At 66.9% G+C, this 56,085-nt stretch carries 52 protein-coding genes and 1 other RNA gene (1 of these 53 cut by a window edge); 31 read left to right on the forward strand and 22 right to left on the reverse strand.

Annotated elements, in window-relative coordinates; all coding sequences use genetic code 11:
- Positions 1-1,071 carry the 5' portion of an epoxide hydrolase family protein gene (locus tag CFE50_RS04135; protein ID WP_286731453.1) on the reverse strand. It extends 84 nt beyond the left edge of the window, so the window shows 1,071 of its 1,155 coding nt (coding positions 1-1,071); it begins with the start codon at positions 1,069-1,071; its stop codon lies beyond the left edge, outside the window.
- A gap of 88 nt (positions 1,072-1,159) precedes the next feature.
- On the opposite strand from CFE50_RS04135, the gene CFE50_RS04140 reads away from it, so the two are divergent.
- Positions 1,160-1,768 carry a TetR/AcrR family transcriptional regulator gene (locus CFE50_RS04140; protein WP_058790494.1) on the forward strand — a complete coding sequence of 203 codons (609 nt, stop codon included), beginning with the start codon at positions 1,160-1,162 and terminating at the stop codon, positions 1,766-1,768.
- Positions 1,769-1,833: 65 nt separating this feature from the next.
- Here CFE50_RS04140 and CFE50_RS04145 read toward each other — a convergent pair whose 3' ends face one another.
- From CFE50_RS04145 to CFE50_RS04190, 10 genes are all read right to left on the reverse strand, one after another.
- Positions 1,834-2,541: a FadR/GntR family transcriptional regulator gene (locus tag CFE50_RS04145; protein ID WP_286731456.1), complete on the reverse strand. Its 708-nt coding sequence runs from the start codon at positions 2,539-2,541 to the stop codon at positions 1,834-1,836.
- 64 nt (positions 2,542-2,605) lie between these two features.
- The gene (locus tag CFE50_RS04150; protein WP_286731459.1) at positions 2,606-2,944 is read right to left on the reverse strand and encodes an L-rhamnose mutarotase; all 339 of its coding nucleotides are present in this window, start codon (positions 2,942-2,944) and stop codon (positions 2,606-2,608) included.
- A gap of 29 nt (positions 2,945-2,973) precedes the next feature.
- Positions 2,974-3,984 (reverse strand): zinc-binding alcohol dehydrogenase family protein, encoded by a 1,011-nt coding sequence (locus CFE50_RS04155; protein WP_286731461.1) that lies wholly within the window; start codon positions 3,982-3,984, stop codon positions 2,974-2,976.
- Between the two features lie 112 nt (positions 3,985-4,096).
- Positions 4,097-5,113, reverse strand: a complete 1,017-nt coding sequence (locus CFE50_RS04160; RefSeq protein WP_286731464.1) for an aldo/keto reductase — start codon at positions 5,111-5,113, stop codon at positions 4,097-4,099.
- A gap of 14 nt (positions 5,114-5,127) precedes the next feature.
- Positions 5,128-6,072 (reverse strand): ABC transporter substrate-binding protein, encoded by a 945-nt coding sequence (locus tag CFE50_RS04165; RefSeq protein WP_286731466.1) that lies wholly within the window; start codon positions 6,070-6,072, stop codon positions 5,128-5,130.
- Positions 6,073-6,102: 30 nt separating this feature from the next.
- Positions 6,103-7,089 (reverse strand): ABC transporter permease, encoded by a 987-nt coding sequence (locus tag CFE50_RS04170; RefSeq protein ID WP_286731469.1) that lies wholly within the window; start codon positions 7,087-7,089, stop codon positions 6,103-6,105.
- 37 nt (positions 7,090-7,126) lie between these two features.
- Entirely contained in the window at positions 7,127-8,677 is a 1,551-nt protein-coding gene (locus tag CFE50_RS04175; protein ID WP_286731471.1) for a sugar ABC transporter ATP-binding protein, read from the reverse strand.
- Between the two features lie 301 nt (positions 8,678-8,978).
- Positions 8,979-10,214, reverse strand: coding sequence for a nucleoside permease (locus CFE50_RS04180; protein ID WP_278441463.1), 1,236 nt, complete (start codon positions 10,212-10,214; stop codon positions 8,979-8,981).
- A 48-nt stretch (positions 10,215-10,262) separates the two neighbouring features.
- On the reverse strand, positions 10,263-11,333 hold the full coding sequence (locus CFE50_RS04185) for a sugar phosphate isomerase/epimerase family protein (RefSeq protein WP_286731475.1): 1,071 nt from the start codon (positions 11,331-11,333) through the stop codon (positions 10,263-10,265).
- A 2-nt stretch (positions 11,334-11,335) separates the two neighbouring features.
- On the reverse strand, positions 11,336-12,502 hold the full coding sequence (locus CFE50_RS04190) for a Gfo/Idh/MocA family protein (RefSeq protein ID WP_286731478.1): 1,167 nt from the start codon (positions 12,500-12,502) through the stop codon (positions 11,336-11,338).
- 162 nt (positions 12,503-12,664) lie between these two features.
- Here CFE50_RS04190 and CFE50_RS04195 point away from each other — a divergent pair, with 162 nt between their 5' ends.
- Positions 12,665-13,660, forward strand: coding sequence for a LacI family DNA-binding transcriptional regulator (locus tag CFE50_RS04195; protein ID WP_286731481.1), 996 nt, complete (start codon positions 12,665-12,667; stop codon positions 13,658-13,660).
- Positions 13,661-13,684: 24 nt separating this feature from the next.
- Here CFE50_RS04195 and CFE50_RS04200 read toward each other — a convergent pair whose 3' ends face one another.
- The 3 genes from CFE50_RS04200 to CFE50_RS04210 form a co-directional block, all read right to left on the reverse strand.
- Entirely contained in the window at positions 13,685-13,921 is a 237-nt protein-coding gene (locus tag CFE50_RS04200) for a hypothetical protein (protein WP_286731484.1), read from the reverse strand.
- Between the two features lie 395 nt (positions 13,922-14,316).
- Complete coding sequence (locus CFE50_RS04205) at positions 14,317-14,529, reverse strand: hypothetical protein (RefSeq protein WP_150338812.1); 213 nt, start codon at positions 14,527-14,529, stop codon at positions 14,317-14,319.
- Between the two features lie 296 nt (positions 14,530-14,825).
- On the reverse strand, positions 14,826-15,713 hold the full coding sequence (locus CFE50_RS04210) for a LysR family transcriptional regulator (protein ID WP_241809427.1): 888 nt from the start codon (positions 15,711-15,713) through the stop codon (positions 14,826-14,828).
- A 202-nt stretch (positions 15,714-15,915) separates the two neighbouring features.
- Here CFE50_RS04210 and CFE50_RS04215 point away from each other — a divergent pair, with 202 nt between their 5' ends.
- From CFE50_RS04215 to CFE50_RS04235, 5 genes are read left to right on the forward strand one after another with little or no spacing between them, the layout of a single operon-like run.
- Positions 15,916-17,298: a glutamine synthetase family protein gene (locus CFE50_RS04215; RefSeq protein ID WP_241809429.1), complete on the forward strand. Its 1,383-nt coding sequence runs from the start codon at positions 15,916-15,918 to the stop codon at positions 17,296-17,298.
- Between the two features lie 11 nt (positions 17,299-17,309).
- Positions 17,310-18,803, forward strand: coding sequence for an aldehyde dehydrogenase (locus tag CFE50_RS04220; protein ID WP_286731493.1), 1,494 nt, complete (start codon positions 17,310-17,312; stop codon positions 18,801-18,803).
- A 55-nt stretch (positions 18,804-18,858) separates the two neighbouring features.
- The gene (locus tag CFE50_RS04225) at positions 18,859-20,136 is read left to right on the forward strand and encodes an NAD(P)/FAD-dependent oxidoreductase (RefSeq protein ID WP_286731495.1); all 1,278 of its coding nucleotides are present in this window, start codon (positions 18,859-18,861) and stop codon (positions 20,134-20,136) included.
- Positions 20,137-20,181: 45 nt separating this feature from the next.
- Positions 20,182-20,928: a gamma-glutamyl-gamma-aminobutyrate hydrolase family protein gene (locus CFE50_RS04230; protein WP_241809433.1), complete on the forward strand. Its 747-nt coding sequence runs from the start codon at positions 20,182-20,184 to the stop codon at positions 20,926-20,928.
- A 58-nt stretch (positions 20,929-20,986) separates the two neighbouring features.
- The gene (locus CFE50_RS04235; protein ID WP_286731500.1) at positions 20,987-22,528 is read left to right on the forward strand and encodes an APC family permease; all 1,542 of its coding nucleotides are present in this window, start codon (positions 20,987-20,989) and stop codon (positions 22,526-22,528) included.
- A gap of 37 nt (positions 22,529-22,565) precedes the next feature.
- Here the strand turns inward: CFE50_RS04235 and CFE50_RS04240 are convergent, their stop codons facing one another.
- Entirely contained in the window at positions 22,566-23,105 is a 540-nt protein-coding gene (locus CFE50_RS04240; RefSeq protein WP_286731503.1) for a nuclear transport factor 2 family protein, read from the reverse strand.
- A 205-nt stretch (positions 23,106-23,310) separates the two neighbouring features.
- A complete protein-coding gene (locus tag CFE50_RS04245) occupies positions 23,311-25,017 on the reverse strand; it encodes an amidase (protein WP_286731505.1) in 1,707 nt (568 codons plus the stop codon).
- A gap of 228 nt (positions 25,018-25,245) precedes the next feature.
- On the opposite strand from CFE50_RS04245, the gene CFE50_RS04250 reads away from it, so the two are divergent.
- Positions 25,246-26,184, forward strand: coding sequence for a cation diffusion facilitator family transporter (locus tag CFE50_RS04250; protein WP_286731508.1), 939 nt, complete (start codon positions 25,246-25,248; stop codon positions 26,182-26,184).
- Positions 26,185-26,191: 7 nt separating this feature from the next.
- On the opposite strand, the gene CFE50_RS04255 is transcribed toward CFE50_RS04250, so the two are convergent.
- Both CFE50_RS04255 and CFE50_RS04260 read right to left on the reverse strand, forming a co-directional pair.
- Positions 26,192-27,448: a DUF2254 domain-containing protein gene (locus CFE50_RS04255; RefSeq protein ID WP_286731511.1), complete on the reverse strand. Its 1,257-nt coding sequence runs from the start codon at positions 27,446-27,448 to the stop codon at positions 26,192-26,194.
- 6 nt (positions 27,449-27,454) lie between these two features.
- Positions 27,455-28,087, reverse strand: a complete 633-nt coding sequence (locus CFE50_RS04260) for a cyclodeaminase/cyclohydrolase family protein (RefSeq protein ID WP_027599677.1) — start codon at positions 28,085-28,087, stop codon at positions 27,455-27,457.
- Between the two features lie 541 nt (positions 28,088-28,628).
- On the opposite strand from CFE50_RS04260, the gene CFE50_RS04265 reads away from it, so the two are divergent.
- From CFE50_RS04265 to CFE50_RS04275, 3 genes are all read left to right on the forward strand, one after another.
- Positions 28,629-29,180: a chromate transporter gene (locus CFE50_RS04265; RefSeq protein ID WP_027602041.1), complete on the forward strand. Its 552-nt coding sequence runs from the start codon at positions 28,629-28,631 to the stop codon at positions 29,178-29,180.
- Complete coding sequence (locus tag CFE50_RS04270) at positions 29,177-29,701, forward strand: chromate transporter (RefSeq protein ID WP_286731517.1); 525 nt, start codon at positions 29,177-29,179, stop codon at positions 29,699-29,701. Before CFE50_RS04265 ends, CFE50_RS04270 begins: the two co-directional genes overlap by 4 nt.
- Positions 29,702-29,772: 71 nt before the next feature.
- Entirely contained in the window at positions 29,773-30,684 is a 912-nt protein-coding gene (locus CFE50_RS04275) for a bestrophin family protein (protein ID WP_286731519.1), read from the forward strand.
- A gap of 270 nt (positions 30,685-30,954) precedes the next feature.
- On the opposite strand, the gene CFE50_RS04280 is transcribed toward CFE50_RS04275, so the two are convergent.
- Positions 30,955-31,149, reverse strand: coding sequence for a DUF1272 domain-containing protein (locus CFE50_RS04280; RefSeq protein ID WP_353743998.1), 195 nt, complete (start codon positions 31,147-31,149; stop codon positions 30,955-30,957).
- A gap of 16 nt (positions 31,150-31,165) precedes the next feature.
- Positions 31,166-32,152, reverse strand: a complete 987-nt coding sequence (locus CFE50_RS04285) for a GlxA family transcriptional regulator (protein ID WP_241809444.1) — start codon at positions 32,150-32,152, stop codon at positions 31,166-31,168.
- Between the two features lie 137 nt (positions 32,153-32,289).
- Here CFE50_RS04285 and scpB point away from each other — a divergent pair, with 137 nt between their 5' ends.
- Positions 32,290-33,036, forward strand: coding sequence for an SMC-Scp complex subunit ScpB (gene scpB, locus CFE50_RS04290; RefSeq protein WP_241809446.1), 747 nt, complete (start codon positions 32,290-32,292; stop codon positions 33,034-33,036).
- A 502-nt stretch (positions 33,037-33,538) separates the two neighbouring features.
- On the opposite strand, the gene gap is transcribed toward scpB, so the two are convergent.
- Positions 33,539-34,543: a type I glyceraldehyde-3-phosphate dehydrogenase gene (gene gap, locus CFE50_RS04295; protein WP_007158681.1), complete on the reverse strand. Its 1,005-nt coding sequence runs from the start codon at positions 34,541-34,543 to the stop codon at positions 33,539-33,541.
- A gap of 136 nt (positions 34,544-34,679) precedes the next feature.
- Here gap and edd point away from each other — a divergent pair, with 136 nt between their 5' ends.
- The 13 genes from edd (at position 34,680) to CFE50_RS04360 (ending at position 48,296) form a co-directional block, all read left to right on the forward strand.
- Complete coding sequence (edd, locus tag CFE50_RS04300; protein ID WP_286731524.1) at positions 34,680-36,509, forward strand: phosphogluconate dehydratase; 1,830 nt, start codon at positions 34,680-34,682, stop codon at positions 36,507-36,509.
- Positions 36,506-37,483 (forward strand): glucokinase, encoded by a 978-nt coding sequence (locus tag CFE50_RS04305; RefSeq protein ID WP_007158679.1) that lies wholly within the window; start codon positions 36,506-36,508, stop codon positions 37,481-37,483. Before edd ends, CFE50_RS04305 begins: the two co-directional genes overlap by 4 nt.
- Before the next feature lie 105 nt (positions 37,484-37,588).
- Positions 37,589-38,329, forward strand: a complete 741-nt coding sequence (locus CFE50_RS04310; protein WP_027599669.1) for a response regulator — start codon at positions 37,589-37,591, stop codon at positions 38,327-38,329.
- Positions 38,319-39,767: an ATP-binding protein gene (locus tag CFE50_RS04315; protein WP_007158677.1), complete on the forward strand. Its 1,449-nt coding sequence runs from the start codon at positions 38,319-38,321 to the stop codon at positions 39,765-39,767. Before CFE50_RS04310 ends, CFE50_RS04315 begins: the two co-directional genes overlap by 11 nt.
- 65 nt (positions 39,768-39,832) lie before the next feature.
- Positions 39,833-39,907, forward strand: a non-coding RNA gene (locus CFE50_RS04320) — sX9 sRNA.
- Between the two features lie 125 nt (positions 39,908-40,032).
- Complete coding sequence (locus tag CFE50_RS04325; protein ID WP_145247866.1) at positions 40,033-41,295, forward strand: ABC transporter substrate-binding protein; 1,263 nt, start codon at positions 40,033-40,035, stop codon at positions 41,293-41,295.
- Between the two features lie 132 nt (positions 41,296-41,427).
- Complete coding sequence (locus CFE50_RS04330) at positions 41,428-42,345, forward strand: carbohydrate ABC transporter permease (RefSeq protein WP_286731534.1); 918 nt, start codon at positions 41,428-41,430, stop codon at positions 42,343-42,345.
- The gene (locus CFE50_RS04335) at positions 42,338-43,168 is read left to right on the forward strand and encodes a carbohydrate ABC transporter permease (protein ID WP_007158674.1); all 831 of its coding nucleotides are present in this window, start codon (positions 42,338-42,340) and stop codon (positions 43,166-43,168) included. Before CFE50_RS04330 ends, CFE50_RS04335 begins: the two co-directional genes overlap by 8 nt.
- An 11-nt stretch (positions 43,169-43,179) precedes the next feature.
- On the forward strand, positions 43,180-44,280 hold the full coding sequence (locus CFE50_RS04340; RefSeq protein WP_007158673.1) for an ABC transporter ATP-binding protein: 1,101 nt from the start codon (positions 43,180-43,182) through the stop codon (positions 44,278-44,280).
- 129 nt (positions 44,281-44,409) lie between these two features.
- Entirely contained in the window at positions 44,410-45,315 is a 906-nt protein-coding gene (locus CFE50_RS04345) for a carbohydrate kinase family protein (RefSeq protein ID WP_241809453.1), read from the forward strand.
- 40 nt (positions 45,316-45,355) lie between these two features.
- Positions 45,356-46,567 (forward strand): AGE family epimerase/isomerase, encoded by a 1,212-nt coding sequence (locus CFE50_RS04350; RefSeq protein ID WP_286731537.1) that lies wholly within the window; start codon positions 45,356-45,358, stop codon positions 46,565-46,567.
- Positions 46,568-46,629: 62 nt separating this feature from the next.
- Positions 46,630-48,030 carry a carbohydrate porin gene (locus tag CFE50_RS04355; protein WP_007158670.1) on the forward strand — a complete coding sequence of 467 codons (1,401 nt, stop codon included), beginning with the start codon at positions 46,630-46,632 and terminating at the stop codon, positions 48,028-48,030.
- Positions 48,031-48,122: 92 nt separating this feature from the next.
- Complete coding sequence (locus CFE50_RS04360) at positions 48,123-48,296, forward strand: DUF1289 domain-containing protein (protein ID WP_007158669.1); 174 nt, start codon at positions 48,123-48,125, stop codon at positions 48,294-48,296.
- 389 nt (positions 48,297-48,685) lie between these two features.
- Here CFE50_RS04360 and CFE50_RS04365 read toward each other — a convergent pair whose 3' ends face one another.
- Positions 48,686-49,555 (reverse strand): LysR family transcriptional regulator, encoded by an 870-nt coding sequence (locus CFE50_RS04365; RefSeq protein ID WP_286731542.1) that lies wholly within the window; start codon positions 49,553-49,555, stop codon positions 48,686-48,688.
- Positions 49,556-49,696: 141 nt separating this feature from the next.
- On the opposite strand from CFE50_RS04365, the gene leuC reads away from it, so the two are divergent.
- From leuC to CFE50_RS04395, 6 genes are all read left to right on the forward strand, one after another.
- Positions 49,697-51,121 carry a 3-isopropylmalate dehydratase large subunit gene (gene leuC / locus CFE50_RS04370; RefSeq protein WP_027599662.1) on the forward strand — a complete coding sequence of 475 codons (1,425 nt, stop codon included), beginning with the start codon at positions 49,697-49,699 and terminating at the stop codon, positions 51,119-51,121.
- An 11-nt stretch (positions 51,122-51,132) separates the two neighbouring features.
- Entirely contained in the window at positions 51,133-51,777 is a 645-nt protein-coding gene (gene leuD / locus CFE50_RS04375) for a 3-isopropylmalate dehydratase small subunit (RefSeq protein ID WP_286731545.1), read from the forward strand.
- Positions 51,778-51,822: 45 nt separating this feature from the next.
- Positions 51,823-52,587: a class I SAM-dependent methyltransferase gene (locus CFE50_RS04380; RefSeq protein WP_241810024.1), complete on the forward strand. Its 765-nt coding sequence runs from the start codon at positions 51,823-51,825 to the stop codon at positions 52,585-52,587.
- A gap of 19 nt (positions 52,588-52,606) precedes the next feature.
- Positions 52,607-53,689 (forward strand): 3-isopropylmalate dehydrogenase, encoded by a 1,083-nt coding sequence (gene leuB, locus CFE50_RS04385; RefSeq protein ID WP_241810023.1) that lies wholly within the window; start codon positions 52,607-52,609, stop codon positions 53,687-53,689.
- A gap of 197 nt (positions 53,690-53,886) precedes the next feature.
- Complete coding sequence (gene asd / locus CFE50_RS04390) at positions 53,887-54,999, forward strand: aspartate-semialdehyde dehydrogenase (RefSeq protein ID WP_286731549.1); 1,113 nt, start codon at positions 53,887-53,889, stop codon at positions 54,997-54,999.
- Positions 55,000-55,075: 76 nt separating this feature from the next.
- The gene (locus CFE50_RS04395; RefSeq protein ID WP_286731551.1) at positions 55,076-56,071 is read left to right on the forward strand and encodes an aspartate-semialdehyde dehydrogenase; all 996 of its coding nucleotides are present in this window, start codon (positions 55,076-55,078) and stop codon (positions 56,069-56,071) included.
- Positions 56,072-56,085: the final 14 nt, after the last annotated feature.

Genomic DNA, 56,085 nt, shown 5'->3' on the forward strand with positions numbered 1-56,085 from the left:
GGCCTCGCCAAAGAACCGCAAATCGGCGAAGCGCCGCTCGGCCCAGCGGCGGGACAGCCGCAGCTGCTCGCCGGGGAACATACTGACGCCCGCGGGTAGGGGAAGCGGCGCGCTGGGCATGCCGTTCGCCATCTCGCGCCTGGCCTCCCAGTAGAAGCGCGCCGAACTGGCGCCGGCATTGGGCAGCCAGTAGAGCATGATGTCATCGAGCAGATGATCCAGCGCCAGGACGCGCTCGGGCTCGCCCGCGCTGTCCGAGACGTCCTGGAACAGGGCGTAGATCCAGGCCGCCAGGCCTACGGGCGAGTCGGCCAGGGCGAAGCCCACCGATTGCGGGCGGGTCGTCTGCAGCTTCATGTAGCCCGAGTATTGGCGTTCATAGCGTGCGGCGTCGGCGAGCATCTGCTGCTCGGCCGGCGTGGCCTCGGCCACCTCCTGCGCGGTGGGCTGGAACATCACCATGTTCAGGTGCACGCCGGCCAGGCCAGTCGGGCGCATATGGGCCAGGGCCGTGGTCACCGCGGCGCCCCAGTCGCCGCCCTGGGCTAGCCAGTGATCGCCGTAGCCGAGTCGGCGCATGAGTTCGATCCAGGCCTGGGCAGTACGGCCCACTCCCCAGCCGGGCTCGCTCGGCTGGTCCGAGAAGCCGAAACCGGGCAACGCGGGAATGACCAGGTGAAAGGCGTCAGCGGACTTTCCACCATAGGCTACCGGGTCGGTGAGCGGACCTATCACCTCGCGAAACTCCAGCACCGAGCCCGGCCAGCCATGGGTGAGCAGCAGTGGCGTGGCCGCCGGTTCGGCAGAGCGCACATGCAGGAAGTGGATGCCGAGGCCATCGATCTCGGTGCGGCTGCTACCCCAGCCGTTCAGCAGGGCCTCGGCCGCCCGCCAGTCGTATCCGCCGCTCCAGCGCTCCACCAATGCCTGCAGGCGTCCGAGTTGCGGTCCCTGACTGCCATCGCTGGCGGTCTCACGGTCGGGCCAGCGCGTGAGTCTGAGGCGTACGGCCAGGTCGTCGAGCTGGGTTTGCGGGACGGCGATAGGGAAAGGCTGGATGAGGGCTGTCATGGTGGTTCTCGCGGTGAAGGGACGAACTCGAATAACTGAACGTTATCGTTCAGTTTACAGGATCTGTCAATCCGCCTAAGGTTCGCCCATGAACGAGATAACCAAACCCCGCGGCGGGCGACCGCGCCGCGAAGAGGCGGGCGATGTCGATCGTCGCCTACTGGACGCTGCCTTCGAACTCTTCCTTGCTCAGGGCTTTGCCGGGACCTCCTGCGAGGCGGTAGCGCGCCAGGCGGGAGCGGGCAAGGCCAGCCTCTATGCACGCTTTGCCAACAAGGATCAGCTGTTCGAAGCGGTGATCCGCCGTCATTCGGGAACCCTGCCGCAGATCGAGCCCTTGCCCTCCGGCTTGCCGCTCGCGGAGCGCCTGCGGCTGGCCGGGCAGGACATGCTGGAGCACGCTTCACGGCCGGAGACGCTGGCGATGATGCGACTGGTGATCGCCACGGCAGATCGCTTTCCAGCGGTGGCAGCCGAGGCGACCCGGATCGGTTGGGAGGCAGGGCGCTTGCGGGTGCGGCAGGCCATCGAGGCGGGCCCGGACCAGCCGGATGACGTCGAGCGCCTGCTCGAGGGGTTCATCGATCTGGTCTTCGCGCCGCATCAGTTGCGGGCGCTGCTGGGTGACGATCCTCGGGAATTACAGGCCCAGGCCGCGCAGCGGATCGAGCGGGCGATCCGCCTGCTACTGGGCTGAAAGGGTCTGGCGAGCTATCGCTGGAAGGCTTCAGCGGCGAGCCTCCCCGTCCGCGCCTGTCGCCCTCACTCCTCGCTCGACGCGAACCCCTCCAGCCAGCGCGCTTCCGAGCAGAGCAGGTGGTGGCGCATGGCGGTCTGGGCGCCGATCAGGTCGCGGGCTTCCAGGGCGCGCAGGATGGCCTCGTGCTCGGCCACCGCGACGCCCCAGGTCTTCTGGCTTTCGGTCTGCTCGGCGACGTGGGTGGAGATGGGGCTGTGGCGCTCGTCGAACAGCGAGGCGATGATGCGCACCAGCGTGGAGTTGCCGCTCATCCGGGCCAGGCGGCAGTGGAACTTGCGATCGTCCTCCATGGGCGACAGCCCCTGGGCGATCTTGTCGCTCATGTTCTGGATGCACTTCGCCAGGTAGCGGTAGTCGGCCTTGCCGCCCAGGGAGCAGGCCAGGACGATGGCCGCGCCTTCGATGATCGCCCGGGCATGCATCAGCTCCGAAGGACTCTCGCCGAGGGTGGAGGTCCGCGCGCCGTTGTTCAGCAGGGCCGCGTTCACATAGATGCCGGAGCCCTGGCGGACCTCGATGCTGCCTTCGATTTCCAGGGCGATCAGGGCTTCGCGCAACGACGGTCGGGAGACGCCCAGCAACTGCGCCAGGTCGCGCTCCGGGGGCAGGCGGGTGCCGGCTTCGATGGCGCCTTCGCGGATATGCTGGCGCAGGCGGTCCGCGATCTTCTGGTAGAGCTTTCTTTCGGTGGTGGCAGTGGGCAGCGTCATCGATGAAACCTGCATCTTCAAGGGCTTCAGTATCTCATGGGCTGCCCGGATCGGCGCCAGCGACCTAGGGCAGGGCGGCCAGCTCGAACAGCGGGCTCGCCAGTTGCCACTTTTCCGATCCCGCCTCCGGCGAGGACAGCTGATAGCGCGCCATCAGGGTTTCCCATTCCTGGACCTTCGGATTGCGCTGTTCCAGCGCCTGCATGCGGGCGAAGGAGAAGTCCGGCCCGGCTTCGAGCAGCATGGTCAGGCGGCAGCCGAGGCGCCAGATGGTCATGTTGGCGACGCCGGCTTCGCGCAGATGGGCGATGACCTCGGGCCAGACCGCGGCGTGCTGGCGTTCGTATTCGGCGATGAGTTCGGGGTCGTCCCGCAGGTCCAGCAGCAGGCAGTAGCGTGTCATGGTCTCGCTCCTCGGCCAGGTCAGGCCCGTTAGATTTCGACGATGGCCTTGACGACGCCGCGGGCCGGGTCCAGCAGCTCGGCGAAGCGGCTGGGCAGCTCGGCCAGTTGCAGGCGGTGGGTATTGAGCGCCGCATCCGGGATCAGGCCCTCGCGCAGGCAGCGCTCGACGTGCTGGAAGTCCTCGGCGGTGGCGTTGCGACTGCCCAGCAGGGTGGTCTCGCGCTTGTGAAATTCGGGGTCGGCGAAGCGGATGTGGTCCTTGACCACCGAGATCAGCACATAGCTGCCGGCATGGGCGACGAATTCGAAACCCCGCTCGATGGCGCGGGCGTTGCCGGTGGCGTCGAACACCACATCGAAGAAGTCGCCATCGGTCAGCCGCGCCAGTTCGTCCTTGTCGCCGTCACCGACGGTGACCGTGGCGGCGACCTTCAAATGCTGGCGACAGAACGCCAGGCGATCGGTGCGGGTGTCGAGGACGGTGACCTGGGCCCCGGCGATACCGGCGAAGATGGCCGCGGCCATGCCGATCGGACCGGCGCCCACCACCAGCACGCGCTGGGCCTGGCCCAGGCCCGAGCGGCGCACGGCATGGGCGCCGATGGCGAGAAATTCCACCATGGCCGCCTGGTCGAGGCTGAGGCCCTCGGCCTTGAAGACGAAGCGGTCGGGCAGGCTGAGGTATTCGGTGAGGGCGCCGTCGCGATGCACGCCCAGCACCGCGATCCTGGTGCAGCAGTTGGTCTTGCCCTGGCGGCAGGCGATGCACTGGCCGCAGGACAGGTAGGGCACCACGTAGACGATATCCCCAGCCTGCAGGCGCCCGCTGTCGTCGGTTTCCTCGACGACGCCGGAAATCTCGTGGCCCATCACCCGTGGGTATTCCAGATAGGGCTGGTTGCCTTCGTAGATGTGCAGGTCGGTGCCGCAGACGCCGACCCGGCGGATGCGGATCAGGGTTTCGCCTTCGCCTCGGGCGGGCTTGGGCGTATCGCGCGAGACCAGCAGGCCGGGTTTTTCACAGATGACGGTCAGCATAGGAAGACTCCGCATCGCATCGGGATGCACGTTGGATTCAGGGCGGGGCGCTCGTTGGGAATGGCAGCGAACGTCTGGCGCCACGGAGGCGAGTGGAAAGGGCGGTGCGGCTTCATGCCGGGGCTCCCGCCACGGGGGCGTCGGCGTCCAGCAGGCCGCGCTGCTTGAGGGTGCTCCAGAACTCCGCCGGAATCGGCGTCTGCAGCCAGGCCAGGTTGCTGGCGACCTGCTCGGCGCTGCGTGCGCCGATGACCGCGGAAGCGACCGCCGGATGCGCCAGGGGAAATTGCAGGGCGGCGGCGGCCAGGGGGATCGCGAATGCCTGGCAGACCGCCTGCAGCGCCCGCACCTTGGCCATCACCGCCGGGGGCGCGTCGCCATAGTCGAAGTGCTGGCCACCGGCGAGGATCCCGGAGTTGAAGACCCCGCCGGCGACGATGGCATGACCCTGGGCCCGGCAGCGATCGAGCAGGGGCTTCAGGCTTTGCTGTTCCAGCAGGGTGTAGCGACCGGCCAGCAGGGTGCAGTCCAGCGGGCACTCGTCGAGGCTGTCGACCACCACCTCCCATTCGTTGACGCCCAGGCCGATGGCCTGGATCTGGCCACTGCTGCGCAGCTCTTCCAGGGCGCGGAAACCGCCGCCCCGGGTCAGCGCCTGCCAGTGGAGGTCATGCCGCTCGCCGTGGGTGCGGCGGCCGATGTCGTGCACATAGAGGATGTCGATCCGCGCCAGCCCCAGTCGCTGCAGGCTGTCTTCGTGGGACCTCAGGATGGCGTCGTAGCGGTAGTCGTAGACCGGCTTGAAGGGCAGCGGCCGTTCCCAGCCGTCGCCGTTGGCGCGCTCGCTGCCGTTGGGCGCGAGCAGCCGGCCCACCTTGCTGCTGAGCACGAAGTCAGCCCGTGGCTGTTCGTCGAGAAAGGCGCCAAGGCGATGCTCCGAGCGGCCATAGCCATAGAAGGGCGCCGTGTCGAAATAGCGGATGCCCTGCTGCCAGGCGCCGGCCAGGGTGTCGACGGCCTGCGGCAGCGGCATGTCCCGGTACAGCCCGCCCAGCTGGGAGCAACCGAGCCCGAGCACCGGCAGGGCCAGCGGGCTTTTCGCCAGGGGACGCCGTTCGGAGAGATTCATCGCCAGGCCTCCACTCAATAGAGCACGTTGCGTGCGTCAGGGCTGTCCAGGTTGGCCTTGTCGATGAGCAGGACGCCGGTGTCGATGAACTTGGGCACCTTCTGCTTCTCGATGACCTTGATCACCGTGGCGACCGATTCCAGGCCCATGCGATAGGAACTCTGCACCACGATGGCGTCCAGGGTGCCGTCGCGGACGAAGCCCTGCAGGTCTTCGTTGCCGTCGAAGCCGATGGCCTGCAGCTTGCCGGCCTTGCCGGACTGGGCGATGGCCCGCGCCATGCCGACCGCGGTGGGTTCGTTGGCGCCGTAGATGCCTTTGAGGTCGGGATTGGAGGCCAGCACATCGGTGGTCTGGTTGAGGGCGTTGGCCATCTGCGACTGGGAATAGAAGGGACCCACCACGGTCAGCTGCGAATGCTGCTCCAGGTACTTGCGGAAGCCGCCGACCCGGCCCACTTCCGAACCGGTGCCCGGCACATAGGACATGATGGCGATCTTGCCGGTCTTGCCGACCTTTTCGATCATGCGCTGGGCGGACAGCTCGCCGGCCTTGGTGTTGTCGGTGGAGAGAAAGGACTGGTAGTAGGGCGCGCCGCTTTCCGCCACCGAGGAGTCGATCAGCACCACCGGGATATGGGCTTCCCAGGCCTGCTTGATGGCCGGGACCAGGGCATCGGGGTCGGACGGCGCCAGCACGATGCCCGAGACGCCGCGATTGACCGCGTTGACCACCATATTCACCTCGTCCGCGATCGCCGATTCCGACGCCGGTCCCTGGAAGGTGACCTTGTAGTTGGCGTGCTGCTTGGCCGTTTCCTGCACGCCTTTCTGCACGTTCTGCCAGTAGTTGGAGTTGGCACTCTTGACGATGACGGCGATCTCGCCGTTACCGGCCAGCGCCAGGGACGTCGCGGCGGAGAGGGCGACACCCAGGACCACCTTCTTGAAGTTTTTCATCGGTCGTTCCTTGTTGTTGTTTTCGAGGGTTCACTTCTTGCGGTTGCGGAGCTGGTCGATACAGACGGTCAGCAGGATCACCAGGCCGATGATGATCTGCTGGGTGAAGCTGGAGACGCCGAGCATGTTGAGGCCGTTGCGCAAGACGCCGATGGTGAAGGCGCCGATCAGGGTGCCCGACACGCTGCCGATGCCACCGGAGAGGGAGGTGCCGCCGATCACCGCGCTGGCGATGGCGTCCAGTTCGTACATCACCCCTTCGTTAGGCTGGGCGGTGACCAGGCGCGACATCAGCACCGCGCCGGTCAGGCCGGCCAGCACGCCGGACAGCACATAGGTGAAGAGGGTGACCGCACGCACCTTGACCCCCGAGAGCCGGGCCGCTTCGGCGTTCGAGCCCACGGCATAGATATGGCGGCCCAGCCGGGTGCGGCTGAGCACCAGCCACAGGGCGATGGCCAGCACGATCATGATGATCACCGGGTAGGGGATGCCGGGAAAGATCACGTTGGGAAAGCCGTCGTCGCCGAGGCGTTCGATGCGACCCAGGGTGCCGTTACCGAGCGTGCCGAACGCGGCGCCGAGGCCGGAGATCGGCTGGGCATCGGTCAGTCGCAGCGCCAGGCCACGGGCCACCAGCATCATGCCCAGGGTGGCGATGAAGGGCGGCAGCTTGACCAGGGTCACGAACAGCCCGTTGATGGCGCCGCAGATCCCGCCGACGATCAGGCCGACCAGGATGCCCACCTCGATCGACGCGCCGGCCTTGACCGCCATGGCGTTGGCCACGCCGGCCAGGGCCAGCACCGAGCCCACCGAGAGGTCGATGCCGCCGGTGATGATCACCGCCGTCGCGCCGAGGCCGAGAAAGGCGATGGAGGTGACCTGCAAGGCCACGCTCATGCCGTTGCCCATGGTCAGGAAGGCGCTGCTCATGGAGGAAAACACCGCGATCAGTGCCAGCAGGCTGACCAGGGCGCCAAACTTCTGCAGAAATTCTTTTTGTTTTTCGGTCATTTCTCTGTCTCGCTCGACACGCGTGGGCGAGCTGCCGTCAGTGCGACGTGCAGCCGGAGGCGTAGTGCATGATCTGGTCCTGGGAGGTGGCCCGGGTCTCGACGTCGCCGGTCAGGCGACCTTCGTGAAAGACCAGGATCCGATCGCTCATGCCGAGCAATTCCGGCAGCTCCGAACTGATCAGGACGACGCCGATACCCTGGGTCGCCAGCTGGTCCATCATTTCGTAGATGGCGTACTTGGCGCCGACGTCGATACCCCGGGTGGGCTCGTCGAAGAACATGATCCGGGCGTCGCGGAACAGCCATTTGCCGATGATGATCTTTTGCTGGTTGCCGCCCGAGAGATAGCGGGTGACCTTGTCGATCGAGGGCGTGCGGATGTCCAGCCGCCGCACGTAGTCCTGGGCGACCCGCGCCTCCTCGCCGAAGCGGATGAAGCCCAGCGGCCCGCAGAGGGCGTCCAGATTGGCCAGGGTCAGGTTGTGCGCCAGGGTCATCTTGACCGCCAGGCCGTCCTTCTTGCGGTCTTCGGACAGGTAGGCGATGCCCTCGTCGATGCCGTCGCGCGGACTGCGGATGCTGACCGCGCGGCCGTTGATCTCCACCTCGCCGGCATCCAGCCGATCGGCGCCAAAGATCGCCCGGGCGATCTCGGTGCGCCCGGCGCCCATGAGGCCGGCGAAGCCGAGGATCTCGCCACGGCGCAGCTCGAAGCTGATGTCCTGGAAGACCCCCTTGCGGGTCAGGCCCTGAGCCCGCAGCAGCACCTCGCCGGTGGGGACGGCGGTGCGCGGCGGAAATTTCTCGTCGAGGGAGCGCCCGACCATGCCCGCCACGATGGCGTCGACACTGGTCTCGGCGAAGCGCTGGGTAGACACGTAGCGACCGTCGCGCAGGATGGTCACCCGGTCGACGATGTGGCGCATCTCGTCCAGCCGGTGCGAGATGTAGAGCATGCCGACGCCGCGCGCCTTGAGGTCCTGGATGACCTTGAACAGCGCCTGGGTCTCGCTTTCGGTCAGGGAGGAGGTCGGTTCGTCGAGGATGAGCACCCGGGCGTCCAGCGACAGCGCCTTGGCGATCTCCACCATCTGCTGCTGGGCCACCGACAGCTTGGAGACCGGCGCGCGGGGGCTGATGGCCACGCCCAGGCGCGCCAGGCAGGCTTCGGTGTCCGCCTGCATCTTGCGTCTGTCGATCAGGCCGAAGCGCACCGGCTCGCGGGCCAGAAAGATGTTTTCCGCCACCGTGAGGTGGGGCACCAGATTGAGCTCCTGGTGAATGATGGCGATGCCCACCTGCTCGGCTTCCGATACCGACTTGAACTGCCGCTCTTCGCCCAGGTAGCGGATCCGCCCCTCGTCCGGCGGCTGCTGGCCGCTGACGATCTTCATCAGGGTGGACTTGCCGGCGCCGTTCTCGCCGCAGATGGCGTGGACTTCGCCCGGATAGAGGCTGAGGCTGACATCGTTGAGGGCCACGACGCCGGGAAAGCGCTTGGAGATGTTTTCGAGCGTCAGACAGGGCGCGGGCGCAGCCGGTACGGGGCCGCCACCTTCGCCGCGGGGCGATGGGGTATCCAGCATGGTGCTCTCTCTTGTTGTTGTTCTAGGGTCGCTGCCCTATGTGAGATCCATGGCAGGGAAAGCTACACCCCAGTCCGGATATCTGGCAAGACCAATTGGATTTTTTCGAATTGGTCTTGCCAGACTGCGTTCTGGTTAATGAAAGCCTCATGGCCCCAGGCAGGCGATGGGTGCGGGAGAGAGCACAAAAGCGTAGACCGGCAGGCGCAGCGCCTGGGCCTGGGGTTCAGCTGGATTGGCGGGGAGGAAGGCGCTATGGGTGGCCCGACCCTATTCGGGCCAGGCCACTGATCGAGGTCTTTTAGCGCAGGGGAGCGGGCGTCGCCTGGCGTGCCGGGCGGGCGTCGCGGAAGGTGACCAGAAAGGCCAGCAGCACGCCCAGGGAAAACAGCGCCGGGAACAGCCAGATGCCCTGCCAGTCATGGCCGGCGGCGCTGGCATAGTGATCCGAGACCATCCCGGCCACCCGGAAGCCGACCAGCATGCCCACGCCATAGGTGGCCAGGGTGATCAGGCCCTGGGCTGCGCTCTTGTTCGCTTCGCCGGCCTTGGCGTCGGTGTAGATCTGCCCGGAAACGAAGAAGAAGTCGTAGCAGACGCCATGCAGGGCGATGCCCAGCAGCAGGTAGGCGAGGGCGTCACCCTGGGCGCCCAGGGCGAAGCAACCATAGCGCACCGCCCAGGCCAGCATCCCCACCAGCAGGGTGCGCTTGAGGCCGAAGCGGCGGATGAACAGCGGCAGCAGCAGCATGAAGCCCACCTCCGACACCTGGCCGAGGGTCATCATGCCGGTGGGATTGGCCACCCCCAGTTCGGCGAGAAAGAGGTTGGCATTCTGGTAGTAGAAGGCCAGCGGAATGCAGATCAGCACCGAGGCGGCAAAGAACACCGCGAAGCTGCGGTCCTTGAGCAGGCGCAGGGCGTCCAGGCCGAGCATCGCGCCCAGGCCGCCGCGGGTGGCCGGCAGCGGCGCAGTGCGCGGCAGGCTAAAGCTGTAGAGACCGAGGATGAGGGAAGCCGCGGCGCCGAGCAGGAAGGTGTTGCGCAGGGCCCCGGCGGCGATACCGCTGCGGCTGTCCCAGGCGAAGACGAAGCTGATCGCCAGGCCGGCGGCGATCCAGCCCAGGGTGCCCCAGACCCGGATCCTGGCGAATTGCCGGGCCGGATCGGCCAGGTGGCGGAAGGCCACGGAGTTGGCCAGCGCCAGGGTCGGCATGTAGCAGAGCATGTAGGCCAGCACCAGCGGATAGAAGGTGGTGAAGTCGGCCGCCGCATAGAGCTGGTAGAGCAGCACCGCGCCGGCCAGGTGCAGCAGGCCGAGGATGCGCTCGGCGTTGAAGTAGCGATCGGCGATCAGGCCGATCACGAAGGGCGCCAGGATCGCGCCCCAGGACTGGGTGGCGAAGGCCTGGCCGATCTGGCCGCCATTGGCGCCCAGGGTATTGCCGAGAAAGGTCGCCAGGGTGACGAACCAGCTGCCCCAGATAAAGAACTGCAGGAACATCAGGGTGCTCAGGCGTAGCGAAAGTGCGTTCATCGTCGATTCCTTGTTGTGGGTTATGTGACGAAAAAACGAGGCGGATCCTTACTCCAGGCCGAGCATCCGCCGATTGCGCGCCGGGTCGGCGTCGCTGCCGGCGAAGTCGTCGAAGGCGCGGGTGGCCGGCTGGATCAGATGGCGCTGGATGAAGGGCGCTCCTTCGGCCGCGCCCTGGGCCGCGTCCTTGAGGCAGCACTCCCATTCCAGCACCGCCCAGCCGTCGAAGCCGTACTGGGTGAGCTTGCTGAAGATGGCGCCGAAATCGACCTGGCCATCGCCCAGGGAACGGAAGCGTCCCGGCCGCTCGGCCCAGTCCTGGTAGCCGCCATAGACGCCGCTGCGGGCATCGGGACGGAATTCCGCGTCCTTGACGTGGAACATGCCGATGCGCGCGTGATAGCGGTCGATGAAGCCCAGGTAGTCCAGTTGCTGCAGGACGAAATGGCTGGGGTCATAGAGGATGCGCGCGCGGGGATGGTCGTCCACGGCCGCCAGGAAGCGCTCGAAGGTGGCGCCGTCGTGCAGGTCCTCGCCCGGATGCAATTCGAAGCAGAGGTCGATGCCTTCTTCGCCGTAGACGTCGAGGATCGGTCGCCAGCGCCGGGCCAGTTCGGTGAAGCCCTCGTCCACCAGGCCGGCGGGCCGCTGCGGCCAGGGATAGACGTAGGGCCAGAGCAGGGCACCGGAAAAGCTCGCCACCGCCTTGAGACCGAGGCGGCGACTGGCCTTGGCGGCCAGCTTGAGCTGCTTGACCGCCCAGGCCTGGCGCTCGTCCGGGCGGCCACGGAGCGCCGGTGGGGCGAAGCCGTCGAAGGCCTCGCTGAAGGCCGGATGCACGGCCACCAGTTGCCCTTGCAGGTGGGTGGAGAGTTCGCTGATGGCCACCCCGGCTTCGGCGCACTGCCCGAGCAGTTCGTCGCAATAGTCCTGGCTGGCGGCGGCGCGTTCCAGATTCGGGCACTGGGGGCCCAGCGTCGGCAACTGGATCCCACGGTAGCCGAGGTCCGCGGCCCAGCGCGCCAGGTTGGGCAGGGTGTCGAAAGGCGGCTTGTCGTCGAGGAACTGGGCGAGAAAGATCGCCGGGCCCTTGAGGCCGGGACGAGCGGTGGCGGCCATGATCAGGCTCCTAGGGTCGGTAAGGGGGTCCAGGCGCCCTGGTGCCGATGGCTGGCCAGGGCGGTTTCGATAAAGGCCAGGCCGCGCCAGCCGGTGGTGATGCCGGGCAGGCCCGGCGCGGGATTGGCGGGATCGCGAATGGCCGCGGCCAGCTCGCGATAGAGATTGGCCAGGGCTTCGAGATAGCCCTCCGGGTGTCCGGCGGGCAGGCGCAGGCGCCGCTGGGTGCCGGCACTCAGCCAGGGCAGGCCGAGGCCGGCGCGCAGGGTCTGCGGCGGTTGGTCGAGGCTGCGCAGCAGCAGGCTGTTGGGCGCCTGCTGCTGCCATTCCAGACTGCCGCGCTCTCCGTAGAGGCGGATGCGCAGGCCATTCTCCTCGCCGATGCAGACCTGGCTGGCCAGCAGGCTGCCGCTGGCGCCCACGGCGGTCTCGAACAGCACCATGACATCGTCGTCCAGCCGCCGACCGGGCAGGTGGCTGCGCAGGTGGGCGCTGAGGCGGGTGATGGGCTGGCCGCCGATGAATTCGGCGAGGCTGAAGGCGTGGGTGCCGATGTCGCCCAGGCAGCCGCCCGGGCCGGAGAGGGCCGGATCGTCGCGCCAGGCCGCCTGCCGATTGCCGGTGGCGGCCAGGTCTTGAGCCAGCCAGCCCTGGGGGTATTCCACATGGATCTTGCGCAGCGCTCCCAGCTCGCCGCGGGCGACCCGCTCGCGGGCCTCCCACACCAGGGGATAGCCGAGGTAGGTGTGGGCCAGGGCATAGCGCAGGGGCAGGGCGGCCAGCGTTTCCGCCAGGCTCTCCACCTGGGCCAGGGAGATGCCCGCGGGCTTTTCCGAAAAGACGTGGAAGCCGGCGCTCAGGGCCGCCTGGGCGATGGGCACATGGAGGTCGTTGGGCGTGACGATCACCAGCAACTCGACCCGCTGTTCGGGGGGCAGTCGGGCTTCGCTGGCCAGCAGGGTCTCCCAGGAGGCATAGACCCGTTCGGGCGCCAGATCCAGCTCGCGGCCGGTCGCCTCGTTGTTGGCCGGCTCTCGGCTGAAGGCGCCGCAGACCAGTTCGAGCGCGCCATCCAGGGCCGCGGCGCGCCGATGGGCCGCGCCAATGAAGGCGCCCTGGCCGCCACCGATCATGCCGTAACGGACCTTGCCGCCGGTTTCAGCCTGCATCCTCTTACCCTCGGTTTGTTATTGTGTTGAGTGTAACCGGTTACATCTGCGGGTATTTGGAGCCTGCATCGGGCTTTAGTCAAGCGCCCGGCGGACGTACGGCTTGCCCGCACGCCGGGCTTTGCGCACAGTTGCACCCTTTCCCACGCCAACCGAGGCCGCATGTCCAATATCCGCAGGGTCGCCGAACTGGCCGGGGTATCGGTCGCGACCGTATCGCGCACCCTGAAGAATCCCGAGGTGGTGGCGCCAGCGACCCGCGAACGGGTGCAGGCCGCCGTGACCGCGGCCAACTACCGGCCCAACGGTATGGCGGTGCAGTTTCGCTCGCGCCGCACCGGCAACCTGGTGGTGCTGGTGCCGCTGATCGCCAACAGCTTCTTCGCCCGCGTCATCGCCGGGATCCAGCAGGCGGCCCAGGCGGCGGGGTACCGGGTGCTGCTGTGCGATACCGCGGGCGACGAGGCCCGCGAGCGCGAGTACGCCGAACTGGTCTATGCGCGGCAGGCGGATGGGGTGATCCAGTTGCGCGCCTTCGATCCCTTCGCCGGTGACCCAGACGCACCGCCGGTGGTGAATGCCTGCGAGGTGCTCGCCGAGCATTCCTGGCCCAAGGTGCGGCTGGACAATCGCGCCGCCGCCCGCTGTCTGACCGAACACCTGCTGGCGCTCGGTCACAGGCGCATCGCCCTGATCAAGGGACCGGAACGCAGTCCGCTGACCCTGGAACGCCTGGCGGGTTATCAGGAGGCGCTCAGCCAGGCCGGTGTCCCGCTGGATCCTGACCTGCTGCACCCGGGCGATTTCACCCTGGCCGCCGGCGCCGCCGCGGCGCGGGCGCTGCTGGGGCTTTCGGAGCGGCCGACGGCGCTGTTCTGCTGCAGCGACGAAATGGCGATCGGCGCTCTCCAGACCCTGCGCGGCGCCGGACTGCGGGTGCCCGAGGACCTGTCCCTGGCCGGCTTCGACGACATCGCCTTCGCCGCCTACAGCGATCCCCCGCTGACCACCATCGCCCAGCCCGCGGAGGCCTTTGGCCAGCGCGCGGTCGCCCTGCTGCTGGAGACCCTCGCCGGTTCGCCACCGCCCTGCCGGGAGGTGGTGCTGCCCTTCGAGCTGGTGGTGCGGGGCAGTACCGGCCCCTGCCGCCCTGGCTGAGAGGCCGGTTGCGCGGGGGAGCGATCAGACGCGGGAGGCGCGCACCAGTGCCAGTCGTTCGCGGATATAGCTGTCGTTATCGATCGCCTGGACGTCGAAGGGGATGACGATCGCGCGCCGGTCGGCGCGCGAATACAGGCGCGCGAAGATCGAGCCGTCCGGGCAGGTCGGGCTGACCAGCACGGTCCAGCCGTCCAGTTCACGCGTCAGGCGCTGCATCAGGAATTGCGTGGGCAGGGTGGTGAGTTTGGCGTTCTTCATCGGTCTGGCCTTGGATGCCTGGTGTCGATTTCGACAGGCATTCGGTGTCTCTCCGCCTGCCGATCAGCGCCCGCGATCGATTCGGCGTTGCCCTCCAGTCTCTCCAGGACACGGCACAGCGGCGATGCTCGCGCTCCATTGCGCGGCGGCCCGGTGTCGGGCGAGTGAGTGGAATTCCAGGGCCCATGCCTGTCGTTCAATTTGTTCAGAATGGCCGCGAGGGGGCGGCGAGCGCCTTGGTCAGCAGCAACGGGTCGGCACTCGTTCCGACCCTGCCCGGGTGTCTCCCCGGCCAGGGCAGGTGCGCCGGCAACCCTGTTTGATTGCAGGCCGTGACCACTCTCCGGTAGGACGCCGGGCAGCTCCTTGCCTGGCAATACCGCGGCGGCAGTCAGCTAATGGGCATCGGTCGCCAGTCGCACGGCTACTTCCTCGACCAGTTGAATTGTTTCCGCCGTCAGGGCTTCGAACTGGAAGAGAATCTCCTGCAGTTGCGAGCTGCCCATATCGACATTGCGCAGTTGATCGATTCTCAGGGTGAGAAGCCGGTGAATGTTCAACAGACAGTCACGGTCGGGGTTATCAGGTATGGCGAAGCGGCTGCTCATCGTTGCCTCCGTGAACGTTGACCACCATCCCCCTCGCTATCGTCTAGCACGCTGCTTTGTTTAGGTGGTTCGTCGCCGACGGCTTACCTGGAAACAACGCTTTTCATGCTTGACTCCAGGTGTCTATAGAGCACTCGAAAGCGCTTTGTCGCATTGATGACCTTAACTTCAAAAAACTCGTCAAGAATGCGTGAAAAATTGCTTAAGACGTGTGTTCGAAGATGTTCCAGAGGGCGGCCGGTTCCAGGGAAGTTACCGGTAAGTTGGCATTCAAACCGACGCCCGGGCACTTCGCTTCAAGCCTGACAAACATCCGCTATCCGGGCTTTCAACAAGTTCGCCAGCTCATCGAAGAGGATCTGCACCGAGCGCAGCGACAGATTGTCCGGGCGGGTCAGCAGCCAGATATCGGTGTCGCAGCCAGGCAGCGCCGGACCGAGGCGTTCGACGCCGTCCAGGCTGCTGATCATGAAGTCGGGGAGGGCGGCGACGCCCAGGCCGGCGCCGACCAGGCTGCCGACCGAGGACATGCTGCTGCAGCGATAGCGCGGGGTGAGGCTGGGATAGGCCTGGCGCAGCCAGGTCACCGAGACGTGATCGGCGAGGGAGTCGTCCGGGGCGATCCAGGGCAGCTCGGTGGCCAGCTGGCCGTAGCCGCTGCGATAGCGCTCGTGACCGCAGACGAAATAGGAGCTGCGCCCGAGCCGGCGGCCGATCAGGTGTTCGGGCGGGGCATTGGACAGGCGCAGGGCGATGTCCGCATCCCGTCGACTCAGGCTGGCGAAGGTGTTGGAGGTGGCGACTTCCAGGGCGACCGCGGGATAGCGCGGCATGAGGTCGGCGAGGCCGGGCAGCAGCAGGCTGCGCAGCACGGCATCGGTGCAGGTCAGGCGGACCGTGCCGCTGATGACGTTTTCGCCCTGGGTGAGGGCGATGCGCGCCGCGTCGAGGGCCTGTTCGGCACGCTCGGCCTGCTCGGCGAGGGCCTTGGCGCTCTGGGTGGGGGTGTAGCCACGGCGGGTCTTGTCGAACAGCGCGACCTGCAGATTGGCTTCGAGCTTGCGGATGGCGCGAAAGACGGTGGAGACGTCCACCTGCAGCTGCTCGGCGGCGCGGGCCAGGGTCCTGCCGCGGACCAGGGCAAGGATCAGCTTGAGATCGGCATGACCTATCTGATATTGCATCGGTGCATTCTTCCTTTGCCGATTCGCCGATATGGGTTGCGCTCATGCCAATTTATACTGGCCCGGCCCCCCAAGGGCAATCAGGTGGAAGGGCGGACCTTGCAGACAGGGTCGGCGCCTGCAGCAACCACCGCCCACAGCCACGCTGCCAGACCCGCACGAGCAAGCACAACGAAGCGGGCCAGCGTCAAGGATGCCTCCCATGAATTCGATATCCCCCCGCGTCGTCCAGCTCACCGAAGCCAACGGCTTTCTCAAGGAGCACCCCGAGATCCAGTACGTCGATCTGTTGATCACCGACATGAACGGCGTCATCCGGGGCAAGCGCGTCGAGCGGGCCAGTCTCTCCAAGGTCTATGAGCGCGGCATCAATCTGCCGGCCTCGCTGTTCGCCCTGGACATCAACGGCTCCACGGTGGAAAGCACCGGGCTGGGCCTGCACATCGGCGACGCCGACCGCACCTGCTTTCCCATTCCCGGCACCCTGAGCTACGAACCCTGGCAGAAGCGCCCGACCGCGCAACTGCTGATGACCATGCACGAACAGGACGGCTCGCCGTTCTTCGCCGATCCGCGCGAGGTGCTGCGCCGGGTGGTGAAGAAGTTCGACGACCTGGGGCTGACCATCTGCGCCGCCTTCGAGCTGGAGTTCTATCTGATCGATCAGGAGAACGTGAACGGCCGGCCGCAGCCGCCGCGCTCGCCGATCTCCGGCAAGCGGCCGGTCTCCACCCAGGTCTATCTGATCGACGATCTGGACGAATACGTGGATTGCCTGCAGGACATGCTGGAAGGGGCCAAGGAGCAGGGGCTGCCGGCCGATGCCATCGTCAAGGAATCCGCGCCGGCGCAATTCGAGGTCAACCTGCATCACGTCGAGGACGCCATCAAGGCCTGCGACTACGCGGTGCTGCTCAAGCGGCTGATCAAGAACATCGCCTATGACCATGAGATGGATTCCACCTTCATGGCCAAGCCTTATCCCGGCCAGGCGGGCAACGGCCTGCACGTGCACATCTCGCTGCTGGACAAGCAGACCGGGCAGAACATCTTCGCCACCGACGATCCCGAGCACCATGCGCCGCTGCGCCATGCCATCGCCGGGATCCTCGAAACCCTGCCGGCGTCGATGGCCTTCCTCTGCCCGAACGTCAATTCCTATCGCCGCTTCGGCGCCCAGTTCTATGTGCCCAATGCGCCGAGCTGGGGCCTGGACAACCGTACCGTGGCGGTGCGCGTGCCGACCGGCAGCAGCGAGGCGATCCGCATCGAGCACCGGGTCGCCGGGGCCGACGCCAATCCCTATCTGATGATGGCCTCGATCCTTGCCGGCATTCACCACGGCATGACCCAGCGCCTGGAGCCCTGCGCCCCGGTCAGCGGCAACTCCTACGAGCAGCTCGAACAAAGCCTGCCCAACAACCTGCGCGACGCCCTGCGCCAGCTGGACGACAGCGCGGTGATGAACCAGTACATCAGCCCCGAGTACATCGACATCTTCGTCGCCTGCAAGGAAGCCGAGCTGGAGGAGTTCGAGACCACCATCTCCGACCTCGAATACAACTGGTACCTGCATACCGTCTAGGAGGCGTGATCATGACCGTGCTGACGCAACAGGACTGGGAGCGACGTGCCCAGGCCTTGACCATCGAAGCCCGTGCCTTCATCGACGGCCGCTACCAGGCCGCCCAGGGCGGCGCGACCTTCGAAGACCTGAGTCCGGTAGATGGTCGTCCGCTGGCTCAAGTCGCCAGTTGCATGGCCGAGGATGCCGAGCTGGCCGTGCAGGCTGCGCGGGCGAGCTTCGCGCGAGGCGACTGGGCCCATCGGGCACCGGCGCAGCGCAAGCGGGTGCTGATCGCCTTCGCCGATCTCTTGCTGGCCCATGCCGAGGAGCTGGCCCTGCTGGAAACCCTGGACATGGGCAAGCCGATCAGCGACTCGCTCGCCATCGACGTGCCGGCGGCGGCCAATGCCATCCGCTGGAGCGCCGAGGCCATCGACAAGGTCTACGACGAGGTGGCGCCGACCCCGCGCGACCAGCTCGGCCTGGTGACCCGCGAACCGGTAGGGGTCGTCGCGGCCATCGTGCCCTGGAATTTCCCCCTGATGATGGCCTGCTGGAAACTGGGTCCGGCGCTGGCCACCGGCAACTCGGTGATCCTCAAGCCGTCCGAGAAGTCGCCGCTGACCGCCATCCGCATCGCCGCCCTGGCGCTGGAAGCCGGCATCCCGGCGGGGGTGTTCAACGTGCTGCCCGGCTACGGCCATACCGTGGGCCAGGCGCTGGCGCTGCACCCGGACGTCGATACCCTGGTCTTTACCGGCTCCACCCGCATCGCCAAGCAGCTGCTGGTTTATGCCGGCGAGTCGAACATGAAGCGGGTCTGGCTGGAGGCGGGTGGCAAGAGCCCCAACATCGTCTTCGCCGACGCCCCGGACCTCAGGGCCGCGGCCGAGGCAGCCGCCGCGGCCATCGCCTTCAATCAGGGCGAGGTGTGCATCGCCGGCTCGCGGCTGCTGGTCGAGCGCTCGATCAAGGCGCGTTTTCTGGCCCTGGTGGCGGAGGCGCTGCAGGCGTGGACGCCCGGGCATGCGCTGAATCCCGACACCCGCGTCGGCGCCCTGGTGGACGAGGGCCATCTGCGCACCGTGCTGGCGTTCATCGAGGCCGGCCGCGCCGAGGGTGCGCGACTGGTGAGCGGCGGCGAGCGGGCCCTGAGCGAAACCGGCGGCAGCTACGTCACGCCGACTATCTTCGAAGGCGTGGACAACGCCATGCGCATCGCCCGGGAAGAGATCTTCGGCCCGGTGCTGGCGGTGATCGACTTCGACGGCGAAGCGGAGGCCGTGCGTATCGCCAACGACACCCCCTATGGCCTGGCCGCCGCCGTCTGGACGAGCGATCTCTCCCGCGCCCATCGCGTGGCCCGCGCCTTGCGTGCGGGCAGTGTCTGGGTCAACCAGTATGATGGCGGCGACATGACGGCGCCCTTCGGCGGCTTCAAGCAGTCCGGCAACGGACGCGACAAGTCGCTGCACGCCTTCGACAAATACACCGAACTCAAGGCGACCTGGATCAAGCTCTGAACAGGCGCGGCGGCCCGGGCGTTCGCGCCGGAGCCGCAGGCAGAGGAATCTCACCATGCAACAACACGTCGGCAGTTACTACGCGGCTTCGCGCAACATCCACACCGAATACCCGGTGCTCCAGGGCAGTGTCGACAGCGACGTCTGCGTCATCGGCGCCGGTTACACCGGGCTCTCCACCGCGTTGTTCCTGCTGGAGCACGGCTTCAGCGTGACGGTGCTGGAAGCGGCGCGGGTCGGCTTCGGTGCTTCCGGGCGCAATGGTGGCCAGATCGTCAATAGCTACAGCCGCGACATCGATACCATCGAGCGTCAGCTGCCCCCCAGACAGGCGCAACTGCTGGGCGAGATGGCCTTCGAAGGTAATCGCATCATCCGCGAGCGCGTCGCTCGCTACGATATCCAGTGCGATCTGAAGGACGGTGGCGTCTTCGCCGCCCTGACCGGCAAGCAGCTCGGCCACCTGGAAGCCCAGCAGAAGCTCTGGGAGCGCTACGGCCATACCCAGCTGCAGCTGCTCGACAAGGCCGGCATCGGCAAGGTGGTCGGCACCGATCGCTACCTGGGTGGCCTGCTGGACATGAGCGGCGGCCATATTCACCCGCTCAACCTGGCCCTGGGCGAGGCGGCGGCCGTGGCGTCCCTGGGCGGCAAGATCTACGAGCAGAGCGCGGCCACCCGCATCGACCGCGGCGCCAACCCCGTGGTGCACACCGCTCAGGGCCAGGTGAAGGCGCGCTTCGTGGTGGTCGCCGGCAACGCCTACCTGGGGGGGCTGGTGCCGGAACTGGCTGCCAAGTCCATGCCCTGCGGCACCCAGGTGCTCACCACCGAGCCGCTGTCCGAGGAGCTGGCGCGCAGCCTGTTGCCCCAGGACTACTGCGTGGAGGACTGCAACTACCTGCTCGACTACTTCCGCCTCAGCGCCAATCGCCGGCTGATCTACGGCGGGGGCGTGGTCTATGGCGCGCGGGATCCGGCGGACATCGAGGCGATCATCCGGCCGAAGATGCTGCAGACCTTTCCGCAGCTCAAGGGCGTGAAGATCGATTTCACCTGGACCGGCAACTTCCTGCTGACGCTGTCCCGCCTGCCCCAGGTGGGCCGCCTCGGCGACAACATCTACTACTCCCAGGGCTGCAGCGGTCACGGCGTCACCTACACCCACCTGGCCGGCAAGGTACTGGCCGAGGCCCTGCGCGGCCAGGCCGAGCGCTTCGATGCCTTCGCCGGCCTGCCGCACTATCCCTTCCCGGGCGGGCAGCTCTTGCGCGTGCCCTTCACCGCACTGGGCGCGACCTACTACCAGTTGCGCGATCGCCTCGGTATCTGACCCTGTCCGCCCGCCGCGTACCGGCGGGCACTCTGGAGATAAGCCATGTCCCCTATGCCCCTCATCGGCGTGACGGCGTGCCGGCAGACGCTCGGCAAATACGATTCCCATACCGTCGGCGACAAGTACGTCGAGGCGGCGGGTCATGCCGGCGTGCCGGTGGTGCTGCCGGCGCGCAGCGTGCCGAGCGATCCGCAGGCGCTGCTGGCGCACCTGGACGGCCTGCTGTTCACCGGCTCGCCCTCCAACGTAGAGCCCCATCACTACCAGGGACCGGCAAGTCTCGCCGGCACCCACCACGATGCCGCGCGCGACGCCTACACCCTGCCGCTGCTGCGCCTGGCCATCGACCGCGGCATCCCGGTGTTCTGCATCTGCCGCGGCTTCCAGGAGCTGAACGTGGCCCTGGGCGGCAGCCTGCACCAGCGCGTCCAGGAGCTGCCCGGGCATGCCGATCACCGCGAGCCCCAGAGCGAGTTGCTCGCCGAGCAGTACGCGCCCACGCACCCGGTCACCGTGCCGCCGGGCGGGGTGTTCGAGCGCCTCGGCCTGCCGGCCCGCTTCCAGGTGAATTCGCTGCACAGCCAGGGCATCGCGCGCCTGGCGCCCGGGCTGCGCATCGAGGCCCAGGCGCCGGATGGCCTGGTGGAAGGGGTATCCTTGGACGACGCCCCCGGTTTCGTCGTCGGGGTGCAGTGGCATCCCGAGTGGAATTTCCGCGACAACCCCGAATCCCTGACGCTGCTGGACGCGTTTCGCGACGCCTGCCAGCGCCATGCCGCCGCGCGCTAGGCACCTTGCCGCACACGCCGCACTCTGAATAACAATTCCAACAGCAGGGCAGAGACCTATGACTGAACAGCGCAAGGGCACGCCGGCCGGCGGCTCGGCCACCGCCGGGCCGGCAGCCCTGGCCGATCCGTCCGCCAAGGGCCTGGCCGCCGGCTCCCTCGGGCTGCTCGCCTGCGTGGTGCTGGGCATTTCCACCATCGCCCCCGTCTACACCCTGACCGGCGCCCTGGGCCCCACCGTGCGCGAGGTGGGCGTCTATCTGCCGGCGGTCTTCATCGTCGGCTTCCTGCCGATGCTCCTGGTAGCCCTGGGGTATCGCGAGCTGAACGCGGTCGATCCGGACAGCGGCACCTCCTTTACCTGGTCGACCCGCGCCTTCGGTCCCATGATCGGCTGGATCGGCGGCTGGGGCCTGGTCACGGCCACCACCATCGTGCTGTCCAACCTCGCCGGGGTGGCGGTGGACTTCTTCTACCTGTTCCTCGCCCAGCTCAGCGGCCGGGCGGAGCTGGCGGCGCTGTCGCAGCACCTGCTGGTGAACGTCGTCACCTGCTGCGTCTTCATCGCCATCGCGGTCTGGATCAGCTGTCGTGGCATCGGCATGACCATGAGCGTCCAGTACGGCCTGGTGGCCCTGCAGCTGCTGGTGCTGATCGGCTTTTCCCTGGCGGCCTTCAACGCCGCGCCGGAGGCGGCGCCGGTGGTCTTCCACCCGGAGTGGTTCAACCCCTTCAACGTCGAATCCTTTTCCGCCTTCGCCGCGGGGCTGTCGCTGTCGATCTTCATCTTCTGGGGCTGGGATGTCTGCCTCACGGTGAGCGAGGAATCGGTGGGCAGCCAGAAGGTGCCGGGGCGGGCGGCCACGGTCACGGTGCTCCTGATCCTGCTGCTGTACCTCTTTACCGCCGCGGCGACCCTGCAATTCGCCGGCATCAGCGAAGCCGGCCTGGGCCTGGGCAATCCGGAGATCCAGGAAAACGTCTTCGCCCACCTGGCCGGACCGGTGATGGGGCCGCTGGCGATCCTGATGTCCATCGCGGTGCTGGCCAGTACCGCGGCCTCGCTGCAGTCCACCTTCATCTCGCCGGCGCGCACCCTGCTGGCGATGGGGTACTACGGCGCGGTGTCGCGCCGCTTCGCCCACATCTGCCCGAGATCGCGCACGCCGCGCTATGCCACCATCGCCGCGGGCATCGCCACCGGTGGCTTCTATGTGGTGATGCGCACCCTGAGCGACAACGTCCTGGCGGACACCATCACCGCCCTGGGCATGATGATCTGCTTCTACTACTCGCTGACCGCCTACGCCTGCGTCTGGTACTTCCGCCGCAGCCTGTTCGACAGCCTGCGCCATGCGCTGCTGCGCGGCCTCTGTCCGCTGCTGGGCGCCGTCATCCTCTCGGTGATCTTCTGGCAGACCGCCATCGCCAGCCTCTCGCCGGACTTCGGCAGCGGCTCCCACCTCGGCGGCATCGGCCTGGTGTTCATCATCGCCGTGACGATCCTGGCACTGGGCCTGGTGCTGATGCTGTTCGCCCGCTGGCGCGCGCCGGCGTTCTTCCAGGGCGAGACCCTGGAAGCGCTCCCGCACCGGGGCTGAGGGGGACGCTCAGCGGCCGTGATCGCACGGGGCGGCGTCAGGGTGCTTGCCGGTCTCCGCTGGGCATGGCGGGCGAGGGGTCTGCCAGGGCTATGCGGTCGATGACGTCCTGGTAGGGGACGAGATCGAGAAAGGCCTCGACCCGGGTCGCCCGTGCCCCGTCCATCCTGAAGATCCACACGTAGTCGTTGCGATAGGGCGCGCCATCGCGCGCGGTGGCCGTGCCCATCCAGCGCACCACGACCTGGTCCTCGCGTGCCCAGATGCCCTCGACCCGGGGCACGATGGGCGTGGCCAGGCGCTGCGCGAAGGGTCGCACAGCGCGCTCAAGGAAGTCCTCGCGACCATGGTAGGTGCCCGCTGCCGGACCGCTGCCCCGGATGGTCCAGACCACCGAGGGCGAGAGCAGATCGTCGAACAGACTGCCGCGGCCCGCGCTCCAGTTCGCGAAGGCCCGTTCGACCAGGCGTTGGTTGCGTTCAGCGGTGGATTCGGCGGCTGCGACGCCGCTCCAGGGAACACTCAGGAGGGCGAGCGCCAGCAGCGCGCTGCCGGTCAGACGTTTGGCTGGATTCATGGCGGTAGGCTCGTGCAGGACGGGATGAGGTGGACGGCGGCGCCGGCAAACGGCACCTGCCTAGAACCCACCTTAGGCCGCTGGCGGCGTCCGCATAACCGGCCCGTGGCTGGACACTCCGGTTAGCGCGCCTTGACGCCAGGGGTCACCCTCCGATTCCGGCCGCCCGGTGAAGCCTGGCGGCCAGCGTCCACGCCGTCTCCGCTCAGCCCACCAGCGGCGGCGTCCGCGGCGGTACCTGGCGCTTGGAGCCGGTCGCCTCGTAGGCGGCGGCAAGGCGTAGCAGATTGGCGTCGTCATAGGCGCGACCGGCAAAGGTCAGGCCCACTGGCATGCCGATGTCGGCCATCACACCCATGGGCACGGTCACGGTCGGCACGCCCAGATGACGGATGGCGAGGTTGCCGTTGGCGACCCAGACGCCGTTGCTCCAGGCGATGTCGGCCGAAGCGGGATTGATCTCGGCATCCGCCGGGGCCACGTCGGCCACGGTGGGAAAGAGCACGGCGTCCAGGCCCTGGGCTTCCAGCCAGTCTTCCAGGTCCAGCTTGCGCGTCCGTTCCAGGCCGCGCAGGCCGTCGGGGAGGGTGGTGATCTGCTCCAGGGTCTTGAGCCCCCGCTCGGCCATGCGCACGTATTCGGCCATGCCGGCGGCCAGGTCGCCTTCCCGATTGGGCAGGGTGCCGGGCTCGTGGGGAAAGATCAGCTCGCCGTCGACGTCCACTAGGCGATTGAGCCTGGGATCGTTGTTGTCGCGCAGGAAGGTGTCGAAGCCCCAGGCGGACAGGTCCCAGAGTTCGTCATGGAGAAACTCCCGGGAGACGATGCCGCGGTTGAACACCGTGGGTGCGCCGGGGCGGTCACCTTCGCAATTGGAAACCAGCGGGAAGTCCACCTCGACTACGCTGGCGCCGGCGGCTTCCAGCGCCGCGCGGGCCTGTTCCCAGAGGGCGATCACCGAGTCGCGGGTCTGGATGCGCTGACCGGTGGGGCCGCCGATGCCGGGATGTTCGCTGGTGCCGGCGTCCGGGTCCTGGTTGATAAACATGCGCGGCACGCCCAGGCGCTTGCCGGCCAGGGCGTTAGGGCCAGCGGCCAGCGCGGGATAGGACGCCGGGCGTACCGCCGAGGCCAGCGGCAGCGGCACCCAGGGTTGCAGGCGCCAGAGGTCGCCGGAGGTATCGGGATCGTCGGCCACCACCACGTCGAGCACTTCCAGCAGATCGGCCATGGTGCGGGCATAGGGCACCACCACGTCCATGGTCGGCGTCAGCGGCCAGTTGCCGCGTACCGAGATGACCCCGCGCGAAGGGGTGTAGGCGCACAGGCCGTTGTTGGACGCCGGGCCGCGGCCGCTGGACCAGGTTTCCTCGGCCAGACCGAAGGCGGCGAAGCTGGCCGCGGTGGCGGTGCCGGCGCCATTGGAGGAGCCGGAGGCAAAGGGCGCGGTCAGGTAGCCGGCGTTATAGGGGCTTTCGGCGCGGCCATAGACGCCGCGCTGCATGCCGCCGTTGGCCATGGGCGGCATGTTGGTCTTGCCCAGGCAGATGGCGCCGGCGGCGCGCAGCCGCTCGACGGTGAAGGCGTCGCGCTGGGCGACCAGGTCCTTGAAGGCCGGGCTGCCGGAGGCGGCGGTAAGGCCCTTGACCAGGTAGCTGTCCTTGGCCGTGTAGGGGATGCCGTCCAGCGGCCCGAGGGTCTCGCCGCGGGCGCGCCGGCGATCGGACGCGGCGGCTTCGGCCAGGGCCTCGGGATTGCGCACCACCACGGCATTGAGCGCGGTGGCGCTGGTGGGTGGATCGTAGGCGTCGATGCGGGCCAGGTAGGCCTCGACCAGCGCTACCGCAGTGGTCTGGCCGGTTTCGAGTGCGCGACGCAACTCGGCGATGGAGCGTTCGGTAACTTCGATCATGGTGGGTCGCCGTTGAGGATTCCGCGGTACGGGACAGGCGACAGCCTGAGATCCCGGGAGAAAAAAGCACGGGCGCAGTGTACACCCGAAGCCCATCGCCTTCTGATTGCGTCCGCGCATGGAAGCCTTGCCGGACCGCCCATGCAGGTTGAGCTGTCGGCCTCTATGCTTGGCGTTAACTCAATCCGTTGGCCACGCCGGGAGGCGATCCCGTGGCCGGAGTCGATCATGCTGCAATGGCTGAGCAACGAGCGCAGGGTGCTGCGCTTTTCCATCGCTGTCACGGTGCTGCTGGCGGCCGTAGGTATCGCCTTCGGGGTGCTGTCCGGTTCCTATGCCATCGTCTTCGACGGCTTCTATTCGCTGACCGACGCCTTCATGAGCGGCGTGGCGCTGCTGGTGGCCATGCTGATCCACCGGCATGCACAGGAACCGGAGGGCGATCGGCGGTTGGCCGAGCGCTTCAACATGGGCTTCTGGCACCTCGAACCCATGGTCCTGGCGCTCAATGGCAGCGTGCTGTGCATCGTGGCCTGTTATGCCCTGGTCAACTCGATCATCAGCCTGATGAGTGGCGGCAAGGCCCTGGCGTTCGGCATGGCGCTGCTCTATGCGCTGGTCGCGGCCCTGAGCTGTTTTGGATTCGCCGCCCTGGTGCACCGGTTGAACCGCGACATCCAGTCGGACTTCCTCAGGCTCGACATCAAGAGCTGGATCATGTCGGGCAGCATCTCGGCCGCCCTGGTGGTGGCCTTCCTGATCGGCGCCCTGGCCCAGGGCACGGCCTATGCCTGGATCACGCCCTACATCGATCCCCTGGTGCTGTCGATCATCTGCGTGCTGATCATCCCCATACCGCTCAGGCTGGTCTGGCAGGCCGTCAGGGAGATCCTCATGGTGACCCCGCCGGAGCTCAAGCAGCAGGTCGACGCGGTGGCCCGCGGGATGGTCGCGCGCTTCGGTTTTCTCGACTATCGCGCCTATGTGGCCAAGGTCGGCCGGGCGCGGCAGATCGAGCTCTACTTCATCGTACCCCTGGGTTGGCCGGCCAAGACCCTGGACGAGTGGGACGCCATCCGTGACCAGATCGGCAAGGCCATCGGCGGCGAGGGGCCGGATCGCTGGCTGACCATCGCCTTCACCACCGATCCGGCCTGGTCGCGCTAGCGCTGCGTTACTGGCTCGCCGTACAGAGGCGTTCGACGTCCGCGGCGAGTTGCTGGAGGATGGCGCGGTCTTCGGCCTGGCCAAGGGTGGCCTCGGCGCGGGCCAGCGCCAGCCGTGAATGGCGCAGGCACTCGCGCCTGATCCGTGCATCGCCCTGAACCGCCAGGCGCGCCAGGGCTTTCTGCAGCCGCATGCCCACTTCCACCAGCGGCGCGGCGTCGCGGCCCACCGGCAGGAAGAAGTCGTCGAACAGATCGTCCAGCGACAGCTCCGGCACCTCGATCCGCGGATAGCGGGGCTCGACCGCTTCCCGCGGCTCGGTGAGCGCTGTCAGCAGCCGTTGCGCGCGACCAAGGATGGCGATGGCGGTGCCCGAGTCGCTGCGCGAAGGCACCAGCGCCCCGGTGGCGATCTCGCCCAGCACCGTCAGGCCGAAGCGCGGATCCTGATCGTGTACCCGGCGGGCATCCAGGGTGAAGGCGGCGCGCAGGCGCTCGTCCTTGTCCGGCGGCAGACCCTCGACCCAGAGCAGCGGCTGGGCCGGATCGAGAAAGGCGCCGGGCAAGGCGGCCAGGCGCAGGCGACCCTGGTCGCCGCAGAGATCCGCCAACAGCGGCATGTCCACCCGCTGCAGATAGCCAGTGCGGTCGGCCATCACCGGGCGACCGCTTGCGGGCTCATCGACGGGCGCCGCCACCCCGCCCAGGTAGGGCTGGTCCAGCCAGCGTTGCAGGCTGTGCCGGGCGGCATCCTCGATGCTGTCGCTAGTGGCATCGAGCTGACCGAGACGCGAGAGGTGGTCGATCCAGCGCAACAGGGTGAAGACGATCAGCAGGATCACCACCAGGGTGACGGCGAAGAGCACCACCCGGCCGTTGTCGCCGTAGAGTCCGGTGCTCAGGGCGATGATGCCGACGAGGCTGAACAGGAAGGAGCCGAGGAAGGTGGCCAGAGCGTTCTGGGTGGTGCTGTCTTCCAGCAGCAGCGGATAGGCCCGCGGCGTCACGCTGCTGGCAGCGGCGTTGTAGGCCGTCACCATGGTGCTGAGGGAGAAGGTGGTCACCGCCAGCATGCTGCTGGCGATGATAGTGAGGATCTTGTCCACGGCGTCTGCGCCGACCTTGGCCGGCAGGGTCGCCGGGATGTGGTCGCGCAGGAGCAGGGCGAGGAGGGCGGTCGCCACCCCGGCGACCGAGAACAGGGTGGCGCGAAACCACAGGCGTCGCTGCAGTCCGCGCAGGACCCAGCCCAGGCGGGCCAGCACCGCGCGTCAGCCCATGGCCGGCGGCACGGGGGTGGCGCTCAGCTGGGCGAGACGCTGATCGGCCTGCTGCTGGAGCTTGTCGCGCATCTGCCGGGCGGCCTCCCGGGCATCGCCGGATTTGAGGCCATTGCGGTCGGCGTCCACGGTGGTGAGCACGGCGCCCAGGGCGCCATGCACCAGGCGGCCGCCGGCCAGGGTGTCACTGCGCAGCGGTTCGACGGTGAGCGGCGTGGCCGTGACGGCCAGGTCCAGGGCCTCCAGGCACAGCTGGGCGGTGGCGATGGGGATCTGCACGGCATTGGCCGCGGCCAGGTTGAGCGCCTGCTGGCGGCGTTCGCCCTCGGCACTGGCGCCGCTGGCCTGGCGATCGGCTTCCAGGTAGTTGGCGAAGGCCTGCACATCGGCATCGGCGCAGGTGCTCAGGGCTTCCTGCAGGCGCTCGCCGACAGTGATCAGGTCGGCGTGGCGGGTCACCGGTTGACGCTGCTGGCTGAGCTTCAGGCCCTTGAGGATCAGGGCCACACCCAGGCAGGCCGCCACGGTAGCCGCCGCGCCACTGCCTGGGGTGGGCAGGGTGGAGCCGGTGCCGTCGCGGAACTGGGCGAGGGTCTGCTGCCAGAGAGTAGAGGTTTCGTTCATGCCGACCGCCTGCAAGCAAAGGGTAAGGGATTCGGTCACGACCGAACGCTGTTTGGATCGTGCGAAACGGCTGAGGTTCGCAAGCTAAGTGCAATAAGCGACAGGCTTTATTTCGATTTACGTCCTACCTCAGCCGACGTTTCGGTCAAGGTGATCCTGCTGCGCTCGCCTGGGTCGTCCACGACACCCGGCTGTTTTCTTGGTGCCTGGCCGCCATCCTGGCCGGTGTCCTGCTCATCGGCACCACCCGCTCGCTGCCCTTCCTCTCCAGTCTCATCGGCAGCTTTATCGCGCGCCCGGGCGCCGGGCCAACGGCCGAAGCCGTGGCCCCGGGCTTTCAGCAAAGGCGCGGGTGGCAGTTTCCGGGAGGCCGGCATCGTCATCGCGCTGGGTTCTCCGCGACCTGGAGGCTCGCCAGTCCGGTTTCGGCCTGTCGCTGCTGCTGATCCTGCTACCGGTGCTGCTGATCAGACGCTGGTTTCCGTCACCGGCCTCGCGGGTACGCTATTGTTGTCGCTCTGGCTCTAGCTGAGAGGTGCCCATGGAGACCGCTCCCACCCTGAACCGCCCGCGCCGCCGCGATCTGTTCCTGGGCTTCTTCGGCCTGGGTATCACGGCCTTCGGCGGGGTGCTGCCGCTGGCGCGGCGCTACCTGGTAGAGAAGCGGCGCTGGCTGTCGGCGGAGGAATTCACCGAGTTGCTCGGCCTCTGCCAGTTCCTGCCGGGCGGCAACATCATCAATCTCTCGGTGGCGGTGGGCATGAGATTCGCCGGCTGGAGCGGCGCCCTGGCCGCTGCCGCCGGACTGCTGGTGGGGCCGACTCTGGTGGTGGTCGGCCTGGGCGTGCTCTATGACCGCTACCACGACGATCCGCTGGTGGGGCGTGCCTTCGCCGGACTCGCCGCCGCGGCAGCCGGGCTGCTGGTGGCCATGGCCGTCAAGCTCGTCCAGCCCCTGCGCGGTCGCTGGCTGGCCCTGGGCATCGCCTGCCTGGCCTTTCTCGCCCTGGCGCTGCTCAAGCTGCCGCTGCTCTGGACCATGCTGGTGCTTACCCCCATCAGCGTGCTGCTCAGCTATCGGCAGGGCCTATGAGCACGACCCTGCTGGCGCTGGCGCTGATCTTCACCCAGCTGTCGCTGCTGGCCTTTGGCGGTGGCAACTCGGTGCTGCCGGAGATGCAGCGCCAGGTGGTGACGGTGCAAGGCTGGATGAGCGCCGCCGACTTCGCCGCCCTGTTCGCCCTGGCCCAGGCCGCGCCCGGTCCCAATCTGATGATCGTGCCGCTGATCGGCTGGCACGTGGCCGGCTGGCCCGGGCTGCTGGTGACCTCCCTGGCCAAGTTCGTGCCGTCTTCGCTGCTGACCCTGGGCGTGCTGCACCTCTGGCAACGCTTCGCCGATCGCCCCTGGCGACGGCATCTGCAGGCCGGGCTGGTGCCAGTCACTGTCGGCCTGGTGGCGGCCAGCGCCTGGTTGGTGGGCAGCAGCGTGGCCACCGCGCCGCTGTGGGTGCTGATCCTGGCAGCAGGCGCCCTGGGCTCGCTGTTCACCCGCTGGCATCCACTGTGGCTGCTGGCCGGCGGGGCCCTGGTCGGGGTGCTGTTCGGACCCTGACCCGCCAGGGATCCCAGGCACTGCCGGACGCGGATGGCGTCGAAGTCCGTACCTCAATCGAGAACACCGCTGTGATCACCCGTCCCCAGAATCCCTCGCTGCGCGAACTGTTGTTCACCGTGCGCGGCTCCATCGTCCAGGCGATCTGGCCCAAGCTACTCTATGTGGTGCTGCTGAGCCTGGCGGTGACCCTTAGCCATGGCGTCTTCCTGCGCTTCGACTTCGGCCTGACCACCACGCCGCTGACGCTCTGGGGTCTGACCCTGGCGATCTTTCTCGGCTTTCGCAACACCACCGCCTACCAGCGCTTCTGGGAGGCGCGCGGTCTGTGGGGCGAATTGCTGATCGCCGGGCGCAACCTGGCGCGCCAGGTCGAGACCCTGCTGCCGGGGCTGACTGCGCCCGAGCGCCGCCACCTGCTGACCCCGCTGCTGGCCTTCGGTTACGCCCTGCGTGACCACCTGCGCCGCGAAGCGCCGTCGGCCGATCTGCAGCGGGTGCTGGCAGGGGAGGACGCTTTGCTCGCGGCACCGCACCGGCCCAGCGCGCTGATCCGCCGGCTGGGCACCTGCCTGGTCGCCCGGGCCCGCGAGGAAGGCTTCGGCGATCCGCTGATCGCCAACCTCGACCAGCAGCTGGACAGGCTGACCGCGGTGCTCAGCGGCTGCGAACGCATCCGTCAGACGCCCATTCCCTATCCCTACATCCTGATGCTGCACCGGGTGGTGCATGTCTATTGCTTCCTGCTGCCGTTCTGCCTGGTGGACAGCCTGGGCTGGTTCACGCCCCTGGCGGTGCTGGTGCTGGCCTACACCTTCTTTGGCCTGGACGCCCTGGGCGATCAGATCGCCGATCCCTTCGGCACCCAGCCCAACCACTTGCCACTGGACGCCCTCAGCCGCGGGCTGGAGATCGCCGTGCTGGACCTGCTGGGCGAGCCTACGCCCGAGCCGATCCGGGCGGAGGCGGGTTTGTTGCGGTAAGGGCAGGGCGGATAGCCCCCTCTCCCCGTGGGAGAGGGTTGGGGTGAGGGCACGCCTCACCGCGGACGCTGGGCACTACAGTGCGCCCACGGTAATAGCCTGACGATCGATCGGGAGCCTACCTGTTCCGCGAGCGCCGAACGCCTGCACGAATAGCTCCCTCTCCCTGTGGGAGAGGGTTGGGGTGAGGGCACGCCTCACCGCGGACACCCAGGGGAAAAGGCTGCGCCGTTTTCCACGCTACGGCTGTCGATAGGGCCCGGCGTCGATTCAATCTTGCGCGTCCTTTGGTACCCGCCGCGGCCGCCTGAGCAACTCCCCCTGGCAATTCGGGCAGCGCCCCTGCAACGGCCCCGCGGCGCAATCCGTGCAAAAGGTGCACTCATAGGAGCAGATCAGCGCCTCTTCGCTCTCCATCGGCAGCGCCTTGGCGCAGTGTTCACACGAGCTACGCATGTCCAGCATGACTGTCTCTCCCTGATCAGGCGCCAAAGCGCGCCGCGTAGTCCTGGGGGCTGACCGCCAGGTGTTTGTGAAAGGTGCGCCGGAGATTTTCCGGATGGCCGAACCCGCACAGGCGCGACACGGTGGCGATGGAGGCCTGGCCGTCCTGCAGGAGCACCCGCGCCGTCTCCAGACGGACCTGCTCGACATAGCGCCCCGGTCCCATGCCCACCTCGCGGCTGAACAGGCGCGACAGGGTGCGCGGCGCCATATGGGCACGTTCGGCCAGGCGCTCAAGACCCAGGTCTTCCCCCAGGTGACCGGGAATCCAGTCGAGCAGGGCGGCCAGTCGCGGCGTCCGCCCCGGATCGGGCGCCAGGCAGGCGCTGAATTGCGCCTGGCCACCGGGGCGGCGCAGGAACATCACCAGTCGGCGCGCCACCGCCAGGGCCAGCGGGCGCCCAAGATCGGCTTCCGCCAGCGCTAGCGCCAGGTCGATGCCGGCGGTGACGCCGGCCGAGGTGAACACATGGGGATCGCCATCGCGTCCCTGGGGATCGTAGGTATGCAGCCGATCGCCCTGCACCGCGATGGCCGGAAAGGTCGCGAGTTCGTCGACATAGGCCCAGTGGGTGGTGGCGCGCCGGCCGTCCAGCAGCCCGGCACTGGCCAGCAGCAGGGCACCGGAACACACCGAGCCGAGTCGTCGGACCCGGGGTTCCAGGTCGCGCAGCCAGGCCAGCAGGCCGGCGTCCTGGCGCAGCGTCTCGATACCCAGGCCGCCGGGGACGAGCAGGGTGTCCACCTCGCTCACGTCGAGGTCGTACCAGCTCTGTTCGGCCTGGATGCCGATTCCGGCGGAGGTACGCACCAACCCTTCGGCGGCGCCCAGCAGGCGCAACTGATAGTGGGCGGGCAGGCCCTGGCGCTCCCGTTCCAGATTGGCCGAAGCGAACACCTGCAGCGGACCGGTGACGTCCAGACTCATGACATCGGGATAGAGCAGGGCGGCGATCAGCGGCATGGGTGGCTCTCCGTAGCGATCTGCCGAGGATGCCCTGGCCGCCAGGCTGGCGACAAGGTCAAACATCCCACGGATCTGGCCACCCCGAGACAGGTTGGATTTGGCGGCACCCGCGCCCGGCCTTATCATCGCCGCCCATGAACTACACTGATCCCAAGCAACTGGCGCCGCTGCTGGAAGCCATCCTGCTCGCCGCCGGCCGGCCCCTGACCCTGGAGCGCCTGGCCGAACTCTTCGACGAGTACGAACGCCCCGAGCCCGCCCACCTGCGCGCCGGCCTCGCGGTGCTTGGCGGCTCCTGCCGCAAGCGCGGCTTCGAACTCAAGGAGGTGGCCTCCGGCTATCGCCTGCAGGTGCGCGAAAAGTACGCGCCCTGGGTCGGGCGCCTCTGGGAAGAGCGCCCACCCCGCTATTCCCGCGCCATGCTGGAGACCCTGGCGCTGATCGCCTATCGCCAGCCCATCACCCGCGGCGAGATCGAGGAGGTGCGCGGGGTGGCGGTCAACAGCCAGATCGTCAAGACGCTGCTGGAGCGCGACTGGATCCGCGTGGTGGGCTATCGCGACGTGCCCGGGCGCCCGGCCATGTTCGCCACTACCAAGGCCTTTCTCGACTATTTCGACCTGCGCAGCCTCGACCAGCTGCCGCCTCTGGCTGAGGTCCGCCAGCTGGAACCCGAACCGGCCTCGGTGCTGGAAGACCCCGAACTGAGCCTGGCGGCTCTGGGCATCGGCGATGCGGAAGCAGCGGAGGAGGGCACCCTGGTGCTTCCCGAACGCACCAGCTTCCGCACCCTGCTTACCGAACTGGACGCCATGGAAACCGGCCTCAAGACCGATTTCGACGACCTGCGCCAGGCGGTGGACGAGGAAGACGAGGGTTGAGTCGGGCGTGTTGGGCTTCGCTGCGCTCAACCCAACCTACACGTTGAACCGCCCCTTTCCCGCCGAAAGCAGACCCCCCGCTCGAATAACCCCCTCTCCCTCGGGGAGAGGGCCGGGGTGAGGGCACGCTTGACGATGAAGCCTCAGGCGGAAAAGGCTGCGCCGTTTTCCACGCTACGGTGCTTTCCTGGCCGCGGAAGACCAACCGCTCGCTCGAACAGCCCCCTCTCCCTCGGGGAGAGGGCCTGGGTGAGGGCACGCTTCACGATGAAGCCCCAGGCGGAACAGGCTCCGATGCGTATCGCGGCCATGCCGGTGCGCCGTAGCGACCGCTCCTACAGAAGATTCAGCTCCTGTAGGAGCGGCCCATGGCCGTAATAAAGACAGTGGCTCTTATCCTCGGAACTCCCCCACAGGAGCGGCCGCATCCGTGGACCAACCTTGCCGCAACCGAAAACGAAAAAAGCGCCCGAAGGCGCTTTTTCTGCACGACCTACAGACCTCAGGCCGGCGCGTTGACCAGCGCCTTGCAAGTATCGAGCATACGGTTGGAGAAGCCCCACTCGTTGTCGTACCAGGCCATGATCTTCACCAGTTTACCGCTCACCTTGGTGTGGTTGGCGTCGAAGATCGACGACAGGCGGTTGTGGTTGAAGTCGATGGAGACCAGCGGCTTGTCGTTGTAGCCCAGTACCGGCGAGGCTTCGGCCGCGGCCTTCATGAAGGCGTTGATGGTCTTGGCGTCGGTTTCCTTGGCGGTCAGGATGGTCAGATCGACCAGTGACACGTTGATGGTCGGCACCCGCACGGCCATGCCGCTAAACTTGCCTTGCAGCTCCGGCAGTACCAGGCCCACGGCCTCGGCGGCACCGGTCTTGGTCGGGATCATCGACTGGGTGGCCGAACGCGCCCGGAAGGGGTCGGAGTGATAGACGTCCGACAGGTTCTGGTCATTGGTGTAGGCATGGATGGTGGTCATCAGACCGTTCTCGATGCCCAGTTCGCGCTGCAGCACCTGGGCGACGGGCGCCAGGCAGTTGGTGGTGCAGGAGGCGTTGGAGATGATCTGGTGCGACTGGCGAAGGATGTTGTCGTTGACGCCATAGACGATGGTGGCGTCCACGTCCTTGCCCGGGGCCGAGATGATCACCTTGGAGGCGCCGGCTTCCAGGTGGGCAGCGGCCTTGTCGCGGTTGGTGAAGAGACCGGTGCACTCGAACACCACGTCGACCTTCATCTCTTTCCACGGCAGCTCGGCCGGATTGCGGATGGCCGTCACGGCGATACGATCGCCATTGACCACCAGCTTGTCGCCCTCGACGGACACCTCGGCAGGGAAGCGGTCATGAACGCTGTCATACTGTAGGAGATGCGCATTGATGGCGGCGTCGCCCAGGTCGTTGATCGCGACGACCTCCAGGTCCTGGCGATAGCCCTCGGTATACAGCGCCCGCAGCACGTTGCGGCCGATGCGTCCAAAACCATTGATGGCAATACGAATACTCATGGAGAGAAACCTCGCGATAGCTGGGTTTTGTTGTAAAAAACATTACACATGACGCGTGCTAAGCGGAATAATAGCGCCAATTTGGCTGTGAATGTTTTAAATAACAACAAATTTAGCCCGGTGGAGAATCGAAACCATGCATCCTCGCGTCCTCGAAGTCACACAGCGGTTGGTGGAACGCAGTCGTCCGACCCGTGAGCGTTACCTCGCCATGATCCGGGCCGCCGCCAGCGACGGTCCGCAGCGCGGCAAACTGCAATGCGCCAATTTCGCCCATGGCGTCGCCGGGTGTGGATCCTCGACGGATAAGCAGCGCCTCCGTTTGATGGACCAGGCCAACGTCGCCATCGTTTCCAGCTACAACGACATGTTGTCGGCTCATCAGCCCTATGAGCACTATCCGGAGATCATCAAGCAGGCCCTGCGCGAGATCGGCTCCGTCGGTCAGTTCGCCGGTGGCGTACCGGCCATGTGCGATGGCGTGACCCAGGGCGAGGCCGGCATGGAGCTGAGCCTGGCGAGTCGCGAAGTCATCGCCATGTCCACCGCCGTGGCCCTGTCGCACAACATGTTCGACGCCGCGCTGCTGCTCGGCATCTGCGACAAGATCATTCCCGGCCTGATGATCGGCGCGCTGCGCTTCGGCCATCTGCCGATGATCTTCGTCCCGGGCGGCCCCATGCCGTCGGGCATCTCCAACAAGGAGAAGGCGCGCGTGCGCCAGGCCTTCGCCGAGGGCAAGGCGACCCGCGAAGAGCTGCTGGAATCGGAGATGAAGTCCTACCACAGCCCCGGCACCTGCACCTTCTATGGCACCGCCAACACCAACCAGGTGGTGATGGAGGTCATGGGCCTGCACCTGCCGGGTTCTTCCTTCGTCAATCCCTACACCCCGCTGCGCGACGAACTCACCCGCGAGGCGGCGCGCCAGGTGACTCGCATCACCCACCAGGGCGGCAACTTCATGCCGCTGGGCGAGATCGTCGACGAGAAGTCCATCGTCAACTCGGTGGTGGCCCTGAGCGCCACCGGCGGCTCGACCAACCACACCCTGCACATCCCGGCCATCGCCCAGGCCGCCGGCATCCAGCTGACCTGGGACGACATGGCCGAAATCTCCGCGGTGACCCCGACCCTGGCCCAGGTCTATCCCAACGGCAAGGCCGACGTGAACCACTTCCACGCCGCCGGTGGCGTCAACTTCATGGTGCACACCCTGCTCGAGGCCGGGCTGCTGCACGAAGACGTCAACACCATCATGGGCCGTGGCCTGTCACGCTACCTGCAGGAACCCTTCCTGGTGGACGGCAAGCTGGAATGGCGCACCGGTCGGGCCGAGAGCCTGGACGAGGACATCCTGCGTCCGGCCAGCCGGCCATTCAACGAAGAGGGCGGTCTGCGCGTCATGCAGGGCAACCTCGGTCGTGGCGTGATGAAGGTGTCGGCCGTGGCGCCCAAGCACCAGGTGGTGGAAGCCCCGGCACGGGTCTTTCATGACCAGAGCGAACTGGCGGCCGCCTTCAAGGCCGGCGAGCTGGAGCGCGATTTCGTCGCGGTGGTCCGTTTCCAGGGACCCAAGGCCCTGGGCATGCCCGAGTTGCACAAGCTCACCCCCTACCTGGGCGTGCTGCAGGATCGTGGCTTCAAGGTGGCACTGGTCACCGATGGCCGCATGTCCGGTGCCTCGGGCAAGGTTCCGGCGGCGATTCACGTCTGCCCGGAAGCCATCGATGGCGGTCCGCTGGCCAAGGTCTGTGATGGCGATCTCATCCGCGTCGATGGGCGTACCGGAGAGCTGAAGATTCTGGTCCCGGCGGACGAATGGATGGCCCGCCAGGCGGTCGAAGCGCCCCAGGGCACCGGGGTAGGCTGTGGTCGTGAGTTGTTCGCCTTCATGCGCGGCGCCATGAGCACGGCCGAATCGGGTGCCAGTGCATTTACTTCCAGCCTGGAGGCGCTGAAATGAGTTTGGCTTTGGTTGGCGACATCGGGGGCACCAATGCCCGCTTCGCCCTGTGGCGCGACGGTCGCCTGGAGGCCATCGAGGTCTTCGCCTGTGCGGATTACGCCTGCCCGGAAGACGCCGTGCGCAAGTACCTGGCGCAGACCGGCGTGGCGCTGGACGACATCACCGCCGTGTGCCTCGCCTGTGCGGGGCCGGTGGGCGAGGGTGACTTCCGCTTCACCAACAATCACTGGGTGATCAAGCGCGAGCAGTTCTGCCGCGAGCTGGGCCTGACCCATCTGCTGCTGATCAACGACTTCACCTCCATGGCCTGGGCGATCGCCCGCCTGGACCCGGCGGACTCCGTCCAGGTGCGCGACGGCATCGCCTTGCCGACCCGCCCGCGCCTGGTGATCGGGCCGGGCACCGGCCTGGGTCTCGCCAGCCTGGTACCCAGTGGCAAGGATCGCTGGATCGTGCTGCCCAGCGAGGGCGGTCACGTCGACCTGCCGATCAACACCCAGCGCGAATTCGATATCTGGAAGATCCTCAAGCGTCAGTTCGGCAACCACGTCTCCGCCGAGCGCGTGGTGTCCGGCAGCGGCCTGGTCAACCTCTATCACGCGAGTTGCGAGCTGGACGGCCGGACCGCTGCCCTGCACAGCGCGGCGGACATCTGCGAGCTGGCGCTCAAGGGTGATCCCTATGCCGACGCCGTGCTAGAGCAGTTCTTCATCTGGCTGGCGCGGGTCGCCGGCAACGCGGCCCTGACCCTGGGCGCCCTGGGTGGCGTCTACATCGCCGGCGGCATCCTGCCGCGCTTCGTCGAGCGCTTCCAGAGCGGGGCCTTCGCCCATGCCTTCGCCGACAAGGGCAAGACCAGCAGCGCCTACCTCAAGGACATCCCGGCCTGGCTGGTGACCGCCGAGTACCCGGGGCTGTTCGGTGCCGGCGTCGCCCTGGATCAGACCATCGCCGAAGCACGGCAGGCCTGATCCACCCCCGGGGGCGGGCGACTACTCAAGGTCGCCCGACCCCGGTATGCTGCCGGCACTACCGGTAGCTGGCCTCCGGCCAAGACAACAAGAGCGAACATCGCCATGTCCACCCTGGGCAAATCCCTCCTGGTCGTCGACGACGACGGGGAAATCCGTGAGCTTCTCGACGCCTATCTCACCCGTGCCGGCTATCGGGTACGCGCCGTCGGCGATGGCCGCGAACTGCGCCGGGCGCTGGGCGACTTTGTCCCCGATCTGCTGATCCTCGACGTCATGCTCCCCGGCGAAGACGGCTTCGCCCTCTGCCGCTGGATGCGCGAGCAATCCAGTTGCCGCCAGGTCCCCATCATCATGCTCACCGCCAGTTCCGACGAGGCGGATCGGGTCATCGGCCTGGAACTGGGCGCCGACGACTACCTGGGCAAGCCCTTCAGTCCGCGCGAATTGCTGGCGCGCATCAAGGCGCTGCTGCGCCGGGCCGGCTTCGGCGAGACGCGCCCGGCGGCCACCGGTCTGCTGACCTTCGACGACTGGCGCCTGGATCCGGTCAGCCACCGGCTGTTCCATCGCGATGGCGAGGAGGTCATCCTCTCCGGCGCCGATTTCACCCTGCTCAAACTGTTTCTCGACCATCCCCAGCAGATCCTTGATCGCGACACCATCGCCAATGCCACCCGCGGCCGCGAGGTGCTGCCGCTGGAGCGCATCGTCGACATGGCGGTGAGTCGCCTGCGCCAGCGTCTGAGGGACACCGGCAAGTCGCCGCGGCTGATCCGCACCGTGCGCGGTTCCGGCTACCTGCTCGCCGCCGAGGTCAGCGGACTGGTCGCCGATGCGGTGTAGCGGTCTGCTCGCGCGGCTGGTGCCGCGTTCCCTGTTGGCGCGGATGCTGCTCCTGACCCTGCTGGCGGTGCTGCTGGCCCAGGGCGCCTCGGCGCTGTTCTGGTCCGCCTCCCTGCGCAGCGACCGCAACCAGGGCCTGCAGACGGCGGCCCGCAGCCTGGGCTATTCCATCGCCGCCAGCGTGCGCTACTTCAGCCTGCTGCCGCCGGCCTATCGGCCGCTGGTACTCGAACAGTTGCGCAACATGGGCGGCACGCGCTTCTTCGTCTCGCTCAACGAAAAGCCGCTGACCATGCAGGCGCTGCCGGATACGCCGGGTCGCCGGGCGGTGCTCCAGGGGGTCGAGGCGGTGCTGCGCGAACGCTTGGGCGCGGCCATGCCCATGTACGTGGAATTCATCGGTCCGCAGCAGCTGCGGCTGTTCAACGGCGCGGTGGCGCTCGACGAATTGCCGCGCTCCTGGGCGCACTATGCCCTGAGTCTGGAACCGCTGGAGCCGCCGGTGCTGGTGACCCAGATCCGCATCGGCGAAGGGGAGTGGGTCTATCTCGCCACCCTGATGCCGGCGCCTTACTACAGCCTGGACGAGTCCTGGCTGCCGCTGCAGCAGCTGCTGTTCATGGTCTTCAGCAGCGCCTTCCTGCTGCTGTTCATCGGCCTGCTGATCCGCTGGCAGAGTCGCCCGCTCAAGCGGCTCTCGCGCGCTGCGCGCGAGCTGTCGCTGGAGGTCCATACGCCGCCGGTACGCGAGGAGGGCGCCCAGGAGATCCGCGAGGTCACCCGCGCCTTCAACGCCATGCGTGAACGCATCGCCCGTTATCTGGACGAGCGCGCCCAGCTGTTCAGCGCCATCTCCCACGACCTGCGCACGCCCATCACCCGGCTGCGCCTGCGCGCCGAACTGGTGGACGACGAGGTGATGCAGGCCAAGCTGGTGCGCGATCTCGACGAGCTGGACCTGCTGGTCAAGGGCGCCCTGCAGTGCGTCAAGGACACCGACATCCACGAGAATCTGGAGCCGGTCGACCTGCAGGCGCTGCTGCTGCAGCTGGTGGAGCCCTTCACCCAGGAACAGCCTCCGCGGGTGCGCCTCACCGGGGAAGCCCGGGGCACCCTGCTGGGCAAGCCGCTGGCGCTCAAGCGCTGCATCGGCAACCTGCTGGACAATGCCCTCAAGTATGGCTATCGCGCCCACCTACAGGTGGAAGACGACGGCCAGGCCTTCGTCCTGCATGTCGACGACGAAGGCCCGGGGGTGCCGGAGCAGGAGCTGGAGCAGGTGTTCCAGCCCCATGTCCGCCTGGCCACCGACCGTCAGGGTTACGGCCTGGGCCTGGGCATCGCCCGCAACCTGGCCCATGCCCATGGTGGCGAGGTGGAGCTGCGCAACCGGCGCGAGGGCGGTTTGCGGGTTACCCTGACCCTACCGCGCAGCTAGGTCAGAGCAGCTGATAAAACTACTGCGCGTCCGCCAGGCAGGCGCGTGCAGTGCTCGGAATCCTCATGTACCGCTTGTACACTGCGGTTCCTGCGCGCCGCGCGCGCCCGCCTGCCAACCGCTCGCTACGTTTTCTCACCGCTCTGACTTCTGCGCTATGTCACCAGCCCGTGACAAATCTCCTTCCCTTCGTTACCCACGGCCGCAGTCGTCTGACTAGACTCGGCCCAGCTCTAATAAAAAAACAACAAGGAACGACCCCCTCATGAATGCGTTGAATCGTCTCGCTCTCGCCGTTTCCCTTTCCTGCGCCGCGCTCGCCGCCCCCCTGACCGCCCATGCCGGTGAGGTCGAGGTGCTGCACTGGTGGACCTCCGGTGGCGAGGCTCGCGCCGTCGATGTGCTCAAGCAACTGATGCAGAAGCAGGGCGATACCTGGAAGGACTTCGCCGTGGCCGGTGGCGCCGGCGAGGCCGCCATGACCGTGCTCAAAACCCGCGCCGTTTCCGGCAACCCGCCGTCCGCCGCCCAGCTCAAGGGCCCGGACATCCAGGAATGGGCCGGCATGGGCTTCCTCGCCAACATCAGCGACATCGCCAAGCAGGGCAACTGGGACACCATCCTGCCCAAGCGCGTGGCCCAGACCATGCAGCACGATGGCGAATACGTCGCGGTACCGGCCGGCATCCACCGCATCAACTGGCTGTGGATCAACCCCGCCGTCTTCAAGAAGGCCGGCGCCAAGGTCCCCACCACCCTGGACGAATTCTTCGAAGCCGCCGACAAGCTCAAGGCCGCCGGCGTCGTGCCCCTGGCCCATGGCGGCCAGAACTGGCAGGACGGCACCATCTTCGAATCCCTGGTCATGGCCATCATGGGCCCGGAAGGCTACGACAAGGTCTTCGTGCAGACCGATGCCGACACCATCCGCAGCGACAAGATGGTCGAGGTGTTCAAGACCTTCAAGCGCATCAAGGGCTATGTCGATCCCAACGCCGCCGGCCGCGACTGGAACCTGGCCACCGCCATGGTCATCGAGGGCAAGGCGGGCATGCAGATCATGGGTGACTGGGCCAAGGCCGAATTCACCGCTGCCGGCAAGAAGCCGGGCGTCGACTACGAATGCGTGGTGATGCCGGGTACCCAGGGCGACTTCATCTACAACATCGATTCCCTGGCCATGTTCAAGATCAAGAACAAGGACAACCAGAAGGCCCAGGACGACCTGGTGCGCACCGTCATCGACAAGCCCTTCCAGGAGGTGTTCAACCTCAACAAGGGCTCCATCCCGGTACGCAACGACATCGACCTGGCCAAGTTCGACAGCTGCGCCCAGCAGTCCGCCAAGGACTTCCAGACGGCCAACGCCGAGGGCAAGGCCGAGCCGAGCATGGCGCACAGCATGGCCAACACCAGCTATGTGCAGGGCGCGATCTTCGACGTGGTGACCAACTTCTTCAACGACGCCAACGCCGATCCGAAGAAGGCCACCGAGCAACTGGTCGCCGCCATTCAGGCCGCGAAGTAAGGCCAATCGCGGCCATGGCGGTCCGCCGCTGCGGCCGCTCCTACAGCTAAAAATCGACCTGTAGGAGCGGCCCATGGCCGCGATCACCCAGGCACCCAAAGCCCAAATAATACCACCCCTTGGGAGCGCCCCATGGCTCTTACCGAAACCCTTCCCGTCGCGACCGTCAGTCGACGCCCGGACCGGCTGCAGCGCCTGCTGCCCAAGCTGGTTCTGGCGCCCACGGCCATCGCCATGGTCGTCTGCCTCTATGGCTACATGCTGTGGACGGCGGTGATTTCCTTTACCAATTCGCGCTTCCTGCCCAGCTACAATTTCGCCGGCTTCGCCCAGTACGCGCGCCTGCTGGAAAACGATCGCTGGCTGGTGGCCTGCAAGAACCTGGCGATCTTCGGGAGCCTGTTCATCCTGCTGAGCCTGGCCATCGGCGTCTTCTTCGCCATCCTGCTGGACCAGCGCATCCGCCGCGAAGGCTTCATCCGCACCATCTATCTGTACCCCATGGCGCTGTCGATGATCGTTACCGGTACCGCCTGGAAGTGGCTGCTCAACCCCGGCATGGGGCTGGACAAGCTCTTGCGCGACTGGGGCTGGGAAGGCTTTCGCTTCGACTGGCTGGTGGATCCCGACCGGGTCATCTACTGCCTGCTGATCGCCGCCCTCTGGCAGGCCTCGGGCTTCGTCATGGCCATGTTCCTCGCCGGCCTGCGCGGCGTGGATTCCTCCATCCTCAGAGCCGCCCAGGTCGATGGGGCAGGGCTGCCGACCATCTACCTGCGCATCGTCCTGCCCAGCCTGCGGCCGGTGTTCTTCAGCGCGGTGATGATCCTCGCCCACATCGCCATCAAGAGCTTCGACCTGGTCATGGCCATGACCGCGGGCGGCCCCGGCTACGCCTCGGACCTGCCGGCGGTGTTCATGTACCAGCACACCTTCACCCGCGGCCAGATGGGCCTGGGTTCGGCCAGTGCGGTGCTGATGCTCGGCGCGGTGCTGGCGGTGCTGGTGCCCTACCTCTACTCGGAATTGCGGAGCAAGCGAAATGGCTAAGGCTCTGAACGTCAATCGCGTGGCCATCCACGCCACTCTGATCATCGCCTGCGCGGTCTATCTGGTGCCGCTGCTGGTGATGCTGCTGACCAGCTTCAAGACCCCGGACGACGTCCGCACCGGCAACCTGCTGAGCCTGCCCCTGGATTGGACGATCATCGGCTGGCTCAAGGCCTGGGACGTGGTGCACAGCTACTTCTGGAACTCCTTCATGATCACCGTCCCGGCGGTGCTCATCTCCACCTTCATCGGCGCGCTCAACGGCTACGCCCTGTCGAAGTGGCAGTTCCGTGGCTCGAATCTGCTGTTCAGCCTGCTGCTGTTCGGCTGCTTCATTCCCTTCCAGGTGATCCTGCTGCCGATGTCCTTCACCCTCGGCCAGCTGGGCCTGGCCAACACTACCGCCGGCCTGGTGCTGGTGCACGTGATCTACGGCCTGGCCTTCACCACGCTGTTCTTCCGCAACTACTACGTGGGCATTCCCGATGCCCTGATCAAGGCGGCGCGGCTGGACGGGGCGGGCTTCTTCACCATCTTCTTCAAGATCCTGCTGCCGCTGTCCACGCCCATCGTGATGGTCAGCCTGATCTGGCAGTTCACCCAGGTGTGGAACGACTTCCTGTTCGGCGTGGTGTTCGCCAGCGGCTCGTCGCAGCCCATCACCGTCGCCCTTAACAACCTGGTCAACACCAGCACCGGCGCCAAGGAATACAACGTCGACATGGCCGCCGCCATGATCGCCGCGCTGCCGACGCTGCTGGTCTACATCTTCGCGGGTAAGTATTTCGTCCGGGGCCTGACCTCGGGCGTGGTCAAAGGATAAGGAAGGCCACCATGGCAGCTCTCGAACTCAAAAGCGTACGCAAGACCTACGGCAACGCCGCCCAGGAAGCCCTCAAGGGCATCGACATCCGCATCGACGCCGGACAGTTCCTCATCCTGGTGGGGCCCTCCGGCTGCGGCAAATCCACCCTGATGAACGCCATCGCCGGCCTCGAAGACATCAGCAGCGGCGCCATCTGCCTGGACGGCGAAGACGTCACCCAGGTCGAGCCCAAGGACAGGGACATCGCCATGGTGTTCCAGTCCTACGCCCTCTACCCGACCATGACCGTGCGCGAGAACATCGCCTTCGGCCTGAAGATCCGCAAGACGCCCAAGGAGCAGATCGACGCCGAGGTGGCGCGGGTCAGCAAGCTGCTGCAGATCGAGCACCTGCTGGACCGCAAGCCGGCGCAACTCTCCGGTGGCCAGCAGCAGCGGGTGGCCATGGGCCGCGCCCTGGCCCGGCGGCCCAAGCTCTATCTGTTCGACGAGCCGCTGTCCAACCTCGACGCCAAGTTGCGGGTGGAGATGCGCACCGAGATCAAGCTGATGCACCAGCGCCTGCAGACCACCACCGTCTACGTCACCCACGACCAGATCGAAGCCATGACCCTCGGCGATCGCGTCGCGGTGATGAAGGACGGCGAGGTGCAGCAATTCGGCACCCCCGAGGAGATCTACAACGATCCGGCCAATCTCTTCGTCGCCAGCTTCATCGGCTCGCCACCGATGAACTTCGTGCCGGTGCGCCTGGAAGCGCGCGAGGGCAGGGTGGTCGCCCGCGTCACCGGCGATACCGGCGACAGCCAGGTGGACCTGCCCGATCTGGACCCGGCGCTCGCGGGGCGAGAGGCTATCCTTGGGGTGCGCCCGGAGCAGATCCAGTCGGCGCATCCGGCGGACAACGCCGTGCCAGGCATCCTGACGCGGATCCAGGTGGTCGAGCCGACCGGGCCCGATACCCTGCTGTATGCCGAGTGGAACGGCACCAAGGTCTGCTGCCGGGTGGCCCCGGGTGAAGCGCCGCGGGCCGGCGACCAGGTGCTGTGGCGGATCGATTCGCGACGGGCGGTGCTGTTCGATCCTGCGAGCGGTCGCCGACTTTCTTGAACGGAGCTCATGGCTGAAACGTTACAGCAATGGTAAGGTCCGCCCGCCGCCGCGCCTGACGTCGGGTCGCGGCCCTACCAGAGGCCAGGGGACGCACCTCCGGCCGCCGTGACAGACAGGAGAACAACAATGGCACTACCCCGCGTCGTGGTCTTTGGCGAAGCCCTCACCGACATCGTCCAGGGTAATCCTGGCGAATGGCGGGGTTATCCGGGCGGTGCCCCCTGGAACGTGGCGCGTGGCCTGGCCCGGCTGGGCGTGGAAAGCGCGTTCGGCGGCGCCATCAGCCAGGACGGCCTGGGTGACGAGATCGCCTGGCAGTCGGAAACCGCCGGTCTCGATACCCGCTTCCTGCAGCGCGTCGCCGCCGATCCGCTGGTGGCCATCGTGCCGTCGAGTCGTCCGCCGCGCTATTTCTTCGCCGGCGAAGCCGATCTCCAGTTCGACCCGGCGCTGCTGCCCGAAGGCTGGCTGGAGGCCGCCGAGGTCTGCCATTTCAGCTGCATCAGCCTGGCCCGCTATCCGCTGGCCGACACCCTGCTGGACCTGGCCCGCCAGGCCAAGGCCGCCGGCAAGCGCCTGAGCTACGACCCCAACTGGCGCAACCTGATGGACGATCGCTATCGCCAGCAGACCTTTCCCGAGCTGGTGCGCCTGGCCGACGACATCAAGCTGTCCGACGAAGACATCCGCCAGATCTATCCGGGCCTGGACGAGCGCGCCGCGCTGGACGAATTGCGCGCCCTCAATCCCCACGCCCGCATCCTCTTCACCCGCGGCGAACACGGCCTGGTGCTCTATACGCCGGACGGCGAGTGGCAGCAGGCCGCCATCGCCGTGGACGTGGCCGACACCGTGGGTGCCGGCGACGCCTGCATGGCCGGCTGGCTGGCCTCCGGCCTGCTGGGCCTGACCGATCTGCAGCAGCGCCTGAGATTCGCCGCGGCCAGTGCCTCGGTGTCCTGCCGCCATGCCGGCGCCTATGCGCCGACCCGCGCCGACGTCGAAGCCCTGCTGCAGGTGAGCCCCCACTAGACCGCGTTCCCACAACAACAATAGCCGCCAAGGAAACCCGATGGACTTCCCCGATTTTCGTCGTCGCGACACCCTGCTGGAGCACGTCCGCCACACCCTGGCGTTCTACCATCCCCGCTGTGTCGATCCGCAAGGCGGCTTCTATCACTTCTTCAAGGACGACGGCACGGTCTACGACAGCCGGACCCGCCACCTGGTCTCCAGCACCCGCTTCGTCTTCGATTTCGCCATGGCCTACCGGCACTATGGCGATCCGGCCTTTCTGGACGCGACCCGCCACGGCCTGAGATACCTGCGCGAGCGGCATCGCCAGGCCAATGGCGGCTACGCCTGGCTGCTCGATGGCGAAACCGTGGTGGATGGCACCAATCACTGCTACGGCCTGGCCTTCGTGGTGCTGGCCTATGCCCATGGCCTGCAGGCCGGCATCGAGGAAGCCCGCGGCTGGCTGAGCGAAGCCTGGGAATCCCTGGAGACCCATTTCTGGCGCGAAGCCGATGGCCTCTATGTCGACGAGATCAGCGCCGACTGGCAGACCGTGGCGCCGTATCGCGGCCAGAACGCCAACATGCACGCCTGCGAAGCCCTCCTGGCCGCCTTCGAAGCCAGCGGCGAGGTGCGCTACCTGGACCGCGCCGAGACCCTGGCGCGCAACATGACGCAGCGCCAGGCCGCGCTGACCCTGGGGCAGGGCGGGGTGGCCGACGAGGCCCCCGGCGGCCTGGTCTGGGAGCACTACCACAGCGACTGGTCCATCGACTGGGACTACAACCGCGACGATCCGGCCAATCTGTTCCGGCCCTGGGGTTTCCAGCCGGGGCACCAGATCGAATGGGCCAAGCTGCTGCTGATCCTCGAACGCCATCGGCCCCAGCCCTGGCTGCTGCCGCGCGCCAGGGCGCTGTTCGACATCTCCTGGCGCCTGAGCTGGGATGGCGAGCACGGCGGTCTCTACTACGGCTTCGCCCCGGATGGCTCGCCCTGCGATCCGGACAAGTATTTCTGGGTGCAGGCCGAGGCCCTGGCCGCCGCGGCGCTGCTCGCGGAGCGTAGTGGCGAGGCCCGCTACTGGGAACACTATGAGGCGCTCTGGCGCTACAGCTGGACGCATTTCATCGATCACGAGCACGGCGCGTGGTGGCGCCTGCTCGACCGTCGGAACCACAAGTACTCCGACGACAAGAGTCCGGCCGGCAAGGTCGACTACCACACCATGGGTGCCTGTTACGAAGTCCTCAACGTCCTGCCGTAAGTATTAGAGACGCGGGTTTCGGGCCCTGGGTGTCATCACTTCAATAAAAAGGGATCTCAGTAATGAACAAGCAAAACCACAAGAATCGTCCGGGGCGCGCACTGCCCCTGGTGTCGCTGCTGGCCCTGGCGGTCGCCGCGGGTGCCCAGGCGGCGCCCCAGGCCAATCCGGGCGGCAACTTCAGTGGCGTCAACAACACCGAGGCCGCCTTCGAGCCGCTGGGCAACACCATGACCGGTGACTGGGGTGGCGTGCGCAAGGACCTGCGCGACAAGGGCTGGGACATCAAGCTCGAATACGTCGGCGAGGGCGCGACCAACCTGCGTGGCGGCTACGACGACGACCGCACCGGGCGCTGGAGCTCCCAGTACATGTTCGGCCTCTGGGGCGACATGAACAAGATCGCCGGCTGGGAGAACTCGGTGTTCAAGCTGGCCATCACCTCCCGTGACGGCCGCAACCTGACCGACGACCGCATCACCGATCCGCGCGTCGGCGGCTACTCCTCGGTGCAGGAAGTCTATGGCCGTGGCCAGACCTGGCGTCTGACCCAGCTGTGGCTGTCCAAGGGCTTCTTCGATGGCCGCCTGGACATCAAGGCCGGTCGCTTCGGCGAAGGCGAGGACTTCAACTCCTTCGAGTGCGACTTCCAGAACCTGGCGTTCTGCGGCTCCCAGGTCGGTAACTGGGAAGGTGTCTGGTACAACTGGCCGGTCAGCCAGTGGGCCCTGCGCGTCAAGTACAGCCTGACCCCCGAGCTGTTCGTCCAGGTCGGCGCCTACGAGCAGAATCCGTCGCTGCTGGAAACCGGCAACGGCTTCAAGCTCAACGGCAGCGGTACTAAGGGTGCGGTCCTGCCGGTGGAAATGGTCTGGTCGCCCAAGGTCAACGGCCTGCCGGGCGAATACCGCGTCGGCTACTACTACAGCACCGCCGATGCCAACGACGTCTACGAAGACGTCAACGGCAACTCCGCCGCCCTCACCGGGCTGGATTACAAGGAGCACTCCAGCAAGCACGGCTACTGGGTCGTGGCGCGTCAGCAGATCACCGCGCACAACGATGACCCGAGTCGCGGCCTGTCGGTCTTCGCCAACTTCACCGCCCATGCCAAGGACGTCAACAAGGTCAGCAACTACGTCCAGGCCGGCCTGGTGTACAAGGGTCCCTTCGACGGTCGTCCCAAGGATGACATCGGCTTCGGCGTCGCGCGCATCAGCACCAACAGCGACTTCCGCGACAACCAGCGCGCCCTCAACCAGGCCGCCGGTGCCACCGACTACGACGATCCGGCCTACACGCCCCTGCAGCACAACGAGTACGACGCCGAGCTTTACTACGGCGTGCACGTGACCAACTGGCTGACCGTGCGCCCCAACATCCAGTACATCAAGAGCCCGGGTGGCGTGCGTGAAGTCGACAATGCCGTGGTCGGCGGCCTGAAGGTTCAAGCGGTTTTCTAAATCGCCCCCATAGCCCGCCATCCTGCCGGATGGCGCTGGACAGGGCCCTGCAGTGGTTATACTGCAGGGCCTTTTTCATTTCCGAGGTTGCCGTGGGTAAGGTCGAAAGTCCCTGCATCAGCCAGTGCAAGATCAAGGACGAAGTCTGCCAGGGATGTGGCCGCAAACGCTCAGAGATCAAGGGGTGGAAGGAGTTGAAGGACAAGGAGCGCAAGGAAGTCATCGACAAGTCCAGGAAGCGCCTGAAGAAGCTCAAGAAGGGCTGATGCGTTTCTGACGGCGCCGTAGGTTGGTCTGAGCGCCGCGAAGCTCGACAATGCCGGGCCGCGTGCCTTATGCGAGTGCCGGCTGATCGCGGCCATGGGCCGCTCCTACAGCACAGGCCAAATTATAGGAGCGGCCGCATCGGCGGACCGCCATGGCCGCGATAAAGACATCTAGCCCAGGTCGAGCCCGCGCTGTTGGAGCTGAACCCCTACTCGGACAGCCCCCTCTCCCTTGGGGAGAGGGTTGGGGGTGAGGGCGCCCCTCGCCATCAACCCCCCTTGCGGAAAAGGCTGTGCCGTCTCCACGCTACGTATCTATGCGTACGGAGCCTGCCTGTAGGAGCGGCCCATGGCCGCGCTCTCACGCACGGCTAATCCCCAATCACGGCTCAACCCACCTCATCCAGCAATCCCATGAACGCCTGCGCCGCGTTCGAATGGGTGCGCTCGGTATGCAGGATGTACCCCAGCCGGCGTTCCAGCTGTATCCCCGGCAGCGGCAGGCGGCGCACCTGGTCGTCCAGCAGGGTGCGCGGCAGCACGCTCCAGGCCAGGCCAATGGACACCAGCATCTTGATGGTCTCCAGGTAATTGGTGCTCATGGCGATATTGGGCGTCAGGCCCTGGGCATCGAACAGCCCATGCACGATCAGCCGGGTAAAGGTGTTGCCACCGGGAAATACCGCCGGATGCCGCGCCACGTCGGCCAGAGTGACCTCTGCCTGGTTCGCCAGCGGATGTTCGGGCGCCGCGACGAAATCCAGGGGATCGCTCCACACCGGCACCGCCTTGATCGGCGCCGCGGTCTGGGGTGCCAGGGTGATGATCGCCAACTCCACCCGCCCATGCAGGATCTCGTCGTAGGCCGCTTCCGAATCGAGAAAGCGGATATCCAGGGCGACGTCGGGATAGTCCCGGGTGAAGCGCCTGAGGATCGGCGGCAGTCGGTGCAGGCCGATGTGGTGACTGGTCGCCAGCGTCAGCCGCCCGCCAATGGCACCATTGAGATTGGTCAGGGCGCGCCGGGTGTCATCGATCACGCCTAGAATCTGATAGGCGCGGGGGAGCAGGGCGCGTCCCGCCTCGGTCAGGCTGACCTCGCGGCCGATGCGATCGAACAGCCGCAGCCCCAGCTGCGACTCCAGGGCGGCGATGCGCTTGCTCACCGCCGGCTGGGTCAGGTGCAGCCGCTCGCCCGCATCGGAAAAGCCGCCGGTTTCGGCCACCGCGACGAAGGCATTCAGATTGGCGAGGTCCAAGACATCGGATTCCTGTTGGTTATGCGCTTCATGAAAAAGATGAATTTGTTTCATGCGAGCCTAGCGCGGTATCTTTGACCCCACAAGCACCAAGGGCATGCAAAGGCCCGTGCCGTTCCACGCCTGATGAGGAATCGATCCATGGCTGGCAAGACGCTCTACGACAAACTCTGGGATATGCACCTGGTCAAGCAGCGCGATGACGGTTCTGCGCTGCTCTACATCGACCGCCACATCATCCACGAAGTGACCTCGCCCCAGGCTTTCGAAGGCCTGCGTCTGGCCGGCCGCAAGCCCTGGCGTCTGGACGCCAACCTGGCGACCCCCGATCACAACGTGCCGACCACCCCCGATCGCAAGGAAGGCCTCGATTCCATCAAGGACGAGATCTCGCGCATCCAGGTCCGCACCCTGGACGAGAATTGCGACGACTTCGGCGTCACCCAGTTCAAGATGAACGACGTCCGCCAGGGCATCGTCCACGTGATCGGCCCGGAGCAGGGCGCCGTGCTGCCCGGCATGACCGTGGTCTGCGGTGACTCCCACACCTCCACCAACGGCGCCTTCGGTGCCCTGGCCCATGGCATCGGCACCTCCGAGGTCGAGCACGTGCTCGCCACCCAGTGCCTGGTGGCCAAGAAGATGAAAAACATGTTGGTGAAGGTGGAGGGTGAATTGCCCTTCGGCGTCACCGCCAAGGACATCGTGCTCGCCGTCATCGGCAAGATCGGCACCGCCGGCGGAAACGGCCATGCCATCGAATTCGCCGGCAGCGCCATCCGCGCCCTGTCTATGGAAGGCCGCATGACCATCTGCAACATGTCCATCGAGGCCGGTGCCCGGGTCGGCATGGTCGCGGTGGACCAGACCACCATCGACTACGTCGAGGGCCGTCCCTTCGCGCCCACCGGCGCCGTCTGGGAGGCCGCCGTCGCCCAGTGGCGCGGCCTGGTGTCCGATGCCGATGCCCACTTCGACACCGTGGTCGAACTCGACGCCGCCCAGCTCAAGCCGCAGGTCAGCTGGGGCACCTCGCCGGAGATGGTCCTGGCCGTCGACCAGCAGGTACCGGACCCGGCTCGCGAAGCCGATCCGGTCAAGCGCGGTTCCATCGAGCGCGCCCTGAAGTACATGGGTCTCAAGGCCAACCAGCCGATCACCGACATCGTGCTGGACCGCGTCTTCATCGGCTCCTGCACCAACTCCCGTATCGAGGACCTGCGCGCCGCCGCCGCCGTGGCCAAGGGCCGCAAGGTCGCCGCCACCCTCAAGCAGGCGCTGGTGGTGCCGGGCTCCGGCCTGGTCAAGGCCCAGGCCGAGCGTGAAGGCCTGGACAAGGTGTTCATCGAAGCCGGTTTCGAATGGCGCGAGCCGGGCTGCTCCATGTGCCTGGCGATGAACGCCGACCGCCTGGAGAGTGGCGAGCACTGCGCCTCCACCTCCAACCGCAACTTCGAAGGCCGTCAGGGCGCCGGTGGCCGTACCCACCTGGTGAGCCCGGCGATGGCCGCCGCCGCCGCCATCGCCGGTCGTTTCGTCGACGTCCGCGACTTCGCCAACGCCTGAGGAGCCTGACCATGCAAGCCTATACCCAGCACACCGGTTTGGTCGCACCCCTGGATCGCGCCAACGTCGACACCGACCAGATCATTCCCAAGCAATTCTTGAAGTCGATCAAGCGCACCGGCTTCGGCCCCAACCTGTTCGACGAGTGGCGCTACCTGGACGTCGGCCAGCCCGGCCAGGACCACAGCAAGCGTCCGCTGAATCCCGAGTTCGTGCTCAACCAGCCGCGCTACCAGGGCGCCAGCATCCTCCTGGCCCGCGAGAACTTCGGCTGCGGTTCCAGCCGCGAGCACGCCCCCTGGGCGCTGGATGGCTACGGCTTCCGCTCGGTGATCGCGCCGAGCTTCGCCGACATCTTCTTCAACAACAGCTTCAAGAATGGCCTGTTGCCGATCATCCTCAGCGATGCCGACGTCGACGAGCTGTTCCGCCAGGTCGAAGCCAGCGAGGGCTACCAGCTGGTGGTCGATCTCGAGAGCCAGACCGTGCGCCGTCCCGATGGCGTGGCGCTGTCCTTCGAGATCGATGCCTTCCGCAAGCACTGCCTGCTCAATGGCCTAGACGACATCGGCCTGACCCTGCAGGATGCCGACGCCATCGCGAGTTTCGAAGACCGCTATCGCCAGAGCAGTCCCTGGATGTTCCCCAGCGCCTGAACCCAGTCGCCGGCCCGCGCGGTCGGCGCTCTTTCCGGAGGCTCCATGAGCGGTGACCACGAGCAACACGTACAGCAGCAATTCGGCGCCACCGCCGAGGCCTATCTGACCAGTGCCGTCCATGCCCAGGGCGCCGAGCTCCTCGAACTGCGCGACGCCGTGGCCCAGCGCGAAGGCGCCAAGGTGCTGGATCTCGGCTGCGGTGGCGGTCACGTCAGCTACAACGTGGCGCCGGTGGCCGGGCAGGTGGTCGCCCTGGACCTGGCCGAGGAAATGCTCTCGGTGGTCAAGCGCAGCGCGGCCGAGCAGGGCCTGGACAACATCAGCGTCCAGCCCGGCATGGCCGAGCACCTGCCGTTTGGCGACGCCAGCTTCGACTTTGTCTTCAGCCGCTATTCGGCGCACCACTGGCGCGACATCGGCGCCGCCCTGCGCGAAGTGCGCCGGGTGCTGCGCCATGGCGGCGAGATGGCCATCATCGACGTGATCTCTCCGGCCAACCCGCGGCTGGATACCTACCTGCAGACGGTGGAGATCCTGCGCGACATCAGCCATGTGCGTGACTACTCCTTCGCCGAATGGCACCGCCTGCTGGACATGGCGCGCCTGGGGGTGACCCGTTGCCGCCGCCAGCGTCTGCGCCTGGATTTCGCCAGCTGGACTGAGCGGATGCGCACCCCCGAGCCGCAATGCCAGGCCATCCGCAGCCTGCAGAGCAAGATCGGCCAGGAAGTGCGCCAGTATTTCGAAATCGACCGCGACGGCTCCTTCACCGTCGACGTCATGGTTCTCTGGGCCCAGCCCATCTGATTTGGAACAGGAAAAGACAATGAGCAAGCAGATCCTCATCCTGCCGGGCGACGGCATCGGTCCGGAAATCATGGCCGAGGCGGTCAAGGTGCTGGAAGCGGTCAACCGCGACCATGACCTCGGCTTCGAACTGGTCCATGACGACCTGGGCGGCGCCGCCATCGACCGTTACGGAGTGCCCCTGGCCGATGAGACCCTCGAGCGTGCCCGCGCCGCCGACGCCGTGCTGCTGGGCGCCGTGGGTGGTCCCAAGTGGGACAAGCTCGAGCGCGACATCCGTCCCGAGCGCGGCCTGCTGAAGATCCGTTCCGCCCTGGGCCTGTTCGGCAACCTGCGTCCGGCCATCCTCTATCCGCAACTGGCCGAGGCCTCGACCCTCAAGCCGGAAGTGGTCTCCGGCCTGGACATCCTCATCGTCCGCGAGCTGACCGGTGGCATCTACTTCGGCTCGCCGCGCGAGACCCGGGTGCTGGAGAACGGCGAGCGCCTGGCTTTCGATACCCTGCCGTACAGCGAAGGCGAGATCCGCCGCATCGCCCGGGTCGGCTTCGACATGGCCCGTCTGCGTGGCAAGAAGCTGTGCTCGGTGGACAAGGCCAACGTCCTCGAATCCAGCCGCCTGTGGCGCGAAGTGGTGGAGGAGGTGGCCAAGGACTATCCGGACGTGGAACTCAGCCACATGTACGTCGACAACGCCGCCATGCAGCTGGTCCGCGCGCCCAAGCAGTTCGACGTCATCGTCACCGACAACATGTTCGGCGACATCCTCTCCGACGAGGCCTCGATGCTGACCGGTTCCATCGGCATGCTGCCCTCGGCGTCCCTGGATGCCAACAACAAGGGCATGTACGAACCCTGCCACGGCTCGGCGCCCGACATCGCCGGCCAGGGCGTTGCCAACCCGCTGGCCACCATCCTCTCGGTGGCCATGATGCTCAGATACACCTTTGGCGCCGCCGCGGCGGCCGAGGCCATCGAGGCGGCGGTGGGCCAGGTGCTGGACCAGGGCCTGCGGACCGGCGACATCTGGTCGAAAGGCAAGCAGCGGGTCGGTACCCGCGAGATGGGCGAAGCAGTAGTGGCGGCGCTCGTAAGACGTTAGGCTCTGCCTGAAAGGTGCCTGCGCTCGGCCAAGCAGCGTTGAAAACCAGCTCGGAATGCTCATTTACGCGGTGTAAACTGCGCTTCCTCGCTGATTTTCGCCTTGCCTGACCGTCGCTCGGCGACTTTTCATGCAGGCCAATCTGATCGGCCGCCAGGGGAGGCGGCCGTCCTCAAGACAACAAAGGTGCAGTAGCGATGAAACGTGTAGGTCTGATCGGTTGGCGTGGCATGGTGGGCTCCGTGCTCATGCAGCGCATGCTCGAAGAGCGGGATTTCGACTTGATCGAGCCCGTGTTCTTCACCACCTCCAACGTCGGCGGCGAAGGCCCGGCCATTGGCAAGGGCGTGGCGCCGCTCAAGGATGCCTACAGCATCGACGAGCTCAAGACCCTCGACGTCATCCTCACCTGCCAGGGCGGCGACTACACCAGCGAGGTGTTCCCCAAGCTGCGCCAGGCCGGATGGAAAGGCTACTGGATCGACGCGGCCTCCAGCCTGCGCATGCAGGATGACGCCGTCATCGTGCTGGACCCGGTCAACCGCCGCGTCATCGACCAGGCCCTGGCCGATGGCCGCAAGGACTTCATCGGCGGCAACTGCACCGTCAGCCTGATGCTGATGGCCCTGGGCGGCCTGTTCGAAGCCGGTCTGGTGGACTGGATGAGCGCCATGACCTACCAGGCCGCCTCCGGCGCCGGTGCGCAGAACATGCGCGAGCTGATCCGTCAGATGGGCGCGACCCACGCCGCCGTCGCCGACAGCCTGGCCGATCCGGCCAGCGCCATCCTCGACATCGATCGCCAGGTCGCCGAGACCCTGCGCAGCGACGCCTTCCCCACCGAGCAGTTCGGCGTTCCCCTGGCCGGCAGCCTGATCCCCTGGATCGACAAGGAACTGCCCAACGGGCAGAGCCGCGAGGAATGGAAGGCCCAGGCCGAGACCAACAAGATCCTCGGTCGCTTCAAGAACCCCATTCCGGTGGATGGCATCTGCGTGCGCATCGGCTCCATGCGCTGCCACAGCCAGGCGCTGACCATCAAGCTCAACAAGGACGTGCCGCTGTCCGACATCCACGGCCTGATCAGCCAGCACAACCCCTGGGTCAAGCTGGTGCCGAACAACCGTGACGTCAGCATGCGCGACCTGACCCCGGCTGCCGTCACCGGCACCCTGAGCGTGCCGGTCGGCCGCCTGCGCAAGCTGAACATGGGCTCCCAGTACCTGGGCGCCTTCACCGTGGGCGACCAGCTGCTGTGGGGCGCCGCGGAGCCGCTGCGGCGCATGCTGCGGATCCTGCTGGAACAGTAGGGCGACGGCTAAACGTTTGCCTAGGAAGGAGGGCCGCCAGTAAAGTGCGGCCCTCTTTCGTTGCGGACGTCCCATCATGACTGCCAGAGATATCGCCCTCGTCGGCGCCACCAGCGCCTACGGCGAAGCCATTCGTGAACTCCTCGACGAGCGCGACGTGCCCCTCGGGCGGCTGCACCTGCTCGCCAGCGGTGAGTCGGCGGGGCAGAATCTGCCCTTCCGAGGCAGCAACCTGCGCGTCACCGGGCTCGAAGGCTTCGATTTCGCCCAGGTCGGCATCGCCATCCTCGCCGTGCCCGCCGCCGTGGTGGAAAGCCTGAGGCCGCAACTGGCCGCCGCCGGTTGCGCGGTGCTCGATCTCAGCGGCGCCTCCGCCGCGCTGTCCGTACTGCCGCGCATCAATGGCGAACGCCTGGACGGCCTCGCGGCGAACGCCTGGCTCGGCGTGCCCCTGGCGGCTGCCCAGGCCGCCGCCAGCGTGGCCGCCGTGCTGGCCCGCCTGAATGCGCTCACCGATGCGTCCCTGACCGCCTGCCTGGCGGCCTCCGGCGCCGGCCGTGGCGGGGTCGAGGAATTGGCGCGGCAGGCCACCGAATTGCTCAATGGTCGCCCGGTGGAAGCCCGGCTGTTCGAAGGCCAGCTGGCCTTCAATCTGCTCGGTCGCACCGGTGCACCGGCCGCGGATGGCTATACTGCCCAGGAACATCGCCTGCTGGACGAATGTCAGCAGGTGCTGGGAGCGACCTTGCCGGTGCTGGATGTCACGGCCCTGCAGGCCCCGGTCTTCTTTGGCGACAGCCTGGCGTTGAGTCTGAGAGGCAAGGAGCTATGGCAGCTGGAGCAGGTGCTCGAGGCCCTGGGTGACGAGCCGGGTCTGGCGCTCGACGAAGACGTCGATTGTCCGTCGGCGGTCGGCGATGCCCTGGGGCGGGAAGAGGTGCTGGTGGGGCGGGTACGGCGGCATCCGCGGGATGCGCGTCGGCTGGAATGCTGGCTGGTGGCGGACAATGTCAGATTGTCGGCACTGACGGCCGTTCAGCTGGCCGAATTGTTGCTTAAACAGTCGGCCTAAAAGATACTTCGTGA

Source organism: Pseudomonas sp. PGPPP4 (assembly GCF_002256045.1).
GTDB classification, from domain to species: domain Bacteria; phylum Pseudomonadota; class Gammaproteobacteria; order Pseudomonadales; family Pseudomonadaceae; genus Chryseomonas; species Chryseomonas oryzihabitans.

What these genes read in the sequence shown, in the direction of transcription:
- CFE50_RS04140 (WP_058790494.1), top strand. Translation starts at nt 1,160, where the DNA reads ATGAACGAGATAACCAAACCCCGCGGCGGGCGACCGCGCCGCGAAGAG.
- CFE50_RS04145 (WP_286731456.1), bottom strand. Translation starts at nt 2,541, where the DNA reads ATGACGCTGCCCACTGCCACCACCGAAAGAAAGCTCTACCAGAAGATC.
- CFE50_RS04150 (WP_286731459.1), bottom strand. Translation starts at nt 2,944, where the DNA reads ATGACACGCTACTGCCTGCTGCTGGACCTGCGGGACGACCCCGAACTC.
- CFE50_RS04155 (WP_286731461.1), bottom strand. Translation starts at nt 3,984, where the DNA reads ATGCTGACCGTCATCTGTGAAAAACCCGGCCTGCTGGTCTCGCGCGAT.
- CFE50_RS04160 (WP_286731464.1), bottom strand. Translation starts at nt 5,113, where the DNA reads ATGAATCTCTCCGAACGGCGTCCCCTGGCGAAAAGCCCGCTGGCCCTG.
- CFE50_RS04165 (WP_286731466.1), bottom strand. Translation starts at nt 6,072, where the DNA reads ATGAAAAACTTCAAGAAGGTGGTCCTGGGTGTCGCCCTCTCCGCCGCG.
- CFE50_RS04170 (WP_286731469.1), bottom strand. Translation starts at nt 7,089, where the DNA reads ATGACCGAAAAACAAAAAGAATTTCTGCAGAAGTTTGGCGCCCTGGTC.
- CFE50_RS04175 (WP_286731471.1), bottom strand. Translation starts at nt 8,677, where the DNA reads ATGCTGGATACCCCATCGCCCCGCGGCGAAGGTGGCGGCCCCGTACCG.
- CFE50_RS04180 (WP_278441463.1), bottom strand. Translation starts at nt 10,214, where the DNA reads ATGAACGCACTTTCGCTACGCCTGAGCACCCTGATGTTCCTGCAGTTC.
- CFE50_RS04185 (WP_286731475.1), bottom strand. Translation starts at nt 11,333, where the DNA reads ATGGCCGCCACCGCTCGTCCCGGCCTCAAGGGCCCGGCGATCTTTCTC.
- CFE50_RS04190 (WP_286731478.1), bottom strand. Translation starts at nt 12,502, where the DNA reads ATGCAGGCTGAAACCGGCGGCAAGGTCCGTTACGGCATGATCGGTGGC.
- CFE50_RS04195 (WP_286731481.1), top strand. Translation starts at nt 12,665, where the DNA reads ATGTCCAATATCCGCAGGGTCGCCGAACTGGCCGGGGTATCGGTCGCG.
- CFE50_RS04200 (WP_286731484.1), bottom strand. Translation starts at nt 13,921, where the DNA reads ATGAAGAACGCCAAACTCACCACCCTGCCCACGCAATTCCTGATGCAG.
- CFE50_RS04205 (WP_150338812.1), bottom strand. Translation starts at nt 14,529, where the DNA reads ATGAGCAGCCGCTTCGCCATACCTGATAACCCCGACCGTGACTGTCTG.
- CFE50_RS04210 (WP_241809427.1), bottom strand. Translation starts at nt 15,713, where the DNA reads ATGCAATATCAGATAGGTCATGCCGATCTCAAGCTGATCCTTGCCCTG.
- CFE50_RS04215 (WP_241809429.1), top strand. Translation starts at nt 15,916, where the DNA reads ATGAATTCGATATCCCCCCGCGTCGTCCAGCTCACCGAAGCCAACGGC.
- CFE50_RS04220 (WP_286731493.1), top strand. Translation starts at nt 17,310, where the DNA reads ATGACCGTGCTGACGCAACAGGACTGGGAGCGACGTGCCCAGGCCTTG.
- CFE50_RS04225 (WP_286731495.1), top strand. Translation starts at nt 18,859, where the DNA reads ATGCAACAACACGTCGGCAGTTACTACGCGGCTTCGCGCAACATCCAC.
- CFE50_RS04230 (WP_241809433.1), top strand. Translation starts at nt 20,182, where the DNA reads ATGTCCCCTATGCCCCTCATCGGCGTGACGGCGTGCCGGCAGACGCTC.
- CFE50_RS04235 (WP_286731500.1), top strand. Translation starts at nt 20,987, where the DNA reads ATGACTGAACAGCGCAAGGGCACGCCGGCCGGCGGCTCGGCCACCGCC.
- CFE50_RS04240 (WP_286731503.1), bottom strand. Translation starts at nt 23,105, where the DNA reads ATGAATCCAGCCAAACGTCTGACCGGCAGCGCGCTGCTGGCGCTCGCC.
- CFE50_RS04245 (WP_286731505.1), bottom strand. Translation starts at nt 25,017, where the DNA reads ATGATCGAAGTTACCGAACGCTCCATCGCCGAGTTGCGTCGCGCACTC.
- CFE50_RS04250 (WP_286731508.1), top strand. Translation starts at nt 25,246, where the DNA reads ATGCTGCAATGGCTGAGCAACGAGCGCAGGGTGCTGCGCTTTTCCATC.
- CFE50_RS04260 (WP_027599677.1), bottom strand. Translation starts at nt 28,087, where the DNA reads ATGAACGAAACCTCTACTCTCTGGCAGCAGACCCTCGCCCAGTTCCGC.
- CFE50_RS04265 (WP_027602041.1), top strand. Translation starts at nt 28,629, where the DNA reads ATGGAGACCGCTCCCACCCTGAACCGCCCGCGCCGCCGCGATCTGTTC.
- CFE50_RS04270 (WP_286731517.1), top strand. Translation starts at nt 29,177, where the DNA reads ATGAGCACGACCCTGCTGGCGCTGGCGCTGATCTTCACCCAGCTGTCG.
- CFE50_RS04280 (WP_353743998.1), bottom strand. Translation starts at nt 31,149, where the DNA reads ATGCTGGACATGCGTAGCTCGTGTGAACACTGCGCCAAGGCGCTGCCG.
- CFE50_RS04285 (WP_241809444.1), bottom strand. Translation starts at nt 32,152, where the DNA reads ATGCCGCTGATCGCCGCCCTGCTCTATCCCGATGTCATGAGTCTGGAC.
- scpB (WP_241809446.1), top strand. Translation starts at nt 32,290, where the DNA reads ATGAACTACACTGATCCCAAGCAACTGGCGCCGCTGCTGGAAGCCATC.
- gap (WP_007158681.1), bottom strand. Translation starts at nt 34,543, where the DNA reads ATGAGTATTCGTATTGCCATCAATGGTTTTGGACGCATCGGCCGCAAC.
- edd (WP_286731524.1), top strand. Translation starts at nt 34,680, where the DNA reads ATGCATCCTCGCGTCCTCGAAGTCACACAGCGGTTGGTGGAACGCAGT.
- CFE50_RS04305 (WP_007158679.1), top strand. Translation starts at nt 36,506, where the DNA reads ATGAGTTTGGCTTTGGTTGGCGACATCGGGGGCACCAATGCCCGCTTC.
- CFE50_RS04310 (WP_027599669.1), top strand. Translation starts at nt 37,589, where the DNA reads ATGTCCACCCTGGGCAAATCCCTCCTGGTCGTCGACGACGACGGGGAA.
- CFE50_RS04315 (WP_007158677.1), top strand. Translation starts at nt 38,319, where the DNA reads ATGCGGTGTAGCGGTCTGCTCGCGCGGCTGGTGCCGCGTTCCCTGTTG.
- CFE50_RS04325 (WP_145247866.1), top strand. Translation starts at nt 40,033, where the DNA reads ATGAATGCGTTGAATCGTCTCGCTCTCGCCGTTTCCCTTTCCTGCGCC.
- CFE50_RS04330 (WP_286731534.1), top strand. Translation starts at nt 41,428, where the DNA reads ATGGCTCTTACCGAAACCCTTCCCGTCGCGACCGTCAGTCGACGCCCG.
- CFE50_RS04335 (WP_007158674.1), top strand. Translation starts at nt 42,338, where the DNA reads ATGGCTAAGGCTCTGAACGTCAATCGCGTGGCCATCCACGCCACTCTG.
- CFE50_RS04340 (WP_007158673.1), top strand. Translation starts at nt 43,180, where the DNA reads ATGGCAGCTCTCGAACTCAAAAGCGTACGCAAGACCTACGGCAACGCC.
- CFE50_RS04345 (WP_241809453.1), top strand. Translation starts at nt 44,410, where the DNA reads ATGGCACTACCCCGCGTCGTGGTCTTTGGCGAAGCCCTCACCGACATC.
- CFE50_RS04350 (WP_286731537.1), top strand. Translation starts at nt 45,356, where the DNA reads ATGGACTTCCCCGATTTTCGTCGTCGCGACACCCTGCTGGAGCACGTC.
- CFE50_RS04355 (WP_007158670.1), top strand. Translation starts at nt 46,630, where the DNA reads ATGAACAAGCAAAACCACAAGAATCGTCCGGGGCGCGCACTGCCCCTG.
- leuC (WP_027599662.1), top strand. Translation starts at nt 49,697, where the DNA reads ATGGCTGGCAAGACGCTCTACGACAAACTCTGGGATATGCACCTGGTC.
- leuD (WP_286731545.1), top strand. Translation starts at nt 51,133, where the DNA reads ATGCAAGCCTATACCCAGCACACCGGTTTGGTCGCACCCCTGGATCGC.
- CFE50_RS04380 (WP_241810024.1), top strand. Translation starts at nt 51,823, where the DNA reads ATGAGCGGTGACCACGAGCAACACGTACAGCAGCAATTCGGCGCCACC.
- leuB (WP_241810023.1), top strand. Translation starts at nt 52,607, where the DNA reads ATGAGCAAGCAGATCCTCATCCTGCCGGGCGACGGCATCGGTCCGGAA.
- asd (WP_286731549.1), top strand. Translation starts at nt 53,887, where the DNA reads ATGAAACGTGTAGGTCTGATCGGTTGGCGTGGCATGGTGGGCTCCGTG.
- CFE50_RS04395 (WP_286731551.1), top strand. Translation starts at nt 55,076, where the DNA reads ATGACTGCCAGAGATATCGCCCTCGTCGGCGCCACCAGCGCCTACGGC.